This window comes from Novipirellula artificiosorum (genome assembly GCF_007860135.1).
Classification (GTDB): domain Bacteria; phylum Planctomycetota; class Planctomycetia; order Pirellulales; family Pirellulaceae; genus Novipirellula_A; species Novipirellula_A artificiosorum.
The window spans coordinates 57,672-115,342 of sequence record NZ_SJPV01000015.1 but is presented as its reverse complement, the minus strand read 5'-3'; the positions used below and the strand labels follow the sequence as shown (position 1 = coordinate 115,342).

Here is a 57,671-nt window from a genome sequence, read left to right as displayed (position 1 = left end):
TCCGAATGAGAAGACGAGCGTTCAACGTCTAGCATCTGATTCCAGAACCGCCTTGGGTCGCCATCCGCGTCGATGTTGTCGATTTGATCATCCACGATCAGACTGATTTCCAATCGCTCCAAATCGTCGTCGCCGATTCCCCCCTGTTTCAAGATGGCTTTGAACTGCTGCGTGTAGGCGATTGCCCGTTCCCCCATCACGGGGAAATCAAGATCGCTAAGGCCCTCCATGTAGAGGCCTTTGAGTTTGTAGTCGACGATGCTGTCCGGATTCGCTGCGTCGTATTGGTTTGCCTGTTGCCGACGCATCCATTTGCCCGTCGATCCAATACCAACCGCGATTGCCGAACCTCGTTCCGGGTTGTTCTTCATCGCGTTAAACAAGACCAAACGCTTCATCTCACTCAACGGATCACCGTCCCCGGGCGGTGGAGGCTTCATGTAGTCGCTCTCCAGGCGTCAAGACGCCGACGTCTCTCCCAACACCCTGCAATCAAGGTTGCACGCGCTTCGGATTTTGCCGCCAATCCACCCATTTTTGATGTTTATGGCGGCCGAGAAGCCGCATTTTCCCGCCGGCCTGCTCGAGGCGGTAACTATAATTGGGAACAATTCGTCTGAATTTTCGTCCTATCTATCTAGAAGAGCTTGTGGTCGAGCGTTGCGGCGGCTGAAGAGTGTTCATTTGAACATATTCCGCTTCTGTTGCTGTGCAATCACTACCTCATCAAAGCTCTTTTTTGCCCCCGCATCCGTACCGATGTTAAAGATTGCGGGTTGTATCGTTTTTATTCGTCGTAACGGCTGTGCGCTGCCGACGAATTACCGACAGCTGAACCTCTGTAGCGGGTTCGCAATTTCCGATTTTCCCCCTCACGTGCTCTGAGAGACCTGATGCGACGCAATTCCGAGAACCGCTCGACTGCCGCAAACGATTCGAACCACGCTGCTTCCGCAAAGCGAAGTCTGCTTCGTCAACTGATCGGGCGGCTCGGTTTTCCTAGCACAGGGTTGGGTGGCAATGCACCGGTTTCGTCCAAACGAGACCGTTTGCTGCTTGAATCGCTTGAACCGCGTCAATTGATGGCAGGCGACATGGAAATGCTGTTCACCGACGGTGTCACGTCGAGCGATACCTCGGCGGTCCAAACCAGCACCACCGCGGTGACAACCGTTGATCGCAGCGCCGAAGGTGAGGCGGCACCCGACTTGGTCCAATTCGCAAAGGACTTGGCCGACGCGGGCGTGATTTTCTACGGTGCTCATTGGTGCCCCCCCTGCAGTCAGCAAAAAGCGTTGTTCGAGGACGGCCAGGATAATTTGCCGTTCGTGGAAGTGACGAACCCTGACCGCACCCCGGGGCAAATCGCGATCGATGAGGGCATCACGAGCTATCCGACATGGGAATTCCCCGACAGTTCGCGATTGCAGGGTGTCCAATCCCTTGCGACGCTCTCGGCGCGTAGCGGCGTGCCGATCCCACAAAGCGACCAGCCAGTCTTTGAACCGATCGGTGACAAGACTGTTCAAATTGGTGCCCCGCTCCATATTCCGGTCGATGCCTACGATCCCGATGGCGGGCCCTTGACTGTTACCGTTTCGGTCGCCGATTCGAACTTACTCGAAGCGGTCGTACTGGATGGCAATCGGTCGATCCGTATCGATATGGAAACTTACGGCGACATGGTGTTCGAGCTGTTCGAAAACCGTGCCCCAGCCGCTACCGGACGGGTCATTGAGTTGGCGGAAGACAATTTTTATGACGGAATTCTGTTTCACCGCATCATCGACGACTTTGTGTTGCAAGCGGGTGATCCAACAGGGACCGGTGCGGGCGGCTCCGACTTGGGCGATTTTGACGACGACTTTCATCCTGAATTGGTTCACACCGGATCCGGCATCTTGTCGTATGCCAAAGCGGGCGACGATACGAACGATTCGCAATTCTTTATTACCGAAGGTCCTCAACGCTTCCTCGATTTTAACCACAGCGTGTTTGGACAATTGGTGGAAGGCGAGGACGTTCGTGAGGCGATCAGCGAGCATGCACGGGTCAACCCGAATGGCAACCCAGCGGACAACAATCCGACGACGCCGATCAAGATCAGCACCATCGACGTTTTCGAGGACACCGAGAACTCCGTCGTGATGCTCAAGGCAACCGGTACGGCAACGGGAACAACCAATGTCACGTTCACGGTGGCCGACCAGGATGGCAATACGTTTTCCGAGACGATCGCCGTGTCGGTCGTCGCCGACAATGCGAACAGCCAACCGTTTTTAAACCCCATCACGACGCCGGCCGCAGTCAACAAGAACACGGCAGCGACCTTGCAGTTATCCAGCACCGACATCGAAGGCGACGCAGTCAGTTATTTCGTTTCCAGCGGTAGCGCAAGTGTCAGCGCCAGCGTGAATGCAACCACGGGCCTTGTCACGGTGACTCCCGTCGCCGGCTTCACCGGAACCGTGCCCGTGACCGTGGGCGTGCGGCCTGGCGTGGGCGTGACAGGGAACAGCTCCTCGGATCAAGATACTCAGCTTGTCGCGTTTACGTTTGAGGACAATTCGGTTGCCACGCCGAGCGGCTTGGACCTGCTGGCGGCCAGCGACACGGGCGTCAGCGACACCGACAACATCACCAAGGCAGGTTCGTTGTCGTTTGTTGTCAGTGGCGTGACAAGCGGTGCGACCGTGGAATTGGTCAATGCAACGACGGGTGCCGTGCTTGGCGTCGGTGCTGCAACCAATTCGACGGTGACGATTACCACCAGCAACATCGCGGCGCTCGGCGACGGGACCTACAGCGTGGCCGCTCGGCAACGGATAGGGACGACCAACAGTCCGTTAACGTCGTCTTTGGTTGTCACGTACGACACCGTCTCACCAACCTCGGTTGTTTCGTCGGCGACGACTCAAGCGAACGTGGGTCGTCCCTTCACGACGGACCTGATCAACGCCGAGGAAGGAGCCGGTCTTGTCTACGCGCTGTCGGGGACCTCACCGACCGCAATGACGATCAATGCGGCAACCGGCCAGATCACCTGGACACCGACGGCGGCCCAGATCGGGACCAACACGGTTTCGTTGACCCTAACCGACAGCGCTGGGAACGTTCGCACGGAATCGTTTGACGTTACAGTAGCGGGAGAGCCACTTGCCGAAATCAAGTTGACCTTGACGGATTTGCAAGGCAACTTGATCACCAAAGTCCAACCTGGTCAAGAATTTTTGCTGAATCTGATCGGCGTGGATGCTCGCGACGAAGAGGATCGCGACGGTATCTTTGCCGCGTTCGCGGACGTTTTGTTCGACAATTCTCTGATCCGCCCCGTTCCGGGAGCCGGCATTGATTTCACGGATCGATTCCCGACCGTCCAGAAGGGAACGTTCTCCAATGGGCTGATTGACGAAGTGGGCGCTGCGACCGACCGATTGACGCCGAGCCAGCTGAAGGACAGCTTGATCGCGACGATTCGTATGGAAGCCTTGCAAAGTGGCACGGTCAACATTCGATCGGAACCGGCCGATGCGTCCGACAGCGAAGTGCTGTTGTACGGCAACAATGATCGCATTCCTGCCGACACGGTCGCCTATGGCGCCGTCGCGTTAGCGATCGGTCAGAACTTCATCGTTGCCGACGACACGATCACCGTCGCTGAGGATTCCGGCGTGACGCTTGTCGATGTGTTGGCCAACGACACGATTGTCTCCGGAAACGGGACGCTCAGTGTTGTCTCAGCAACCCAACCGACCAACGGCGCTGCGGTGTCGGTCGATGATGGTGAGGTGCGATTCCTGCTCGACAGTAATTTTAATGGCGACTTTGAATTCACCTACCAAGTCCGTGACAACGAAGGCATTCAAGAAACCGCCACGGTCACGGTCACGGTGACTCCCGTGAACGACCCGCCCGTCGGCGTCGATGACACGTTTAACGTCGACCAAGGATCGACGGGCAACGCCTTCGACGTGATCGCCAACGACACGCTCGGACCGGATAGCGGTGAAACACTAACGGTTTCCGAAGTCGGCACGTCAACCGCCGGTGCGACGATGACCCTTTCGAGCGACAAGAAATCGATTCTTTACACGCCACCGGCAAGCTTTACGGGCACCGACACGTTTACGTACACGGTTACCGATGGTGGTTTGACCGATCAAGTGACCGTCACGGTCACGGTGGCTCCCGCGGACCCACCTCCAACGGCCGTCGACGATACGTTCTCCGTGACCGAAGACGATGCCGAAGCCGCTTTCGATGTCCTCAGCAACGACACACCCGACGCATCCAACCAAGCTTTTGTCATCGACTCGATCCAAACGCCCAGCCAAGGTGGATCCGTTCGCAAGAGCGAGGATGGGACTCAGTTCTTCTACTCGCCCATGGCGGACTTCAACGGCAGCGAACAAGTCACGTACACGATTCGTGACACCGGAGGTGGTTTGTCCGTCGGAACGGTGACCTTTACCGTCACGGCGGTCAATGATGCGCCACCCATCAGCGACTCGACCGTCGGCATCAACCGTGGCGGCGTCGAAAAATTGGCATTGGCGGTTAACGGGCTGCCAGCAAACGTCGATTCAGGGGAAACCTTGTCGTTTGCCAATCTGGGGACACCCACCGCAGGCGGTACCGTTCGGATTGATACGGCGACCGGTTCCATCTTCTACAAGGCTCCATCCGCTTCGTTTACAGGCTCCGACAGCTTCACCTACGAGGTGCAAGACGGATCGGGATTGACGAGTACGGGAACGATCACCGTTGAGGTCTCTGACTATACCGAACGCGACGTCTTTTTGACCTTCGCCGAATCGGGGATTCAACCGTCGCAGTTGCATGGAATTGTGCTGCGAGGCACCGACGCGCTCGACGCCGAAGTCGAGGTCCCCTTGTCGTCACTTGGCGGTCAGTACTCCTTCCAGAACGTGTTACCGGGTAACTACACCGTTGAGATTCCGGCGATCCCGTTCTTTGAAAACACCCGTGAAATGCAGCAGATCTCCGTGATCAGTGGCCCAGATGACGGAGACACATCGGTCAACGCGTCGGTTGGCCGTCTATTGCCACAGTACATTTCGATCCGCGATTGGTTAGGCTCGACGCCTCGCCAATCCTTGCTTCTAGCGATCCAGCCTGGCGAGGCCAGCACGCTTTTGATTCCAAGCGCTGCGACGAGTTCGATCGATACACCTGCGGTTGCATTGGATGAGGATGGCGAAACCTTGACGATCACGGGGACACGAACCGTCACCGATTCGAGCACCGGGACAACCAGCACGGAATCGGTCCGAGCCACCCTACCGACGGTGAACGATCGGCGCGTGCAAGCTCGCGGCGAGGCAGGCGAGATGCGTCTGTACCGCGTCAGTGTCGAGACAAGCGATGTAACGTTCGAGACGGTGTCGAGCGGATCAGCCGCCGCCGCCGAAGGCGAAGCGATCTCGGCTGCAGCAGCGACTCCATCGATCCTGCTCGGCGGTGTGCAAGCTGAAGGCGAATCTCTGGCAGCAAGCTCCGTTTCACGCACCGATCTCTTTGTGCCTGTCGCCGACGACGCCGCCTCGGTTTCCGCCGCTGCGCCCGACGATTCGGTGGACGCAGCCATGCAGGACATCGCGACAGAGTTGACGTTTCGGTCCAAGTCAGCTGACGCCGTTGCCGAAAATTCACTGAGCGACAACCCGCTCGCTCACGACGCAATTGACGCCCTGATTGCGACCGATTTGTAGTCGACTTGACACCGCTTTTTCCCGCGAATTTGACCCTTTCGGGCGAAGAATCTTTCTTTCTGCCCCCCTGGTTGACACGTTGCGTCAGACGGTTCCTGTACCGTTTTGAGGTTCCTTTGGAGGGCCAAAGACACCCAAAAGCGACTTTTCATCGAAAAACCCCCCAAAACGTGGGCTTTTTGGGGCGAAGGTGGGTTGCGTATCAGCCACTCGGAACATAACACTTTGCCGTTATGAAAACGCGAGCATCGATGCTCCATACCATTTACTCCTACCGTCATCTGAAAAGGTTGTCGTACCATGGCAAAAGCCGCACCGCTAAAGGCCCCGACCAAGACCCAAATCCTGGCGAACATTTCGGAAGCCACTGAATTGACGAAGAAGGACGTCGCCGCCGTCTTCGATGCATTGACCGTTGAAATTGAAAAGGCTCTCGTCAAGGGAGGCCCTGGCCAATTCGCAATTCCTGGTCTCTGCAAGATCATCCTCAAGGACGTTCCGGCAAAGCCGAAGCGTAAGGGCCGTAACCCCGCCGACGGAAGCGAAATTTGGCTCAAGCCAAAGCCAGCCAGCAAGAAGCTTTCGATTCGCCCGCTCAAGGGCTTGAAGGAAATGGTCTAAGAGTCGGCCCTCTCGCCTACTCTTAGTTGTTTCGCCAAAGTGGCAGTGGTTCGCCAACACTTTTCCCGTTGGCGGAAAGAGCGCGTTTCAGGCCGGCTTGGACTCCACCTCAATGCGGCAGCGTATCGTGGAGAAGCCGGCGTCGAGCCAGACAATGATTTCGTCTCCGGTTCCTTCGCCTGCTTTGATTGGGAATCGAAACTCCATTTTCGAGCCAAAGCCGCCGGTGCGGACGAGGCCGTCATCGAGATAGAGTTTCTCAGCAAATGTACCACTGTTGTCCAGTCGAATCGTGTGCCCTTTGTATTCGGCGTCGAAGACTTGGTGACGTTTGATTCGAATGGAATAGACGACGGTGGCGATCGCAGCGACAAGGACTGCCCATCCGACAATTGGCGAAATCGTTCGATAGAGAACGAAGCCCAACACCGGAAGCACGCCAAGCCCGAAGATCGTGCTGAGACTATGTAGCCATCGGTAGTGTGACTCGGTCACGTCCAGCAACTTGTGTAGCTGGACACTGCCGAAACCGCCATTTTTAGATTTGGAGGCGTTATCGAGCGTGGCACCGAATGGCGTCGAAGATGACAAGTTCTCGATTGCCGTTTTGACTTCACTGACTTGCTGGTAGCGTCGTTCGGGCTCTGACTCGAGCGTTCGTAACACGACTTCGTCCAACCGAACATCGACGGCCACCTTTTTTGACGGCGGCTGGAACCAACCAATCGGTGTTTCACCGGTCAACAACTCATAAAACACAACTCCAAGCGAGTAGATATCAGCGCGATGATCCACCGTCTTGCTGGTCGTCATCTGTTCGGGAGCCATGTATTTGGCTGTTCCCATCACCTGTTGGGTGCCAGTTAGCTCGAGCTGTTCCGCTGCGTCTTCATCGCGATGGACCAATTTGGCCAATCCAAAATCAGCAATTTTGATCTGACCACGGTGGTCGATCAGGATGTTCTCTGGCTTGATATCACGGTGGACCACACCAAGGCTGTGCGCGAATTGCAATGCGTCGCAAATCACAGGAATCATCTTCAACGCTGCATCGGGTGTGACGCTTCCCGACTGAATGGTTTCACGCAGCGTCACACCATCCACGTATTCCATCACAAAGTAGTACAGCCCCTCAATATTCCCGAAGTCGAATACCGAAACAATGTTGGGATGATGCAGCTTTGCCAATGTCTGCGCTTCTCGCTGAAAACGTTCACCCAATTGGCCGGACGATTGGATTTCACGCGGAAGAATCTTGATCGCTACGTCTCGATCCAAATTGATTTGCCGACCGCGATAGACGGCTCCCATGCCTCCATGACCGATCAACTCCGCGACCTGAATGCCAGGTAACAGAGCGTCAAGTTGTTCAGCACTGGGCACGTCAAAACGTGCCCTCGATGAGCCCAGATGTTCTTGTGTCGCTGCCAAGTCCGCGTCGGCTGACGATTGTTTTTGAGCATTACGAACAAGGCATTGAGGGCAAATAGAATCCATTCCTTCGCTCAGCGCAACGCCGCAGGTCTGGCAAGTAGCAGGAGGGTTCATCGATGCAATCTATTGTTGGAAAACGAGGCTCGCGTCAGGGGTGGCGATTCGCACATCGTGAAACGCTCTAAAGCGATGGAGTTGACCGGGTCCGACCCTCGTCAATGATTTGTTGTAAACGTTGATCAAGTTGCTGGCCGATTTCCGGATGCGTGTCGATCACATTGCTCGTCTCGCCTGGGTCATTGCTTAGGTCATACAAAGCAAGTGGGGGCGACGCATTCCAGCTCATCCGCAAACCGGTGTTGAGCATCCGGCTTGTCTTGCAGCGAACCAACTTCCAATGCCCCACGCGAAGACCAAAGTTTCCGCTACCGCCGTTGTCTTGCTCGACGAGAAACTCACGTCCAACCGCTCCGCTGTGTCCCAACAGCACGTCGATCTGATCAAGACTATCAAGACACGCATCCTTGGGGATCGGTTGCCCTACGAGATTCGAAAAACTAGCAGCCAGATCGATCGTGCAAACCATCTCATCGCTGACGCCTACGGGAATGACATCCGGCATCCGAGTGATCAGTGGCGTACGTGTACCGGCTTCGAACACGTTGTATTTACCACCACGATACGGACCATTCGGGTCATGGGAACCAAGATGTTCCACGGAACCGTCAAGGTAGTCATCACAGAGAACGGGACCATTGTCACTACAGAAGACGAACAGCGTTTGCTTGGTAAGCCCCAGCTCTTCGACATGATCAATCAATTGACCTACACACCAATCGAGTTCTGCGATCATGTCGCCGCGTGGTCCTGTTGTGCCCGCGTTTTCAAACCTTGGATGGGTCACTCGCGGGGCATGAATATCATGCGATGAAAAGAACAAGAAAAACGGCTCGTTCTTGTGCTGCGTCAGCCATGCCTTGGAGTGTTCAACCCAACGGTCGGCCAAATCTTCGTCCAAAAACCTCGCCGCGGTCCCCCCCGTGTAGAAACCAATTCGACCGATTCCGTTGTAGACGGTATCGCGGTGACCGTGCATCGAGTCAAACCGAAGACTGTCGCGAAGTTCGACGCCCGATTGATATTCGGGGAAAGGTTTCTTGTTACCGACCCAGAGCGGATCCTCAGGATCCAAGTTTTCAACATGATGATCCGCAACGTAGACTTGCGGGACTCGGTCGTTTGTCGTGGGTAGCAACAAACAATGATCGAAACCCAATTCCAGGGGCCCTGGCTTAATCGTACCGTTCCAATCGGGGCCTTTCCCCTTTTCACCAAGCCCCAAATGCCATTTGCCAATCACTGCGGTGGCATAACCCGCCTCGTTCAACTGTGACGCAATGGTCGTGGTCCCCGCTGGAATCAAAGCGGCGGCATTCGGCGGCGCCACACCCGTCCCTGGGACGCGGAATGCGTAGGTGCCGGTCAAGAAGGAGTACCGCGTGGGCGTGCAAGTTGAAGCGCTGCAATAGCCGCTGGTGAACCTCATTCCCTCGGCGGCTAAGCGATCGATACTTGGGGTCGGTACTGCGGTCCCACCGTAGCAGCCGACATCACCATAACCAAGGTCATCTGCCATGATCACGATGATGTTTGGCCGCTGGTTTGAATCCTCCCCCAGTGAGGCCGTCAAACCATCTTGCAAAAACAGGACCGATAGGACGACAACAAATCGAAACATGATGGATCCCTATTATGGAGGTTTCCCTAGCTTAAGCGTCTGAGAAAACGGTGCCACAGCAATGCGAATCAATGCGCTGAAAAAACAGGGCTTAAGAGTCAAGCCAGCACTCGAGAGGCATCCTAGTTGGCCGCCGTCAGCGTCGCAAGCTTCTGCTCAGCGCGGCCCGCTTCGCGTGTGACCGCCTCGACCGCAGCCTGGGTCTGCCGAGCCGCTTGCAGCGCCTTTTCGAGCCTTTGCTGCATCGCAGGCAATGACTCCGCAGCCGTTGCGGCTTCGGTGGTTTTCATGGCGGCGAGTCGCGTCTGGGCCGTAATCTGTTCGGTCACGGTTGTTCGCTCGCGACGCAGTTTGGCCAGCTCTGCCAATTCCTCCGCCAGCGTTTGCTCGGCTGTGGCAACGAGTTCACTTTGCGTCGGGTCGTCCTTCATTTTCAACCGAGCGGCGATGACCAGATCATGGCTGTCTCGTGTTTGGCTGGTTAGGGTGGCCAATCGCGGCTCGATCACCTCGATCCGTTTCTTCGCGGCTTCGACCGTCGCGGTCGCTGCAGCAGCTTCCGCTTCCCTTGCTGCAATCTGCGAGCGAAGTACGTCGATCGGCTTCTGTGCCTGCGTGACAGCAACGGTGGCGGCATCCCAGGCGACTTGGGCCTCGGCCACTCGCTTCCGGATCAACGTCAACTGCTGCTCGACCTGCTTTGCTCGCTCCGCCGCGGGTGGTGGATTTGCAGCGAGGGGCTGAGTCGTATCGGGGGACTCGGTCAATGCACTGAGCACTCGACCTGACCAATCACCATATACAACGCGTTTTCCATCATAGGAAACCACCGCTTCCAAGACATGCTCGGACACCGGGACGAAGTCGCGGACGTGATTACCGTTTTGGTCCCACAGCTTCACGCGTTTGTCTTTTCCCGCTGTCACGATGCGGCCCTCGTGATCGAACGCCACATCGGTCACCCCACCACCATGAGCTCCGAACGACTTGATCGCCTTGCCCGTGTTGACGTCCCAAATTTTGACCGTGCCATCATCGCTGGCACTTGCCATCACATTCGAATCATCACGCCATGCGACGGCATTGATCGCAGCTTTGTGTTCTGGCAAATCCATATAGAGACGCCCGGTCTCGGCTTCCCACAAACACAAACCAGCGGACCGATCACCCGACGCGACCAAGACACCATCGGGGCTGTAGGCGATCGCATAGATCCAATCGGTGTGCTTTTTTAGATCAAAAACCAACTCACCGTCGGTTGCGTCATAGATTCGCAGCATCTTCTGCGGACCTCCCAACGCAACACGCGTCATGTTGTTGTTCACATCGGCGTCGAACACGACGTCAAGCTCATCCCCGATCGTCGCGACACGTTGACCCGACTTCACGTCATAGATCGCAGTGACCCCTTGCAACGCATGGGTACCGCCCCCGGCGATCAGGAAGCTGCCGTCGCGGCTGAACCGCAAGGATTGAGCGACCCCTTCGTCAAAAGGCAAGACTCCGAGCAGTTCACCGGTATCGATCTGATACAGTACGATTTGCTTCTGGCCAGCAACCGCCACCAACGGCGCCCAAGGGCTGGCCGCAATCGCCGTGATGGCCGACGCGCGATCGGTCACCACCGGCACTTGTTGCGGGACGGTTTCCGGCATCGCAGCGGGACCATCGGGTTTGCCGCCCGAGGAGGCAACAAATTCCAGTGAGTTTTTCTTCTTCGCTTTCGCCTTGGAACCGGAATCTTCAAGGATGCCTCCTTCGATCCAACTGCGGATCACCGCCAGCTGCTCGGCGGGGATTTTGTCCTGATTTGGCGGCATCACGGGGGTGTCATCGTGATTAATCAATTGCCACATTCGGCTGCCCGACGCATCGCCGTCATCGTAGACGACCTCGCCACTCCCCCCGCCTTCGATCACCGCCAAGTAGGAATCAAGCGCCAGCCCCCCCTTCTTTTCCCCTTGGTTATGGCAGCTCAAACAATGCTGGCGAAAGACCGGTTTGACATGGTCTTCGAAAGTAATTTTGTCGTCGGCGCTTAGGAACTGCGAACCCAATGCAAGGATCGCGAATGCAGGAAAGTAACGATTCATGGTAGCCATCAAGATGGAATAAACAAACGCTCTGCGAGAAACGAAAGCGGCGGTCGGTGATCCGAGCCACTCGGGACGAAAGAAACTCTCTAATGATTGAATGCAAATTCGCGGCTATTGAGCACCGCCCAAAATACATCCATCAATGCGGTCGCAGGATCTCCTTCGGCAGGCAGCTCTGCAAGCAATTGTTCGCGTTCTTCGCTGGTGGGCTGACGCGTCAAACAACGGACAAAAATCCGCTCAATCACTTGATCGTTGGACAGCCCCTCTTCTTTCATCCAACGCTGGACCACCTTGCCTTGTTGAATCTTATTGCTTACCGAATTGCCGTTGAGCAGGTGTAGCGCCTGTGACAACGATGGGGAGGTTGATGCCTCACATTCACACACGGTCGCTCTTGGAGACCGACCAAACGTATCAAGAAAATAATTCGACGTCGCGCCATCGGCAATTTGAACTGCGCTGGCACCGATCGGTAGTCCGCGGAACTTGTCGGGCGCTTCGGTCACCTGGCAAATGCAATCAAGCATACTTTCTGCTGCTATCCGGCGAACAACCGCGTATGCATAGTTGCGAGAATCGTGAGCGTTCGTGTCGTTGGGAATGCTGCTTCGTTGATAGGCGTCACTGTTGCAAATATCGCGGACCAGCGAACGGAGATCGAACTGGTACTCGACCAATTTTTCCCCAAGCGTATCGAACAACTCGGGGTTGCTCGGCGGATTGCTGATTCGAATATCATCGACTTGGTCAACCAACCCAACCCCCATAAAGTGAGCCCAAATGCGGTTGGCGATCGACTTGGCAAAAAATGGGTTTTCGGGATTCGTCAACCAATCGGCTAACACCTCACGGCGATCCTTGCCTCTGGTTTCGGGGGCTTCGCCGCCCAGAAATTTCGGCGGAATCGGTTTGCCCGAAAGAGGATGATTGACCTCGCCGCCAAACCGGTTGTACACAATCCGTTCGCGATAATCCTCCGCTTGCTTGCGGCCGATTTGGGAAAAGAAGGACGCGAACCCGTAATAGTCGTTCTGCGTCCAGCGGTCGAACGGATGGTTGTGACACTGCGCACATTGGGTCCGAATGCCCATAAAAACTTGAGCCACATTCTCGGCGGTCTTCAGCGTATCACGTTCGATTTCGTAAAAATTCGTTGCTGGCGACGTAAAGGTGCCACCGGTGCTGGTCAGCAACTCGCGAACCATTTGATCGATCGGAACGTTACGGGCAAACTTGTCGGTCAACCAATTCGCATACAAGAACGCCGATTTGTAACTGACTTGATTGCTGCTCTTGATCATCAAGAGCTGAGCGAATTTCATCGCCCAAATTTCGCTGAACTCCTTTCGCTCAAGCAGTCGATCGACCCATTCCGCTCGCTTGTTCGGTGCGGGATCGGCAACAAATTGTGCGTACTCTTGCTCGCTCGGTAGTAGCCCGGTGATGTCAACGGTGACACGCCGGAGAAACTCCTCGTCGCTGCACCGGCCACTCGCCAGCATCCGCAACTGCTGCAACTTCTTGCCCACTAGCCGATCGATGTAATCGCCTTCAATCGGTGGCGGGGTGTACTGCAAATCAGTCGGCAGCGCAAGCACTTGGCTGCCAACGGTGTGGGTGTCAAACCGAGCCATCACGAACGCTTCACCACGACGGCCGGCGGTGACCACTCCGACATCATCGATTTGTGCCGTCCCCGAATTGTTCGAACTGAAGGCGGCAAGCCGAGTGACATCTCGCGTCGTTCCATCGGCGTAACGGGCCACCGCAACAAATCGCTGCTGAGACCCCTCGCCCTCGATCACCGCTTGCGGAGGCAAGATCGAAACCGACTCGACCGCAGGCGGCATCGCGTCCGCCGGATCCTCCTTGGCACCCTTTTGCAACCACTCCAAAATCGTTGCGTAATAGTCCGAATCGGTATCAAACAACTTGCCCCCTGTATGCGGAACCGCTCCGATTGCCTTCTTCAGGAACAAACTCTCTTCGGGAACCGCTAAGTTGATCCGCCGCACGCCCACTTCACGAGTGACGCGAAAGTAATCGCCTGCGGGGTCGAAACCAAACAAGCTGAGCCGGAATCCGTCTTTCCCACGAGCCGCGCCGTGACACGATCCGGTATTGCAACCGGATCGGGTCAACACCGGCATCACGTCCTTGGTAAAACTGATTTCGGGCCGTACCGTCGCCCCCGAAACCGTGATCGGGATCCTGACTTCACTTCCCGCATAGTTAGCCACCAATTCTGTTTTTCCATCCGCAAGCGGAAACAACGAGAAGCCATCGCGTTTGACTTTCGACGGATCGGCAATCGACCAATCCACTCGCTCGCTGGCGTCCTCAGTGATCCCATCGTCACGTCGCAGCACGGCGACAAACGATTGAAAGTCTCGGGACGACCCCAGTTTGATCTCGGTTGGATAAACCGCGATGTCGGGCTGATGCGGGGCGTTCTTCGGCGGCGAAGTCGATTCCGGTGCCTTGGCCAACGCGATCGCCGAAAACGACAATGCGAACCCGAAGATCAAAAGATAACGCTCAAGGATGGCGCACATGGTTCGTAGCCTTATGGGGTCCATTACGGTTGTTTCATTTGCCGAAGCTGTTCGAGTCGGCTGAGCGGCTTCGGCGCCGCCGGTTTCGCTTCCGCGGGCTTCGGCGGCGCGACCGGTTTCGGCTTGTCATCGACCTTGGGGGGCAATGGCTTATCGATGCGAATTTCGCCCGTTCCGTTGGTTTGGACAATCACTTCGTCGCCGACTTTGACCCGAGATTGGCAATTCAACGTCTTGTGATTCCCGGTCTTTGCATCCGCCGCGACAAGAATCGGAAACGTCACGGTTGTCGATTCCTTCGTCAGTTTCTGGATCGCCGCCGGGCTGGTCACTCCGTTGGGAATGCCCACCAATTGGACTTCGGCCTCACCCGGCAAATCACGCAGCACTTCGACCTCGACCGCGACCACCGCTTCCGAGCCTGTTTCCGCGGTCGATTTTGGGAAGTTGTATTTGAACAGCGCGTCCTGAATCTCCAGCATGATTGGTGTTGAAGCGATTTCCGCCGATCCGTTGTTGCTGGGATAGCCTGCGATCATGACCAAGGGCCAAGTTCCAAGCGCCGCACTGCCATTCGCCGTGATCGGGATCTCCACTTCCGTTTTCCCCTTGTCGATCTTGCGACTATTGTTGATGCCGATGCCAGGCGGACTATACAACGCACGCAACGTCACCTCTTGATCGAAGCCTTCATCACGAACAATCCGCACCACCAAGCTCTTGCTGCCGCTGCGTACGATGGGGGTTTTCGGCTGGATCAGTTCGATTTGAAAGGGAGCGGCATCCGTGACGGCCATCGCCGCACGATCGGTGCGATAATCCCACATGCCGCGACGGTTCTGACCCAGCACCAACTTGTGCGTTTGGCTCAGCTCGCCCATCACCACGGCGTCTTTTTGGTTCCCTACCCCGGCAATCTCAAACAAGGACGCGTCATGGGTCGCATCCGCCGACGCCGTCAACAAGACGGGGATTTCTGCTCGGCCCGCTGGGATCGGATAGGGGGTCGCGGTCACGTTGTCCGGCAAACCGGCCAATTCCATATTGATTTCACCGTTGTAGCCGCGGCGTGTTGCGGTAACCATCATCGCAGTCTGACCCCCAATCGGCACCGAGACGACTTGAGCCTCATCGCGACGCAGCTCGTTCAACGACAAATCGAATTCCGCTTCAACACGAGTCACTTCGATCCGATAGTGATGACTCGGACCGCCACCGCGCAAATGATCATAGATCCGGATCGAATGCATCCCGTCGGCAGCCGCCGCGAATTCCAGGAACGGATCCATCTTGCCCGCAACATCGTCCGAAGAAGTCAGCGTTTTGTGATCGGGCCCAAACACGTTCAGCACCGCATCGAGGGGCGAACGCAGCACGGCTCGGGCAAACACCGTGACTCGGTATCGTTCTCCCTTCTTGCATGGGATCCCAAAACAATCATAGTCGTTCTCTTCTCCGATCACGCCGCAAAGTGCCGCCGGCGCTGTGACCGTCGGTGGCTTTCGGTAATCATTGTTGGGTTCCGTTTCCATCACGACGGGCAAATCGTTCACGCGGATCCAATTCGGTGACGGCGAAATCCCCTGCGGGTCCTCGGTCACAACCGGCCATTGTTCATGCCGGCCACTGGGTAGCTGCACCGATGCCTCACGGATCGAACCGTCAAGCGAAACCAACTTGGCATGCAATGTCGAATCAGGCACGCCACCGCCTGGTATCGTCGCGATCGGACGTGGAAAGGTACCGAGGTGCAAACGGTAACCACAGATCGGATTGCCACCAAAGGCGCTGTCGCGAACCAAAACCGTGTACGTTCCGTCTTCGGTCGCCGTGAAAGAGCAAACACCATCCTGTTGTAGCAGTGCCGAATCATCACTGGTTGCTAACTCGAAGCGACCTTGGTCGAGAATCGCGATGTAAGGGTCAAGAATGTTTTGATTGTTCAGCGAAAACGCCAAACGGATCCCTTCGATCTCCACATTCAGGGTTTGGCCCGCTTTCAATTGCACTTGATAAAGGTCGACGTCCTCCCGATCGACAACCCCTTCGAGCGTCGTGTTCAACTCGACCGGCTGTGGATTGGCAAAATCGTTGTTGGGTTCGGTTTCTTGCACCACCGGCATATTACCGACGCCCAGCAAACGCAGATTTGCGATACCGGACTGGGTCACCAAACGCACCGGATACAACCCCGGTGCAAGGCTTGGATCGGTCTTCAGCCGCACTTCGACCGACTGGTTGTCGACCGGTTTGACGTCGAGGATCGTGATGCCAGGAACGTCCGCAAGCAATTGGTGGGCATCTTTCAATCGTTTGCCCTGGAAGACCACCGTAGCTTCTTCACCGCGCCGAACCCCCAACGGACTGAGTCTTTCGACGACCGGAAAGGCACCGAGCGCCGACGGCGCGACCGCGAAACTGAGCAGCGACACCCACAACGTCTGATAGAATGGTGTTTGAATCACGTTCATAGCTCTTTGCAAGGAAGTTCGAAGAGGACTACGCCATCAGGGGTTGAAGCAGTTTCCCACCATCGACAATTTCAATCGGTCGATCTCCGGGCGCCATCAATTCTTTGTCTGCGACGATGCCCAACAACCGATACATGGTGGTTGCCAAATCCGCGGGTGAGACGGCGTCTTCCTCAGGCTCTGCGGCGGTCGAATCGGATGCCCCGTGAATCATGCCTCCCTTGATACCGCCGCCAGCCAACATGACGCTAAACACTTTGGGCCAATGGTCGCGGCCCGCGTCCGCGTTAATTTTTGGCGTTCGACCAAACTCACTCGTCATCATCACAAGCGTCTCGTCCAGCATGCCACGCTCCGACAAATCGTCGAGCAGTGCGGAGACGGCGCTATCAAGTGCGGGCATTTGCCCGCGGATGCTGCCCGTGATGTTCTGATGCATATCCCAACTGCCATAGGTCAACGTCACCAACCGCGACCCAGCTTCGACCAACCGACGTGCCATCAACATCCGCTGACCCGCATCGTTACGACCGTACCGATCGCGCATCTTCGCGTCCTCTTGTGAAATGTCGAAGGCCGCTTTCGCCGCGGGCGTGTCAAGCAAATCGTAGGCACGTTGATAAAACGTGTTCATGGCTTGGACATTGTCCGCAGGAGTTGCCGAGACGAAGTTTCGGTTGACGACGTCCAATGCCGCTTTGCGACGCAGGAATCGTTCTTGGTCAATACCGCCGGCAAGATCCAAATCACGCACTTGGAAATCCTTGCGATTCGGATCCGATCCCAATGCGAAGGCCCCAAAACTGCTCGGCAAGTACCCCGTCCCGGCAAACTCGTTCGGCACATTGGGGATACAGACGTAAGGCGGCAAGTTATTGCGAGGTCCATATTCATGGCTAACCACCGCTCCAAAACTGGGGTACTGGAGCGCCGGACTCGGCTTGTACCCCGTGAACATATTGTGTGTTCCTCGTTCATGAGCCGCTTCGCCGTGCGACATCGAACGGATGATGCTGAATTTGTCCGCCCGTTTCGCCAGTTGCGGCACCGTTTCGCAGAACTCCTCACCCGTGCTCGTTTTGATCGTCCGCAACTCACCGCGGTATTCCAGCGGGCTGTAAGGTTTCGGGTCAAACGATTCCTGCTGCGCCAATCCGCCCGGCAAGAAGATGTGGATCACACTTTTCGCCTTGGGCTCGACAAAGTCGTAGCTCTTTTGCTCGGCAGCTGCCTGCCGCATCAGCAACTCAGGCAGCGTCAGCCCGAGGCCGCCCAAAGTTCCCGCAGCGAGGAAGCCACGACGGCTGAGAGGATTTCCGAAACAACGCATCACGAGGGTTCTCCAATTGAGAAAGCGTTTGGTAGATGGGATTGACAGAAACGTCTTGCCGATAGATTCGCAAGCGTGCGACCATGGTACGCGTTGTTAAGGAACAACAGCCAACGGTTCGCTACTCGACACGAAACTGATGAGGGGCGTGGGGAAAGCGGGAGGGAAGTGACCAATCAAAAAACGAACCGAACGAGACGTTCGTCGAATTTAGGTTTGAACTTTGAGAGGGGGAGGGAACATCGTTCAGCGATTTTGCAAGGTCAAACCCGTTGCAAAACAGCTGACCGAGACATTTTACCGCACCCGCAAGGATCCGTCAAATGATTTGCTCTATAAAAAATGTACTTTTGTACACACACCTTCTCCGCTGGGAAGGTCGCGCAGGTAGAGAGAGACTACCCCCAACTGCCAGCGGTCAACCAAAACGATGCCAGCATGCAAAGCCAAACAAGATCGAGAAAATGCCAGTAATGGGCAGCAAAGCGAACCGGCCAATACCGTTCGTGATCGTATTTTCCCAAGACGGTCCGAAGAAAGACAATCCCTAGAGCAAGAATGCCACCGGCGACGTGCAAGGCATGCAAGAAAACCAAGACGGCTACCATGCCTGCCAACCCCTTCCCATTGCCTGCCCGAAGCGCAGGACCATTGAGTGTTTCGTTCATCGCATGGAACTGTACCAGCAGGAATCCTATGGCAACCCCCGCGCTGATCGCGATCAATCCAGCGGTTCGCCAGCGTTTCTCGCGACGAATCGTTAGGCTGGCCACGTGCAGCAGCCCGCTGGTCACGACCAACAGCACGGTACTGAGCAAGAACGCCTTCGGCAACGGAACGAGCGAAAGCGGATCATCGCGCCGCCCGTAGGCATAGAGACCATACAGCAAGACACTGCTGATGAAAAACATCGACAACGATGCCAGAAGCAACCACCCCCCCTGTTCGTAGCGGCGGTCACGAGGCAGCGCGGATGGCAGCGGAGAGGTTGAGGAAAACGGCATGGGTGACTGCAAAAACGGCAGACCTCATTGATTCAACGAATGGACAAGCGGATCACAGACCCGAGACAGCAGCAAAGAGGCGACGACCGGTCCGGCCACCCCAACTATTGTAGCAGGATGATAAATCCGGCAATGGCCGCCGCTTCCAGTAGGGCACCGTGCGAATCGACCGGGAAGGGATTGACATGGGTGGGAAACGATTCACAGGCCAAGCAATCGCCTGGTGAGGCAACACATTGGTGCATCGGCGTCGCCGCCAAATGGTAGGGCCATAGCCCCGTTCGACCGACGAACTGAGCCATGGAAACCGCATTTTGAAAGAAACCGTAGTGTCGGCCGCAGCGTTCCAGATTGAGTTGCTCAAAGTACAAAGGCTCGTGGCAGAACGCAGCCGAATATCGATCGGGCATCGCAACCGGCAGCCCCAGCGACGCGATCCAAACCTCCGACCCGGACTCGAGTTGTCTGGCTTGGTTGACGGGAACGACCACCGCTTTGGTGGATCCCTCCACCCCAATGTCGGTGATCGGCTTGCGCAGCGCCGCCAATTGCTGACCTCGCAGTTCCGCTCGCCCCGCTTCGGCCGCCTCGCCGACCTGTGCTTGTTCGCGATCGAGCAGTTGATCGGTAAGGCCCTCCGCGATCACGCCGAATTCGGCTTGCTCGTTGCCCTCAAACGTGTTGCGGTCGGGGCTTGGATGTGGCGAAGTTTCACTCGACTCGCTCACCAAATGATGGCGAATCAAATCACTCAATGAATCGTTTTGAACCGCGCTGCGAGCTGGATCCTGCGCAGGACTGGACGCGGAGAGCATGATTGCCACCGCGACGCCAAGGAGAGATGGTGAACTGCGACGCAAACGTCGGAAGCCTTGAAATGGAAGGATCTGCATGATGGTCCGCTGGCGAGCTGTGCACACGACTTTCGATTCACGGTGGGTCGATCGAGACACCAATCGGTGGTATCGATCCGCTGGAAGCCGCATCTCGATCAAAATCGCGCGAGTCCTCAAGGGAAACCGATCCGGCAAACTCAACCTATCCAACCTAAACACTCACAAATGCTCCTGTGCGGCTGTACGAATACCAGTTCGTAAAACAGCGAAACCTGAAGATGCGAACGGCCACTCGCTAGCGAATCGTCGAACAACCCTGACTCCGTTATCCCTTGATTGGCTGCTCGGGACGTTCGGTAAATAGATTGCGTGGTACGGCTTTCTCTTTACTCTCCCCCTCGCTGCGCTCGACCCCTCCCGCTGCGCGGCTCGTTGTACCCCACATCCTAATCCGGTGATATGTTTTTGGCTCCTGGTCCGAATGTGTTCCATGCGTTGGACAGGTCGTGGCAGTTTTTAAGTTGTTGATTGAAAAAGACTTACAAGATTTACCTCTCCCTCTGGGAGAGGTCGAGCCTAAGCGAGGGAGAGGGAAAACGGGCTGCGATTACAACATGAAATTCCAGCACGGTTTCTATACCGGCCCTCCCCCTCGCTGCGCTCGACCCCTCCCGCTGCGCGGGCAGGGGTGGTTGGGTACCTAAACACTTCAGCAGTCACAACTTAAAAACTGCACGACCTTCTCGGAGATGGGGGGACTGCGTCGCTTGTCCGATTTTTGCGAAGGTGTAAGCTTGCTGAGGCTCTTGCGCACCTAGGTTTTTTGGCTCATCCGGCGGAAGCGTGCGCAGGAGGTTTTCGAGGCATCTCTCCGGTGTCCCATCATTGCTGGCAGGAGCTATTTTCACTTGTTATCGAGCAGTTGCCGGCAGTTCTTTCGATGCCTCACCAACGCAAACCGACATCCCCTAAGCGGATGAAACGGATGCGTGATCGTGAAAGTTCTTTCGTCACCGACCAAATCAGGTGCAGTTGACGACTCATGCAAACGCGCACCTGGAGCGATTTTTCGGATCGCTGAAATCCGAATGCCTTCACAAACTGATTCTCTTTGGCGAGACCGCAACGCGCAAAGCTGTTCGCTCTTTCGTCACGCATTATCACACTGAAAGAAATCACCAGGGTTTGTGCAACGAACTGATCGTGCCAATGATCAGACCGCCTGATATGGATGCTGAGATCGAAACGACCGAGCGCCTCGGTGGTTTGCTTCGATCGTATCGACGCGCGGCTTAGCTCATCCGGCCTTCACTCGCTCCGCGCCACTCCAGTCTCAATACATCGGTGTGATGTCTGCTGCGCTGTGGCGCGGTTTTGCCTCACTTTTTGGCCAGCGTCGCTCTGCCTGAACTCAATCTCGACTGAGAATTGGGCCGCAGTTGATGACGCAACCTCGGAATTCATCGGTCAAAGTGCTCGTTCGACTTTTTTGACCCCACGGGTCTAGGAAACAAGTACGTTTCAAGACTCGGTTGCGGCCAGGATGGACCCTTTGAGCATTGTTTCTTCGAGGTCTCGAAAGAACTCGTCAATTGTGTCGTGATTCATCTGTTGAAGCGACTCACTCGAAGCTCTGGATGGCGGAACGAAGCCGGGGAATTCCGGCTGCGCAGATGGATTTGAGCGAAGCTCCGTGATGACCGGGAGCCCCTCGACAAGGGGCGTTTCTTTGTCTTCGTCAGAACTGGCAATTTGACTGCCGAGGAACAGATGCGTTCGGTGATTCGAATCCGCGGATTCGCCTTCGGGGGAGGCGTTGGAGTGAACCGCTAGCCGGTTGATGACTTTCAGAGCGTCGAGAGCCGTGACTCGGTTGTCTCCGGTGACGTCGTAGTAGTATCGAAACGGATTGTCGGTCTGGCTCGGGGTCGGCAACTCGCTGTCGGGGTCGGCGAGGCGGTTAATGATTCTCAATGCATCAATCGCCGACACGCTGCCATCGTATCCGACGTCGTAAATGTCGAGCGGGTTCTGCCACGGCCGTGTGTTGGCGATTTCAAGCGTTCCGGCGCCCGAGTGTAAGATGTGAACGAACAAGCCATCGTCGAAGGCTGGTGCGTCGATGGTCCAGTCGCCGGTGTAGGTGATTGGGTCTCCGGCATCGTGCGTGAGTCGTAAAACGCCGTTGCCCACCATCGTGGTCAGCGCGTCGCTTAGGAAATCGAGTTGACTTCCCGTCGATCCGTCAAGGATGAGTGACTCAATGCCGAAAAGGTGGCTCGCGGTCGCAGTGTTCAGCGTAAGCGGATCCAGACCCACGTAATGCAGCTCGTCGTAACCCGCGCGGGCGTCGGTCGCGACCACTCCGAAGTCATGGACGTAGATCGTATCGTCGTTAATGCCGCCCAAGATCTCGGCATCGGCGGCGTCGAACTGGCCCAGTATCTGGATGATCACGCCATTCTCGAAACCGGCGTCATCCCAACCGCCAGCAATCGTGAGGGAAGTCTCGGCGACGATTCGACTCGCCTCGCTGAGCAGCACATGACCGCCCGACTGTAGGGTTACCGCAGCGTCGACCGAAGTGATGAACGAACCGCCAGCCGCATTCAGCGTCAGATCTCCGAGTGATCGCACCCGGACCGCACCGTTGGCGGTGATCGAGTCGATCGGCAGATCATCCGGCGACCCAACTGCGACGTGATCCCAGGCCTGAATCACCAAGCCATTCTCGGAGTGAACGTCGACGTCATTCCAGATATCGATCGTCAGGCTCTCAAGTCGCCCGACGCGCGCACCCGTGCCAAGCTCGAGTTCACCCTCGCTCGTGTCGAACTCAGCCAATGCTTGCCACTCACTCGCATCCCTGTAGTTTTGCAGGGACAGATCTAAGGGCCGGGCAGCCTGGCCAAGGTAGCGGTAGATGCCGAATTGCGGTTCTCCGGCATCATTTTGGGGAATCGTCACCTGTACCACATCACCGGTGTCCACTGATTCAACTTGCGTGTCCCCCGTTGTGACATGATGAGGCTGCTGCTGCGCCCACAGCGAAGGATCTTCGAAGTTTGCCTCGCCGAGGTCGACGGTTTGGGCTTCTCCCAGGTATTGGTAGACGGCGTAGTGGACGGCCATCACGTCCTCCTTCGCCGCTGCCGCGAGCGCCCGTCGTTCTTGCTCGCCCAGTTGTTCGAATCCGTTGGTCAAGCTGATCTCCATCGGCTGTTCCACGCGCCCAATCGCTCCAGCGGGAGTGACCAAAGTAACGGTGAGCCCGAGGATGTTCGTCTGCTCTGTTGCAGTTGACGTATCCCCGATCGAGGAACTCGTCGGAAACAGGAAGCCGAATAACGAATCGGCAACGGGCGAACTCAGCGAATTCGAATCAAACGTTCGAGCTTCCAGCCGCCGCAGCCTCTCTTCTGAACTCAGTTGAAACACGAATCCGGGGTCGTACTGGCCGTTTCCGTAGGTCTCGTGCGCGGTTTGGAATTCTTCCGGCACGTCTGCCAACTCCGGATCATTCAATGCGAGGAACTCGTAGCTGTATTCGATCAGTCCGATTTGGCCGAAATCACTGCCCGATCCAAGCAATAGATCCACTAGCTCGCCACCTTCTTCCTGGCCGGCAAGGACGGCGCCATAGCGTGAGCTGGCCAGCTGCAATGTCGTGTCCGTCTTGACCACGGCATAGTAGGCAAGTTCTTCGTGCAAGTTGGTGTCCGGCAAGTCTCCTCCCCGATATTCATACACTCCGCCGTCGGCCGTGGCGACAAGCGAACCGTTGTTGACTCGCGCAGGGGCCCCGGAAGCGGCCGTGATCTCGAGCCAATCTTGGGCATTGGTGAAGTCGATGGAATTCAGGTCGACGTCCTCCGTCGCAGCACCCTGATAGCGGTAGAATTTGCCATCAAGCGTTTTGACCTGCTGCCCCGGTTCGAGGTCAACCGGACCGGTCACGGTCTGCAGTTCCCAGTCGGCCTGCAGATCGTAATCCGGCGTGATTTCGACCCAGCGAAGGAAGTTATCAAAGTTCTCGGCGCCCAGTTCGACGTCTTCCGCATCCACGTCGGAAAAGCGATACAAAACGCCGCGAGTGGCTCTGATGATCTGGCCGATTTCAAGGTCGACGAGCTGCCCGGGCGAGAGCGTGGCCAGATCGAAATCTGGCTTCGCTTGCCACCTTGTCGCATCCGTGTAGTCCTGGTTTGTCAAATCGAGACCAAAGCGGAAGAACAATTCATCGCCAGTCTGCAGCTGGTGAGGCAGGCCGGTATGGACTTCGTCGTTCGCCTCATTGATGACTGCAATTGCAGTTTCTCGTGCCACGCCGCTCGCCGTAGCCTTCCGGTAGTGGCGCCAGTAGTCGTGGTAAAGTTGAGTCTGGCGTATTTCTTCGGAACGGATGGCCGTCTCTGCCGCTTCCCTGGCGAGGTCTCCGGTCAGTTGCATCGTCTTGTTGGACGCGTCAATCTCCTCTTGCGTCCGTGGTTCGAACTCCTCGTAGAAGGCGTCGATGATCGATCCCGAATCCACTCGAAGCTCCACATTTCCATAGGCAGAATAGACGGAGGCTCTGACATCCTGCCAGCTTTGCGGTTGGACGAGTCGCAGGTCACCGGTGAGTTCGCGCAGGAAGATGTCTTGATCGGCGTTGGCTGCCACACCGCCCGAGCCCAGAAGGTCGCTGTCGACTAGCAAGGGCCGATCGGCGTTTCCGACGCCACCGTCTCCTGCGTCGAGTTCGATCCGATTGCCACTGACGAGTGAAGATCCGTCGAAGGCGTAGATGCCGTCCGGCGCGTGGAGAATGACATTGCCGTCGGTCGAGATGACTTGGCCGACGATAAAGGTGCGGCTTTGATTTCCCAAGGGATCGTAGACAGCACGGATGTCAATATCGTCTTTCGCCGTGAGATTCAAAGATTGGATAACGGACGAACGCCCCAAGCCCTCGGCGCTCAATGTCCCCGGCGTCGGGCCAGCGCCTTCGATGTTGGCTCGCAACGAGCCTTCTTCGGCACGGATGGTTGGCATCGTCCCCAAAACGGCAGCCGCGTCCGCGAATACCATGTCTCCATGCACCGAAGTGAACGAAACCGTCCCGCCACTGGGGCTGCTAACCGTTCGACGAAAACTGAGGTCCTGGGCGGAGACGATGTTAATCGAAGGTGTGGTCGAGCCGTGAAGGAAGGAAATCGCGACAGGAAGATCCGCCGCGAGTGTGTGCGTGTAGTAGTCTTTCTCCCCAACGATGTCGGTCGTGATCGTCCGAACCGTTTTGTATCTCAACCAGCCGCCGCCACTCACAGTGGTTACTTGCGAGTGCGTTGAGTTCACAAAGTCGCTCGTGTACGTCGCGTTCGGATAGGCCGTGTTGCCTGTAACATCTTCCCAGTTATCCGTGTCGGAGTAGTCCTGTTCGGACAGGACGACCTCGTCCGGATCGCCCACGTACAGATACTTGTGCCCGACCACACCACCTTCGTTGAAATCGACAACGACCTCGATGACGGTCACGTTGGGGATCAATTCAACATCCGTGTCCTTCTGTAGCACGTACTGGATTGTATATGCCGTGCCATCCGCGTAGGCGGGCGGTTCGACGTCGGCCGTCCATCGGCTGGAATCACGAAAATCTTCGGCACCTAGATCAACATCCGTCGCTACCGGACCCTGGTAGCGGTATAACCCGCCCTCACCAACCTTGACAACCTGACCGGGCGTCAGTTGTTCGATCAGTGGCGGTGAGAGATCGTGAACGTTCAGGTTGTCGAACGTGACTCCCTCCTGCCCCCAGCAATACAATGCGACGGTGCCTGACGTCAGCGGCAAATCAGAATCGCTGTATCGGCGCACCTCTTCGCCATCGATCAGCACCACGGTTTCATTTCCACGGACTTGTAGCGTGAGGTGGAACTTGACGTTCACCATATAAGACACCCAATCGCTCGAACTGTCCGGCTCGATCGTTACTTGAACTCCGTTTTTGACCTTGAATAGTCTCGTGAATCCCCGCTGCGCGTCCATATCGAGTTTGTAGTAGTTGTCCCGATCCGTGTAATGGAACAGCACGCCGACCCCGTCGTCGTCTGTGCCGTGCACATCGACGTTCAGTTCGTAGTCTTTCCACCGCAAGGCCTCTGAGGCGTCGTAGTACAGATAGGTTCCTAGCCTCGCGGGGTCCAACCAGGAATAAATGTTGCTGCTTTGGGTGAGCCGTCCGCTGGTGACATGCCAGTCCGAGGATTGGTTGGCGACCTGGTCAACGACCGTCCAACGATCGGAATAGGGGTTTGACGACGACGCCCAAACTTCAACGTCGCCGTCGTTGAAGTCCTCGGAAAGAAGTGTCAGGTCGTAGTCCGGCGGCGCCGCCAGCACCTCCGATTCGAGCAGCGGGTACTCGTCTCGGTTGAAGGTCTCAATACTCTTCAGATTTCGGTCCGAAACAAGGCCGTCCCAATCGAACCCCAATAGGTTGAACGACCGATCCTCGTAGGTCCTCTTGGTGATCGTGCTCTTCTCCTGTCCCTCGGTCCAAACGTACTGCAGCCCGCCGCGCGGCTGATAGACCAACGGGGCGTCGACACTGTGGTCCTGAGAGGTTCCGTCGTCGTAGACGATTCCGGAAATCGCGCCGTTTCCCTCGCCGGGTGCTCCCTGGTAAACCGTCTCCCAGATCACCCGCTGCCCGTCCGCTTCGTCGATCACGTATTCCACTTTCTGGAGTCTCGCCGTATCGACGATCGTCACTTTGCCCGGACGTTTTTTCGTTGTGTCGATGCGGTTGACGACCAACTCGTAATCGCTTTGGTTGTCGATGTCGACGTTGGCGTAACCGTGCGCCACGTCAAGCTGGCCACCACCGGTGCTGAGAATCTGCCCGGCCAGGAAGATCTCGCCGCCGGCCGGGACGATATCGTCCACGATGATCCTCTTGTCTTCACCTTCGACCTTGACATATCCGTCCACCGGCACTCCGTCACCACCGAAGTAGATCCCTTGGAGCGGATTGCCATCCCTGTCCACCAGCGAAGTCGTCGACGCGGAAGAAAAGCCCGGGGCCACGTGCAACGTGACGGTCTGGACACCGCTTTGAATCAGACCGTTGATGTTCAGATACTTGGCAGTCACTGCGACGCGTCCCTCGGCCCGGATGGCGGAGCTCGGCGGCTCACTGCGATTGCCAAAGACGTGGACTTCGCCTCCGATGTTCTGATTAAACGATCCCACGGCGATCAGGTTGTCCCAGGTCGCAACCGTCCAGGCGTAACTGTCATCCGTTGTCGGTGTTGGATTGTCGAGGACGAGTGGGCCGGTTCTCGGATCAGCGAGGTCGTAAACGAAGGCAGTGCCAATGTCGACCGCACCGTTAACATCACGCAACAAAGCCCCAACAACCACGGTGTCGTCCGACATCGCGACAGAGTGGCCGAAAAGGGCGTCTTTTTGCGGTTCGGGACTCTTGAGTCTCTGTTGAAGCAGGCCCGTCGTGACGTCAAAGACGTAGGCCGTCCCAGCGCGATCGTCATTTTCAGATGCCCCCACCAGGACCCTGTCTCCCGACACGGCGACGGAGATTCCGAAAGATCTTGGATCGTCGAAGTCAGGATTCTCAAGGATCCGAGGAGCGGCCTGGGGGTTACTGAGGTCGAAGACATACGCCGCTCCCGAGTTCGTATTATTGTGACGCCCCGGTGCTCCGACGACCACCTTATCTTCCGACACAGCGATGGATTCGCCGAAGAATGTTCCCGTTTGTTGTTCGGGGTTGAGGAGTGTCTGCAGTAGGTCGCCCGTCGTAGCATCGAAGATGTAGACCGCCTCGACGATCGTTGCTGCCACCACGATCGTGTTCTCTGCGATGGCCACCTGCTGCCCGAATTCGGGGAAGTCGGGACTGTCGGGGCCTTCGAGTGTGAGAGGAGCGGCATCCAGGCTGGTCAGGTCATAGACGTACGCCGCGCCAGGATATCGGCCGTCGATTGCCCGCCTAGGCTCTCCCACGACCAGCGTGCTCCCCGACACAGCCACAGAGGTGCCGAAGTTGGCCCCCGATTGCGGCTCGGGACTGACAAGTTTGTCCAGAAGCGTGCCTGTCGTGACGTCGAAGATGTAGACCACTCCGGCTTTCTCTTCGCCGTTATCATCATCGGGCACGCCCACGAACATCGTATTGCCCGACCCGGCGACAGCGTAGCCGAACCCGTCCCTAGCGCTCAGTGTGGGGTCGTCCAGTGTCGGGTCGCTCAGTGTGGCAACCAACTCGCCGCCTCCCAGGGAAAAGAGCCTTTCCGAATAGGCGTTCGTCGTCAGTGCACCCTGCGGATTGTAGACCTGCTGACGGAAGTAATCGAAGTCCGCCGACTGACGCGGGTCCGAGTTGTGGAACCAATCGTCCGTGTTCAGGTTGAAGTCCAGCCCCGCATTGATTCGCACGTTCTCGCCGCGGATCTCCTTGGCGACGTTGATACTGCCATCAAGGTTGGTGATGACCACGTCACCCGATTCGTTGACGACCTCGCCCAGCACGTAGACATCATGGCTGACCGACTCGAGGATGCACGGGTCGAGACCGTAGTCCGAGCATTCGCGGCTGGCAGGCTCTTGGGTGACGACGATCGTCTTGTCGGGCGGGTCTTCGGTCTGCGTGAGGCCCTCGCCGTTGAAGTAGACGTTCCCCGGGCTGAGTACCACGTATTCTCCGTCCACGACCATTGCCCTTCGCGTATCGCCGATGACCGCATCCCCGACCGTCATTGAAAACGGAGACTGGTTGGAGACGCGGATTCCGGCTCCTGCTTGAGCGACGAGTTGGTCTTGCACCAGAGAGTCGATGGCGTCCTGATACGCCGTGTCCGCTTCGATGAAGATCGAACCGGGCGCCGCATAGATGTCGGGCAGGTCAACGAACAGCACGTCCAGGCCTTCGTTGACAATTTGGATCGCTTCGCCCGTATCGGGATCCACGATGATTTCCATCAATCCCAACTCCATCAGCGTTCGATCCACCAGCTCCAGCTGAATCTGATATCGGGCGACGGCCTCAGCATTGCTGGAGTGGTTTGTGATCCAATCCAGGATTCTCGCTCGTTGGGCAACCAAAAGTCCCCCCATGTCTTGTAGAGACATGGTCGGGGGATCCAACTTCGTGGGTTTGACGACATAGAATTTGTTCTTCAACACGTTCACGTAAGCACGTGCCATATCGCTACGGTAGATGGCGGGCACCAACTGGATCCACTGCGTGGGGTCCTCGAACGTCTCGTTGCCAAAATCGACCGTTGTCCCATCGGCTCCGACGAACTGAAACAGCATGTCGTCCTCGGTCCTGACAATCTGGTCGGTGTTGAGATCGACCGGGTTCTCGGGTGGATCATTGAGATCATAGTCCGGTTGAATCTTCTCCCAACGATCAGGGTCTTCGTAGTCCTCGGCGTGCAGCACGACCTGGACAGCGCCCTCGATCTCAGCTGTGTACCGATACAAGCCTCCGACCTCTCCGTTGCCGGCCACCGGTTCCCCTTCTTCGTCTTCAACAACCTGAACGACGGTTCCGTCGAAAACATTGAAGGCGATTTGGCCCGTTTGGAGGGCGATATATTCATACTCGGAATCGGTATCCTCCAACCCCTCATCAACCTTTTCAGCGGGCGACAACAATCTGTCCGAGAGGTCCTTTTCCAACCGAGTCACATCGAAGCCTTCCAACACGACCGACTTGATGAGCATCTCGGCATGATGGTTGACGCCGGCTTCGACGGAAGCGAGATCGTCAATCATGACCGTGTTTGTGTTGACATCTTCTCCGTGACTTGGAATGGGAAATCCGTAGGGAATCAGCGAAAGGGACAGGGCAACCCCGTCGGCGTTTCTTCGATCTGCGCCGCCAAATCCTCCGTCCGTTACCAGGTAGACGTCTTCGATGGCCTGAATGGTCGATTCACCCAGGATCTTGACGTGGTTGTCTTCGCGTACATTGGCGGTCGGCTTGGGGATCGCGATGTTGGGCAGCATCGAGATCGTCGTCAGTTCCGTGTTGGCCCGCGTATCGATCAGGTTGATCTGCCCTTCGCTATTTCGACCTGCGAGCAGATGGATGTCACGCCCCTTGATGGTTGCTCCGTCGACATTCACGGCGTTGAGAAGGTTCGCGTCCGCTGTACTCTCGGCGCCGGAAACTCCGGTCACGGCGGTGGCCACCAGCAGGTTCGCGGTGGAGTGGATGTTTGCGTCTGTCTTGGCAGTCAGATAGACATCACCCGCCGTGCTTTCCAAGGTCGCATCGTTCACGTTGATGACAGCCAGGGTATTGGCGATCACCTCAGAAACGCCCACGGCAGCGCCGTATCCCGAGACCGTCTCGATCCGGACACTGTCCAAGGCAGAGATGTCATTGACCGCTTCGATTCGGAAGACGCCCGGCGCAGCGTTGTCGCCGTCCACCTGGAGCGAAGCGGCGGTGCCCACATTCACAACCGCCTGATTGCCGATCCGTGTGTTGCTGGCCAGCAAGGTGGCGCCTGCAGCGGCGACAGAACCGGACCGGAGGTTGTTGCTGAATCGGAAACGATCCTTGTCCAGCTGGTTGTACGCACTGATCTGGATGCTGCCGGCGGTGACGCTGGCACCCGCAGCGACATCGACAATCACGCTGTTGGCGATCATGTTTGCCACTTCGGCGCCGCTACCGGTCGCCAGGGCGAGGGCAAGGCTGTCGGCCGAAGCGTCGAAGTCCTGGTCATGTCTGGCGTTCATTTCGAAGGCATCGACCGCGATCATCACATTTACCCCGATGTCCGCGCGAGTCTCGCTGACACTGGTGACCTTGGATGCGGCGCCGGCTCCGGCAACGACGCCTCCGGCGGCAGCGATGCTTTCGGCCAACAGGTCGTCTGTGGTGTTGGCGGTAATCCTCAGCGCGCGGGCTTGAATTTTGGTGTCATCTCCCGCAACGGCTTCGACGATATGCTTGGCGAGGATGATGCCGGTTTCTTCGTCCACCTCTCCCAAGCTCACATCAGCGAGCATCGCGCCTCCCGCAACAGCCCCAAAAGCCCCACCCGTCGCGTCTGCGTTCGCCGTATTGTTTGCGATCGCCACAATGCTGATATCGCCAGTCGAGGTCAACGTCGCATGGGTGGTGCTTGCTCCCACGTTGGTCTTGATCACGGCCTTGGCTTTGTTTCCTTGGGCCGCCAATGCCGAGGCGGAAATTCCCGCAGAGATCGTCTTCTCGACATTGGCCTGGGACTCGGAAGAAATCAACGTGTTCGCCGAAGTGACACTGGCCTGATTGACGGATGCCAGGATCGTGCTCGCGATCTCGTTGTGAACGAGTGCCACGCCCAAGGCGGCCCCGAGGCTCGCGGCGATCGATACGGTGGTGGCATCGCCTGCGAGAGATGCGTTCTCAACGGCGCTCACGCTGACCTGCCCGGCGGCGACTAGATCCAGGTCCCCGGTGATGTGAGCGTTCACACTGTTCTCGACTGTGTTGTTGATGTCAATTCCACCGCCACTGACGCTGTAACTCCCTTTCGAAATGGATGCGGTCACCGCACTGACGTCAACGACGTCTGCTTGAACTGCAGCAGCCGCGATCGTGATGTTGCCGTTCGCCTTGACCTGACGCTCCGATTCCGTCTCGGACTCAGAAGCGTATGCCAGGACATCGCCTGCGATTCGGTTTTCCACCGTCGAAACGGCCACGGCAAAGCTGGGCCCGGCAAGGCTGAAGCCGATCGCCGTGCCGATGGCGCTGGCTTCGATGATCGCGCTCGATGACTTCGCAGTGATTTCGATATCGCCCGATGCCACCACGGCAGTGTCTTGGAGATACGCGTGCACTTTCGTTTCAAGCACATTCTTCGTCGATGTTCCGGCACCGGATGCTGATGGGCCTGCCGTGGCAACAGCGATCGAGGCGGCAAGCGACTTCGAGCTGACTGACTCGGTTGATTCGGCCTTGACAACGACGTCACCCGCGGACGTCACCGTCGAGCCACGCAGATAGGCCAGAACCTCGTTCTCTTCCGCAATCAAGTTCTCGGCGATCGTGACGCCGACCGAACCCGCGACGGCGATCCCTCCCAGGGCCGCGGAAGCGCTCACCGCATCAACTTCCGCGGTAATCGACGACGTACTGTGCGCGATAACGATGACGTCCTGAACGGCGGTGGTCACGGAACTGCCATCCACGAACGCATGGACTCTGTTTCCGATCAGGTTGGTTGCATTCGCACCGGCTCCGCTAATCGCCAACGCCCCCTGGGCAATGGCCAGCGAGACTGCAGCAGCGGTTGATGTGGCGTGGATGGATGCGTCTTCGACCGCGTACAAATCGACGGGCCCGCTTCTGGCGACCACGTTAGAACCGCCCCGAATGTAGGCTTCGACTTCGTTTCGGATCTCGTTCGTCGCAAGGCTGACACCGATGCTCTGAGCCAGGCTTCCCCTCAAGGCGAACGATGCCGCCAATGCCACCGCACCCACATCCGCCGAGATCGTCGAGACATCGTTCGTTATGACCGCTATCCAATCAGCATCAATATCCGCAGCTGCATCGATGGTCGCTCTGACCTGCATGGCAATCCTATTCCTGGCATCTGCTCCCGATCCACTGCTGCCAATGGCTCCTCCCTGCAAGCTGCCGGCGACGGCTGCTGAGCCTGATGCCACCGTGCTGCGTATCGTTGGGGCGGCTATAGCCACTTGAGTGAAGCCGCCCGAAGTCACCGTGATGTCACTGTTTTCGACATAGGCTCGCACCTGGGCCTGGGGTTGTCCCTGGGCTGGGCGATTGCCGCCCAGATCGTAGCCGATGTAGTTTCGCGCCACGGAGGCTCCGATCGCGGCAGCTCCTCCCAAAGTCCCTGCGCTCGCCCCTAGGGCGGCGGCCAAGGCGACCACGTCGGCATGGATCTCCGAAGTGTTCGATGCATCGAGAACCGCATCGTCAGCGCTCTCGAGTTCGACCTCTTTGAGGTATGCGTTGGTGTCCGTGGTGATGGAATTTGTGGACACAGCTCCACCACCGCTCCAGGCGAGTCCCGCGTTCTTCCCGGCTCCGACTGAAAGTGACGCAGCGAGCGATTTCGCGACGATGCTCGAATTCGACCTGGCGAACACTTGCAGTCCGCCAAAGGGCAGCACGACCGTCTTGCTCGTGTCCGGCAGGTCGGTTTGATCGATGGCGGCGCGGACGGTGTTGGCGATTTCGTTTCGGGCGATCGAGAGTCCGACCGCGGCCGCGGCACCCACCGATTTCAGACTCGCACCGACGGCAATTGCCCCTCCATAGCCTCGAGCGGTGATGTTGGAATCGTCCTGTGCGGTCAACTTCAAATCGCCACCGTTGGTCGCGAAGGTGCCCGCCGTCGCCGTGAACGCTTCGACTGTGTTGGCGATCTCGTTGTGGGCGAGGGCACCCGCACCTGAACCGGCCAACCCCAAGCCGCTGGCCGAACCGCCCGCCGCGATTGCCACGCCAACCGTCACGGCTTCGATGATTGCCTCGGAGTTGGCGAGCAACGCCACATCTCCTGCGGCGGAAACGACGGCGACATTGGCATCTTGCGGTACCGTCAGGCCACTGATGTACGCGCGAACTTGATTCTCGATCTCGTTGTGCGCAAACGAAGCGCCGATCGACAAAGCACCACTGGTCGACTTGCCCGCACCAAAGGCGAACGCAAACCCACCGGCGTCGGCCTTGATTGTGGAATTGTCCGTGGCGGTGAGAGTGACATCACCGGCGGAGGCTGTGATCAGGCTGTTGCCGGTGATGCAAGCCTCGATGACGTTCGCAACATGATTGCTGGACCCCGCACCGCCCACGGCCCCGGCGACACCACTATCGTCGCCGGATGCACTTGCAGTGAGTACTCCCGCGAGCGTCAAGGCCTCGATTGTCGCCGTGGAATCGGCGGCCAACTCGACGTAACCGTCTGCCGTGACGTTCGAGTCTTCGATGTAGACTTCTGTTTCGTTGGCTATTTCATTGTCCGCAATGGCAGCGCCCAGAGACAATCCCTTGCCCTTGGTCAACGCGATGGAGAATGCCCCGGCGTCGGCCAGAATCTTGGAATGGTCCGTCGCGTTTAGCTCGATCCATCCGCCGTCGCCCGTCGTCGCCTCGCTCTGTGTGGTCAACGTGCTGCCGGCGACAAACGCTTTGGTATCGTTGGCGATGGCATTCACGGAGAGCGTGCCCGCGCCGGCGAAGCTGGACGGCCCGGTGCCCACTCCGAGTGATCCGGTGATGGCAATGATCCGCGAATCGGTCGCCGGGTTCTCATTCGCCGCCGACACCTCCAGCGCCCCGTCTGTGACCATGACGGTGGATCCATGGATGTAAGCCTGCGTGACGTTCGGCTTGGAATCCGACCCCATCACATTGACGGCGACGCCAACACCGACGCCGGCTTTGCCGCCCCACGCCGCCGCTCCGCCGATCGCCCAAATCTGGCATTCGTTGACGGCGATGACCGAGGAGTCCGCGGCCAGTGAGGTTGTCGTTTCTGCAAGGTACGCTTCAACCGTGTCGTGGACGACATTGACCGAGACCGAACCGGCCAGCGCGACGCCTTCCTTCAAAGGCGCGCCGGCACCGGACGCCGTCAGCGAGCGGATACCGCCTTTGCGCCGGGCCAGTACGGCGAGCGAATCGGCACCGATCGTGGCACCCGCAATGAAACTCCTCGTATCGCTGGTGACGTTGTTGACGCTGATCGAGCCCGCGATGCCCAGCGAGGTCTTTTCACCTTTCAAGGAAATGGCGACGGAGCCGGCCAGGGACCAGAGTGCCGTATCATTGAGGCTCGAGACGTCGACTTGTCCGCCCGCGGTGATCGTTCCCGTATCGTTGAGATAGGCGTAGGTGTCTTCGTCCAGGATGTTGACTGAGACGTCCCCGGCGACCCCGACACCGACTTTTAACTCGTACGTTTGGCCGGTTTCACCAAGGATCGTCTGCGCCTTGGCCGGCGCATTCTTGACGCGTTCGTTGTCGATCAGTTCCTTTTCCGACGGTGCCGTGCCGGTGACGGCCGCCGCCACCGAAGCCGTCCACAGGGCGCCGGTTGCCAGCGCATCGACAGAGATGGCTCCCGCGGCGGTGACGGTCGTGCCGGTATCCGCGGAAGTATCCAGAGGCGAGTCCGGATCAAACTCGGTACCGATGTAGGCTTGCGTGATCCGAGTGAGATCGTTGACCGACACCGAAACGCCGACCCCGACGTTCGCCCCGGCTACAACGCCGCCGGTGACCCCGACTCGTGTCAGATCGTCGAGGGCCGAGACATGGATCGTTCCGTCTGCGTCGACAATCGCACCCGAATCGATATGGGCCTTGGTCTTGTTGTTTTGCACAGCGATGGCGAAAGCTCCCGCGACCGCGAAACTGCTGGCCTTGCCTCCAGCCTGGGCAATCGCCAAGTCGAAGATGTCGGTGTTCGCATCGACCGACAGGCAATCGAACAGCAGACGGTGCAGCCCTGCCATCCCCTCACCCGGTTGTAACTCGATCGCCGTGCCTGCGGTTGCATCGGTCGGCGAGACGGCGAGCCTGATCTTGTACGGGTCCTGTTCGTCAAGGATGACGAAGTACGTTTGCCCGTCCACCAAGTTGCCGATCGCCATACCGGCCGGATCTGCGCGATAGACCAGCTCTGTTCCCGTCGCCAGATCAACCCTTTCGGTCAGCGTCATCCAGTTGTCGTCGATAACCCCAGGAGTGTTTGGATTGAAATCCCGCGCCCAACCCGCGTAAACCTGGGTCCCACTTTCGATCACCGCTTCCGTCGCGTTATTCATGACCTCGACCAGAAACGAGGCGCCGATTCCGCCTTTGTCACCCTCGGCACCAAACGGGTTCACGAGACTCTTCAGGCTCTCGAGGGGACTGTCTTTCGTGAACAGATTCTTTGCCGGCTGGAATAGCAGGTTCTCAACCGTCAGCCCCAAGCCACCGACGCCCGCGACTCCGATCAAGTCCATGTCGATGGCGGCGTCCACACCGACGACCTGATTGCCCGTGCGAAACCGCGAATCCTCGTTCGTATTGATCCTCGCACCGTTTTTGATCCTGGCCTCGGACGTGTTGTCGTACAGGTTGACCGCGAACGATCCGCCTCCGGCCACCTCGCTTTGGCTGGCGGACGTCATGACCCAGGTATTGAAGAGATTGGAAGCGAAACCGAGTGTCCCATCGTTCAGGTACCCGAAGCCGGCCGGACCGGCTTGCTTCAGGAAGTCCACGGGGTTGATCGCCGTCCAGGGGTTCGCGATCAGGAATCCATAGTCGACGGCGGCGTCCACGGCGATTTCGCCACCGGCATCGATCACGCTGCCCTCGACGAGGGACTTGGCCGTGTTGTCGAAAATGCCCAGCCCTACAGCCACCGCGACCGAGGCACTTGCGTCGGCGTCTTCCGGCTTGCTCGCATCCGAAACGGATACCGTCTGTGAAGCCTCATTGATCTCGCCCAGGATGTGAATCTCCTTGGACGACTGCAGGGAAGCCGTCGGACCGACGATCGCCTGAACGTCGTGGTCGGCGTAGTTGATGCCGATCGCCCCGGCGATGCCAAAGTCCGCTCCTGCCTGCGTCGGGCTTTTGGTCGGCTGCATATTGAAGATGTTCTTTGCCACGTCGGTCAGGTTCGAGATCACTCCGAAGATTTCCTCCGGTTGGACCATCCGGTCGGCGTCACCGACATTCGTCCAGGAGAACGGTTCGCCGGTGATCGTGGCGTTTGCATTGACGGCGTTCGTCGCGTCCAGGCTGGCGTGAACCGAGATTCCGGTGAGGTTGCGCGATGATGTCAAAACGTGGGCATCTCCCGGACTCTCACCGAGCAGGAGCGCTGCCTCCTGCAAATCGATCGCGGCTGCGTCTAAGGCGGCCTTCTTGCTCGAAACCAGACGAACGGTGACGTCGTCGGATTTGACAACGAAGTACAGCGACCCGTCACTTAACCCATCAATGGGCACGTCCAATTCCGCCACCGGTTCGTCCTCGAATGTGTTCTCCGAAGTGAGGGTCGGATCGGTGTGGTAGATCACGGCGTCGCCTGTGCTGAATCCGTGGTCGACTTCGAACGTGATCGTGTTACTCTTGTCGTCGATTGCTTGTCTTGGAGCAAACTCGCGGTGCCTGCTTTCGTAAAGGAAGGCATGTGCGCCCACTCCCGGGCCGGTCAAATCGAGAAGCTCACCTCCCGGTGACGTGGCCAGCCGGATCGCCATATCGTTGCCCGGAACGGTGATGATGTAATACGTCTTGCCTTGCTCCAAGCCACCGACGCCCACGCTCTGACTCTCTTCGTTTTGGTCAGGACCGAGATAGGTGACAGCTTGGTCGTCCTGGAGACCGTGGGGTTCTGCAAACGTGACGGTCTCGTTTTCGGGACTTACGCCTGACGAATCGAAGCTGACAAGATCCAGTTTGCCGAACGCATGCTGCGGTTCCTGGCCCAAGCGAAGGTTGCCGGTACCGAGTTCGATCGTCGGAGCCTTGGCGAGCTGGATTGTATTGTCGTCGATGACTTGGACGTAGTAGACAGCTTCATCGTCTTCGGAGTTGTCTTGCAGGCCGCCGATACGGGGCGCATCGATCTTACCCAACGGCGCATCGGCCTCGCCAGCGAAATACCTGACCTGCTGCCCATCGGTGAATCCATGATTTAGAATCCGGATCGTGTCTGCATCGTAGTCCACGTCTCCGAGCCCGGACGCGTCGTTGACGTCCCTCGCGTCGAACGTGTTCCCGACACCACCCGCCGCGTCAATCGTTCCGTCGACACGGGTTGTGACATCGGCCTCGTCGAAACCGAACGAGAACGCGGTGGCAACGGTCCCATCCTCGTAAATCGTGGGTTGAGACCACGCAAAGTTCACGACCTCGCCCGTCGCGCCGACGTTGACCGAGTCATTTTGCGAGATAATGTTGGCCGTCTCCGAGACCGTAACGTGCGACGTCTCACTCGTGTTGGCGACGGCTGCCGCAAGCGAGATGTTCTTGGGGTTCGATGGTCCGGTCAGGTTCGAACTGGTACGGGCTTTGACGAAAGCTTCGGTTTCCGCATGGGAAGTGATATCCACTGGGCCGCCCGCGACAATCTGCGTATTGTCGATCGTGGTTAGCGCGGTCGAATGAGCCTCGCCGTATCCAACTGCCACCGTGAAGCTGCCGTCGGTCATCGTGCCGTTGAGCGACACCGTGTGCAGGGATGCGTCGGATTTCGCATTCGACCCGACCTGCACGCTGCCTGCGCCCGTGATCGTCGAGTCCGTGAGCGTAATCGTGGCATCAGCATGATGAATGGCGACCTGGCCTGAAATGCCGAACACGCTACTGATCGCGAGGTCCGGAATCTGGTCCAGCAGGTCGACAAGGCTCTCTAACGCCTTGTCCGAGTAAGCCCCCAGGTCGCCATAGAGGTGCGTATCCACGGCGTCTGCCGTCATGCGGATGTCCCCGCCTTGGATCTCCGCGCCGTCGATGCGGATGCTTGCCGCGTTCGTGTTCACGTCCAACGGGCTGAGCAGTGTTACCTCGCGGAGTTCACGGTCCACCGCCTGCAGCGTGATGTCGCCAGGGGCATGGCTGCTTCCGTCTTCGACATGGGCCAACAGCTTGGCCCCGGAATGGAGTACGATCTCCTCGGAAGTGAATTCGATGTCCCCAGAATCACCCGTGGACACAGCGGTCATCACGTCACCGCTCGCAATCTTGCGCGTCGAGATGATCACGTCCGACCCGCCTGCATCTGGTCCGACGATGATCTTGTCCGTCGCATTGACAATCACATCGCGCAGACCGCTGACCTGGCCCAGAAAGGTGACCGATCCTTCAACATCCAGGATCAAGTCGTCGGGGAGATCGTCGACTTTGCCGGTGACCACCGAGGTCGCATCGAAGACGACGTTGCCGGCGTACTCGAGCAAGACCGTCCCGTCGATCTCAAAGTCGCCGCTGATGATGGTCGTCTGCGGAGCCAAGCGGACTTCGTGGACCTGAACCGTGGCGTCGATTGGCTCCGTGTCAGAAATGAGTTCGAACCGAATCCTATTGACGCGGTTCTTGTGATCGGCCGGAATCGAGATGCTTTGCGTGAAGGCATCCTGAAGATCGAACCTCCACTCGTTCTCGAATACATCACCTCCGTCGGCCGTTACGAGGCGGACCAACAGGTCCGTGGTATCGCTGCTTACCGGCACGTTGACATCAAAGCCTATCTGGCCGACGTCCGGTGCCACGTAGAACCGATTATGCTCCCGCCAATGATCGCTGGCGGTCAGTTCGATCCCTAGGAATCCGTCAGGCATCTCGACGGCCTTTGCCGGCCCGCCGCCACCGTGATGGGACCATCCGGGAACAAGATTCGATCCATAAGAAATGATGTCGCGTTCGTCGTCGCCATACTTCAGCGTGCCATTGGCGATGGTCGTTGGTTGCCAGAGGGGTTTCCACTTGCCTGTGACGAGGTCGTCTCGTGTGAGCTGGTCCGAGGTTGCGGCCGTGTTCAGACGAGCTTCGGTCGGCGTACTGTTCGCGAGGATGTCTTCGCTGTGCTGGTGATGCTGAGCCTGGAAGAAATTGCCCGACGGTCGGTCAATGGAGGCTTGACTGCGGGCGACGCTGCTGTAGGCATACCCAGTCGTACTCGTGTCGTCGCGCACCGTTCCGATGTAGTACTCGTCCCAGACATTGCTGTGCGCATGCAATCCACCAACTTCGTCGTTGACAAACGTGTTGAAGGCGCCTGGAATGGGCCGTCCATCGGGAAGAAACTCCGTCTGGTAGTACACGTCAGCAAACTCGACGTTGTCCCAGACCGTCGCCCCGTAGCCGGCGGGCAGTCCCAACGTCGACAACTCCTGCTCTCCGTCGAACCCGATCCCTTGGTTGAAATCGTGCGGATCCAGATAGGTTACTTGATCGACAGGAACCTCGAACCGCGCCAAACGCTCAATCGCCTCGCTGGTGACGGCCGTTCCGAAACTGTGGCCGATGAAGTGCAGCGTCGGGTTTGGGTCCGTCGGGGCGGGATCGACATCGACAATCCCCAGCCCGACCAGCATCGTAAAGAGCGCTTCACCCGCGGCAGCACCCCAGCCGGCCGAGGCTTCGTTGGATTCCACTGACCAGTCAAATAGCAAGACGACGTGGCCACTTTCGGACGAGGCGTCCGGCAACGTGGTCTTCGAGCCGTCGAAGACGCCCGTTTGCCCCTCGTCTGGGATGTCGTAGTCCAGGAACCAGACCGGGTCGTCAGGGTACGCCGTTTCGACACGCGCACTAATCGCGTCGGCCAATTCGATCAGCGAGTCCCCCCCGTTGGCCGCCAATTGGAATCCGTGCGTCACGACCGTCGCGGTTTTGATGGTATCGTCGCGCAGCGCATCAGCAACCTCGTGAAAATCTAACGGCGTGGCCGAGAGAAGATGCCGCTCTTCCAGTGTCTCCAGTAGCAGGATGCGGAAATGGTGACGGCGGAGGTGAAGCTGCCGAATCGATCTCGCCCGCTTTCGCCGTTGGCGACCCGATGAGGCACCGAGCATTTGGAGAGTCATGTCGTTACTCGAAATAGGCGAGCCTTTTTCGCACAACTCTGAAGCGCGAGAACTCGCTCCAACGATCTCACAGCTGATCCAATTGCAGGATCAATGAGGGCGTCTGCCCGCCGACACTTTCTGATGCGAATGCAACGTCATTGAGATCGCCGCAAATCGTGTACCGCCGTGGCTCGCGAAACGCTTGACTTCGCGGCATCGCCAACCGCTCAACGCCGGAAAACCAAGGCAACCGCCCCACCCGATCGAGTCGGACCCCTAGAAAGGCTTTCGGTAGTGCTTTGAATCCGGAATACCCGTGCAAGTATGCACAATCAACGTGTGCGGTGGAGATGCGCAGTCAACCGACACGAGTGCTTCATGCAAATTGATCTTAGGGTACCCGATAAACTAATGCTGACGGTCCACTATTCGGAATAGGGCTGCAAACTATCCTGTGCGACAAACTCGGCGGGGAGCTCCAACAGTTGATCCGTGGTTTCGGCCAATTGAACGATCACGCTCCAGTTTTCGGTCGTAAAAGCTTGTGCATGTGCAAGATTGTTTCGCAAACTCTCGATCTCCTTAATCGACTTCTCGATGTGATTTCGGGATCGATTCCAGTACCGGGCTCGGAGGTCTTGGCTTCGGGCCAAGACCTGTCCTTTGTCGGACAGTTGTAGGCAATCAATCAGTTCAACGTTTTGTTTCCGACGATGACGCTCCGCTTGCAGTTGCCTCGCCTTGGCGACGCGTGCGTCGGAAAGTGAGTCGCACCACGCATTACCAGCATGATGCTGGTCAACGATCCGTGTCAGGACCATTTCAAAGAGCGTCACCATGCCGAACATCCACATCCGCATCGGGGGTTTCTCAAGGTCCGCTCGAACGATCACACCGACGGGTTGCCCCAAAGTCGAAACCAAGACGAACGGTGTCTCATTGAGACATCGCACCACGTCGCGCAGTGGCGCGGTCGTGGCGAGGATGGTCGCCATCGACAAATCAACCATCTGCTCCTTGAGCGGAAGATCGTTGACATTTTCTTGCTGGATGAATCCATCGACAATGCCGGATCGCCGTAAGCCAATCACCGTCAGTGGCCGACTCACCATAAATTGGTGAACTTCTTTAACGTCTGCGGTGATGTCAAAAGACGCCAGCGGTTCGGCAAGGTCTCTTGCGACGAAGCTGTCAAAAAAAACGCGGCGAAGACTTGCAACCGTTGACGGTGAGCTAGGCATGGTGGTTTCTTTTTGAGCCCTTCAATGACCGCGGCCGTCAGGTTGATCCCTCAAAAAACTCGGGAGCAGAATGGGCCACCATGATGCCATGAATTTCGTTGGTAGAAATTAGCACATCCGATACACCCAATCAACCTCGTGCGAACGATGACTTCGCACGCTGTCGCCATCAAGTGACGGCGAGTGAAAGCACCGCTGGCATTGCTATTGGATCTCACCAATCACCATCAACGCCGACATGGGTCCCTTCAAAAGTGAACGCAAGCGTCGTCTCGGGCTTTGTGGCCAGGTAAAGCCGGGGCAGACCTTGGATCGGACAGCGCTGGTCCATGAGCCCGGAACAGGCGGATTTGTCGAGCACGGACATTGACACCCATCGCGGACGAGCGAGGCGAAGACCCAAGTCATTTGTGTCACATTCTGCGCAGCGAACTGGACTGGATTGCGATGAAAGCGATCGAAAAGGACCGTGATCGTCGCTACGAATCGGCCAGTGCTTTCGCCGCGGATGTGCAGCGTTACCTCGCCGGCGAGGCGGTCGAGGCCTGCCCACCGTCGACGGTGTACCGGCTGAGAAAGTTTGCACGGCGCAACCGAGTCTCGCTGATGACAGCTTCCCTGATCGCTTTCGCGATGTTGATTGGAACGGGGGTCAGTGTCTGGCAAGCGAACCGGGCGGTGGCTGCGGAGCAGGTAGCAAATCAGGAAAGGGCGACTGCGGAACGTAACCTGGAAACGGCTTTGGATGCAATCGAGCAGTTACTGGCCCATGTTGGGAATCCGGAACTGGCGGATATTCCCAAAGTGCAAGACATTCGCGCGGAGATTCTTCACGTTCGTTTTCGCGGTAATCAACACCGCTTTGCATCTACCATGGGATATGGAATCGAACCGCTTTGCGGCATGGAGCACCGTATTGCATCGACGCGGCGATGCCGGATCGAACCACGTCGCGGGAATCGACCGTGGAATTCTTTACGCCAACGGCGTTGCATTCCACAGCCCACGCTTCGCGACGCGGTGAAACCGCAAAGCGCACCCTGGGTTACCGCACGCGTCACACCACAAAACCTGAAGGGGTTTTACAAATGAACGCATCGACGCACCATCATCGCGTCCGTTGGCATCCTCCCTTGTAGAACGCCTACGGCGTACGACAACGTTGGTCCGCACGCAAACCCAGGGTGCGCCGCGGTGAAACCGCAAAGCGCACCCTGGGTTACCGCACGCGTCACACCACAAAACCTGAAGGGGTTTTACAAACGAACGCATCGACGCCTCATCATCGCGTCCGTTGGCATCCGTCTCCTTGTAGAACGCCTACGGCGTACGACAACGTTGGTCCGCACGCAAACCCAGGGTGCGCAGCTACGCGTCGACCCTGGGCTGCGGAATCGAACCGCTTCGCGGTAATCAACACTGCTTTGCATTTTCAATGGGCTGTGGAATCCAACCGCTTCGCGGTAATCAACACCGCTTTGCATCTACTCTGGGATATGGAATCGAACCGCTTTGCGGCATGGAGCACCGTATTGCATCGACGCGGCGATGCCAGATCGAACCGCGTCGCGGGAATCGACCGTGGAATTCTTTACGCCAACGGCGTTGCATTCCACAGCCCAGGGTCGCGACGCGGTGAAACCGCAAAGCGCACCCTGGGTTACCGCACGCGTCACACCACAAACCCTGAAGGGGTTTTACAAACGAACGCATCGACGCCTCATCATCGCGTCCGTTGGCATCCGTCTCTTTGTAGAACGCCTGCGGCGTACGACAACGTTGGTCGGCACGCAAACCCAGGGTGCGCCGCTACGCGTCGACCCTGGGCTGCGGAATCGAACCGCTTCGCGGTAATCAACACCGCTACGCGTCGATCCTGGGCTGTGGCATCCAACCGCTTTGCGGTAATTGCCCGATCAATCCCACACGTAGCGTTCGTCGATGTCGACGCCGTATTTGCGGCACAGGCGACGAAATTCGTCTTGAAATGTCTCCGTTTTGTGATGCTCTTCTTGTTTGGCGATGTATCGGTTGAGGGCATCCAGATGCGATGGACTAATCGAGAACGCGCCGTAACCAGATTGCCAATGAAACATCTCGTTTCGACCCGATTCCAATTTGATCCATTTGGAGGATTCACGTTTAAGTTCACGGATGAAATCCGATACCGACATCGTTTTGGAGAGACGGCAAAGAAGATGAACATGGTCTTCGACACCGCCAACGATCAACGATGGCGACTCGAGTTTTTTGCAAATACCAACCAGGTATGCGTGCAATTTCTCGCGAACAGCTCTGTCTTTGAGAAACGGACGGCGCTGTTTCGTCGAGAACACGACATGTGTGTAGATCTGAACGAGGGATTGGCTCATTGCGAAGATCCTCTGTTTCTTTGCGTGCGAAGCTTCAGTTTTCAAAACCCAGTGTTGCGCTGCGGAGTGACCGCCGATCGAACTCGAGATCAACAGGAATCCAACGTACCAAACTGGGATTGCTTCGTACACATTTGTGCAACGCCTGCGGCGTACGGACATGTTGATCGTGACCGCTGGCATTCTTGTCTTTGTTGAACGCCTGTGGCGTACGAAATCGTTGGCCCAATCGTGGACCCAGGGTGCGCCGCTACGCGTCGATCCTGGGCTGCCGAATCCAACCGCTTTGCGGTAATCAACACTGTTGCGCGTCGACCCAGGGATGTGGAATCCAACCGCTTTGCGGGATGGAGCACCGTATTCCATCGACGCGGCGATGCCGGATCGAACCACGTCACGGGAATCGACCGTGGAACTCTTTACGCCGACGGCGTTGCATTCCACAGCCCAGGGTCGCGACGCGGCGAAGCCGCAGAGCGCACCCTGGGTAACCGGCCACATCACACCCCAAACCCTGAAGGGGTTTTACAAATGACCGACACTTAACGTCACGAAATACACAGAAGCGGTCGGCGAGGACAACGACAGCAAATCAGAACCCTCGCCGGGCAAGACATCTCCCCACGCGGCTCGTTTTGCGTGCCCGTGGGAACATGGCCGTTTGCATGATAGACCGAAATCCGGTGACGCAAACGGACAACCTAAAAAACGTAGCCTCTAATTTGAAAGGTAGTCCATCATGTTCACCAAATTCTTGCGATCCAACCAAGACTCCCTGCGTGTAGCGATCGGAGGTTCCTCGTTCGATTGGTTCGGCCAAAGTGCGGGTGGCTTCGCGTATTACGGTTGCTTTACTAATACGGTTGCCAAGGTGGTTTATGTCTTTATTGAAGGCCTACCGAGTGGCAGCCCGATCTGGGTCGCGGATATTGCGTCTCATGAAGCAGGGCATGGTTTCGGTCTGTCGCACCAGAGCACTTATGACGAATCGGGACAGCTGATTGACGAATACAATCCCGGAGTTGGATACTGGGATCCAATCATGGGCTCAAGAAAGTCGGGTATAGCCACGTGGCACAATGGTCCGAGTGAAAACGGGGCGACTCAGCTTCAAGACGACATGGCCATCCTTGCGGGTACCACCAATGGATTTGGCTATCGCACGGACGACCACTCTGATCTGCTGGCCAACGCGACCCCAATGGTGTCGGTGGGACAAAATCGGACCGGCCAGGGGATCATTGAAACCAACGACGATATCGACACTTTCTCATTCACGGCAAGCATTCGTTGCCAAGCTTGATTCCGCAGGGAACTACTCTTGGGTGGTTCCAACGGGAAACGAACTGAATAGCCTGAGTGGGCTAGCGGTTGCTGCTGGCGGCAACGTCTACGTAACGGGTAGGTTCAGTGACACGGTCGATTTCGACCCAGGCACTGGGATCCATAACCTTACCAATCAGGGCGAAAAAGATGATGAAGACCTTAATCAGCACCGAAGCCAAAAGAAGTGACATCGCTGTTTCGGATTGGTGTTTGAGAGGACTCATCAGCATCTCCTACAAGAATTGACGGAATTGACCTCGTAAACCAAGGCTCGATCCGGTGAGCAAAGAGGCGGCAGTATTTCAGAAATAGTTAAAATTCCCTCCCGATTCCCTTGCGTTTCCTCGTAATCCGAGTTGCTCTCTACCACAAGATTTGTCGGACTGCGAGAGAGCCACCGAACATTCAAGTCATTCAGATGAAAGCAGGGTACCCCAAAGCAGGAGGCCTACCTTTGCACCCAGTTGTGCCGTGAGGACTTGGTATCGATTGACGCCGCGACGGGGCGTGTTCTAAACTGTGGACACCGCTGCATTCACTCGATCCTTGTGCGATCAAAGCGGCCCACCCTGTTGCACTTCTTTTCACCGGTAAACCCTCGCCATAATGGAAACCCTTATCAACGTATTAGCAGTGACGGTCGTTGGCGTCAGCATCATTGGCTGGCTGTGGATTGTCGTCGCGGCCTTCAGTGATGGGGAAACGCTCTGGGGGATCGGTTGTCTGATTATCTCGCCACTCTGCCTGGTGTATGGATTTCTCAATTTCCACGAACTCAAGATTCCTTTCTTGATGGTGTTGTTGGGTTTCGCAGCCAGGGTCGGGATTGGCTTGATTGTGTTCGCGATGAGTTGACCTCAAAAATGATGGTAAGATGAATGTCGGTGACTGAGTTTCCCTCACGACCTCCCACCTGGAACGCCTCCCCATGAAGAACAACGATCGCCGCTGCTTTCTAAAAACGTCTGCTCTAACGACTGCGGCAAGCTTCACCGCCCCCGCCTTTCTTCGCGGACAAGACCTCAACAGCCGGATTCGGATTGCGGTCGTTGGCATGGGAGGCCGAGCCAACGCGCACGCACGAAGCTTGATTGAATTGGAGCAGGAAGGAAAAGCCAACATCGAGTTTGCAGGCATCTGTGATTGTGACCGATCGAAACTTGACGCGGCGTCGAGGGCTTGGAAAGAGAAGGCCGGTCACGCGATCACGACCTACGACGATATGCGGCGTGTGCTTGACGACGACGCGATCGATGCCGTCACGTTTGCGACACCGAATCATTGGCATTCGTTGGGCGTTATTTGGGCCTGCCAAGCAGGCAAGGACAGCTATGTCGAGAAACCCGGTTCGCACAACATTTCCGAAGGCCGGAAAATGGTCCAAGCCGCTCGCCAGTACGATCGGATTGTCCAGCACGGAACCCAATGCCGCTCCTCGGAAAACATCATCGAAGGCATCCGAAAGCTGCACGAAGGGATCATCGGCGACGTCTACTTTGCGCGCGGCATTGCTTACAAGATCCGTGGTGATCTGGGGAAACATGCCCCGCGACCGGTCCCCAATGGACTCGATTGGGACGCTTGGTGCGGGCCCGCGAAGCTCGCCGAGTACAGCAACTTTCAACATCGTCGATGGCATTGGCTTTGGAATTTCGGCAATGGCGAAATTGGCAATCAAGGCGTCCACCAAATGGACATTCTGCGTTGGGGACTGAAGTTGGATTCGCACCCCAGCAGTGTGTCGTCGGTGGGAACAAATTACATGCAGCAAAAGGTCCACAACAGCAGTGCCGAAACACCTGGGCTGTTGTCAACGACAATGAAGTGGCCCAATGGACAACTGATTGAATTTGAGGTTCGAGATTGGTACACCAACGCGGAAGCGGGATTTCGCGACAAGTACCCGTTCGTTCAAAAGGACTTCCCGGTCGGTGCCATCTTTTTGGGCAGCGAAGGAACGATGATCATCCCCGATTACAGCAGCTACTACACCTTCTTGGGCCAAGATCGCAAAGAAGGCCCCTCGGCATCGGTTCCCGGTAGCCCCATTTCAGACACACCGCACTTCCGGAACTGGATCCATGCGCTGCATTCACGCAACCACGGTGAATTGTCTGCCGAAATTGAAGAAGGGCACAAATCGTCGGCACTTTGCCATCTTGCAAACATTGCCTATCGCGTGGACCGTACGGTCCAATTTGACAATCCGACGGAAACCTTCCACAACGACGACGATGCCAACGCGTTGCTCGCTCGACCACCGAGGTCACCGTACGTGGTGCCCGAGCAGGTTTAATGGAGCTTCGCACGCAAACCCATCTTCAAGGAAAGCGTATGCGTGCCATTGCGGTGGCGTTTTCCTCGGGCCCGCTTGCAGCGCCCCGGGGCTACCACCTTTGATGCCGTTGGCATCACTAATGAAATCGACGTCCCTCAGCATCAGTTGGCCCGGCCTACGTGAATCATCCGCTCTAGCCCGCTTCAATCGTAGGCACGGCAATTTCGCTGACGATTTCTTCCAAGATCCTTTCGGCCGTGACTTTGCGCAGCCGACTTTCTGGCCGGACGATGAGCCGATGGTTCATCACCGGTGCGACGATCCGTTTGATATCGTCCGGCAGCACATAAGACCGGCCTCGAATGGCAGCCATCGCCTGCGAGCAACGGAACAATGCAATCGTAGCACGCGGACTTCCACCGAGCGCCAGATCGTTGTGAAGTCGTGTTTGATGAACGATTTGCAGTAGGTATTGTCGCACTCGGGGATCAACATGAACCTTTTTAATCTCCGCCTGAGCCTGGACCAACTCTTCGGCCCGAGCAACCGGTTTCAGTTTGTCGACCGGGTGTTTGTCTTGCAATAACTCCAGCATCCGAAGTTCTTCTTCCATCGACGGGTACCCTAAGGTGAACCGCATCATGAAGCGGTCCAGTTGTGCTTCGGGAAGCGGGAAGGTCCCCTCGTGGTCAACGGGGTTCTGCGTTGCGATCACGAGAAAAGGGGGGCTCAGGGGATGCGTCGTTCCGTCGACCGTGACGCAAGCTTCCGCCATCGCCTCCAACAACGAAGCTTGAGTTCGCGGTGTGGCTCGGTTGATTTCGTCGGCCAGCAAGATTTGCGTGAACACCGGCCCGGGCCGGAACTCGAACTGAGTCGTCTTCTGGTTAAAGATCGAGGTCCCGGTGACATCGGATGGCAACAAATCGGGGGTACATTGGACACGCTTGAACTTACAGCCGACACTCCGAGCCAATGCACGGGCGAGCATCGTCTTGGCGACTCCCGGAACATCCTCGAGCAGAATGTGTCCGCCACTGAGCCAGGCGGCCAGCGACAGGACTAATTGCTTGCGTTTACCGACGATTGCCAACTCGACATTGCCGATGACACGTTTGGCAAGATCGCCGACCGCCGCGGCGCCCGCTGCACCCGCAGCGCGGTTAGCTGACGGGGAACGAGAGGCCGTCGTAACGCCGGTTGCGGGCTGGCCGGTCGCGGGCTGGCCGGTCGCGGGCTGGCCGGTCGCGGGCGGGTTGGGTTGGGGCGGTTTTGAGGAGGATGGACTCACGGCGGCCTAAAAGGGATGGCGAAAACGGTTTTCGGCACCGAAGTTGCTCGCGGCACCAAACTTGCGTGTAGTATAATCGTAAACGGTTCACCTGCCGCTGTGGCAGTTTCCCGCGGAGATTCTGAGCATGATTGTCCCCAATTTGCTAGTCATCGATGACGATTCGGCCTTTCGAAACGTCGTTTGCGAGGGATTGTCACGCCGAGGATTTGAAGTGGAACAGGCTTGCGACGGCCAAGAAGCCCTCGATGCGATCCACAGCAAGCAGTTCCACCTAGCGTTAGTCGATGTGCACATGCCTCGCGTGACCGGGCTTGAGCTGCTCAGCTTGCTGCCGGAAACCCCACATCGCCCGGCGTGCGTGTTGATGTCGGCGCAGCTGGACGAGGCGATCCGCCGTGAAGCCGAGCGAATGAAGGCGTACCGTGTGCTCAGTAAGCCGATCCGCTTGGCCGTGCTCTGCGATGTCGTCCTCTCCGCATTGACCGAAGTCTACGATTGGCGGCCAGGTTTGTGACGGACACCGCTGACCACACCCGCCCTCCTCCGCCAGACTCAACCGGCCATCGTTCTCGCCGCCGGCTTTATCTGTTGGTGGCGTTGTTTCTCATGACACTGGTGGGCGTTCTCGGTTACATCGAGTACTTCCTGTCTCGGCCTGTCGGCGCTGGCCCCGCCGGTCCCGCGTTGGATGCCATCGCATTCACGCAGGTGTGGTCAGACCAACGAGTCCAAGTCATCGGCGTTGGAGATAGCATTACCGCTGGACTGGGTGCTCGATCGACCAGCCATACGTTCTTCAACCGTTTGCTCGAGAACCCGAACGATGAATTCACCGACATGAAGGGTGTCTGTTTATCCGAAGTGCTGCCCCATTTAACGTCGGAGAATTTTGCAATTTCAGGATCGGAATCCTGTACACACGCAGAAGTCATCGCCGATACCATCCCCGTTTATCCGGACGCCTACGGGATTGTTTTGATGACCACCGGGGGCAACGACTTGATTCACAGCTATGGCCGTAGCGAGCCACGCGAATGTGCGATGTACTCGGCAACGCTTGAACAGGCCCTTCCATGGATTGAGAGTTTCCGCACTCGATTGGCAAGAATGCTTGACGAGCTGACCGCCAAATTTCCGAAAGGCTGTGAGATCTATCTCGGCGACATCTACGATCCGACGGATGGCGTCGGAGATGCTCCGAGTGTCTTTTTGCCGCATTGGCAAGATGGACTGGCGATCCATTCAAGGTACAACGACGTCATTACCGAAGTCGCGGCACAGCGTGATCACGTCCACGTCGTGCCTCTGCATCAGACGTTCCTTGGCCATGGCTCCCATTGTCGCCAATTTTGGCGATCGACTTATGATGCGAACGATCCTCATTACTGGTTCTATACCAACATCGAAGACCCGAACGATCGCGGCTATGATGCGATCCGCCGAATCTTTTTAAAAACCATTGTCGAAAAGACCAAGCTATGAGCGACATTCGAATTGGCATTGTCACCGTTTCCGACCGAGCCTGTCGCGGTGAGTATGAAGACCGAGGCGGCCCCGCGATCCATGATTATTTGGGCGAGGTGCTGTCCTGTTCCTGGGACGCGGTCCCACGTTTGGTCCCCGATACGATCGCCGAAATCCAGGACTGCATCGTCCAATTGTGTGACGTGGAAGGGTGTTGTTTGGTTATCACGACGGGCGGCACCGGACCTGCGAAACGAGACGTGACTCCCGAAGCGACCGAAGCGGTGTGCGACAAGATCCTGCCTGGTTTTGGCGAACGGATGAGAGAGGTGTCGCTCGAAAAGGTCCCCACTGCAATTCTGTCACGTCAAACTGCGGCCATTCGCGGATCAAGTCTGATCGTCAATCTACCCGGGAAACCCTCCGCAATCGCCGAATGTCTCGATGCCGTCTTCCCAGCGATCCCCTATTGTATCGATTTGATCGACGGGCCACGATTGACGACACGACCGGAACGCATGGTTGCGTTTCGCCCCCAGAAATAACCCAACCTACGTTGAACTGTGTTTGGCTTCCTGAACTGCAACAAACCCGCTGGCATGACCAGCCGGGACGTCGTCAATATCGTGGCAAACCGAATTGCGCCATATAAAGCCGGACATGCGGGGACGCTCGATCCGTTGGCCGAAGGGGTACTGGTGTTAGGCGTCGGCCGAGCCTCACGGCTGGTCTCGTACGTTCAGGATTACGAAAAACAATACGCGGCAACGTTTCGGCTCGGTGTTGCAAGTGCATCGGGGGACTTAGAACAAGAACTCATCGAATACCCAGAGGACCCGGTACCGACCTTTGAGGAACTCACCCTCGCGGCCCAGACACTGACGGGCGAAATCGAGCAGACGCCCTCGGCGTTTTCAGCCATCTGGGTCGATGGAAAACGCGCCTATGAGCGAGTTCGTAATGGTGAAACGGTCGAGATGCCCTCGCGACGAGTGCTGATCCATGCCCTGACCCTCACTCGCTATGAGTACCCTTGGATGGACTTGGAGATCATCTGCGGCAGCGGGACCTACATTCGCTCGCTCGGTGTCGACTTAGCTGCGACGGTGAACACCCACGCGGTGATGAGCCATTTGTGTCGCACGCGAATAGGACCCTTTGCGATTTCCGCTTCCGTTGAGGCACTCTCGTTAAAAAACACACCGATCCAACCCTGGGTTCAACCCGCGACGATGGGCGTCGAGCACTTGCCCAAGATGCAACTCGATGGCACCCTGATGTGGCGAGTCGGCAATGGGCTATGCGTTGACGCGGAAACCCATCCAAGTGTCCATCCAAATCAAGGAGGCGTCGTCGCTGCGATCGCACCCGATGGCCGGCTGCATGCCATCTTGCGTGGAAAAACGAAGCAAGGAAACCCGGCATGGTACCCCGAAAAGGTGTTCCACGTGGAATCATGACTAAGCGTCCTTTCTCGTTCCTTTTTTCCTCCAACTGGCAAGAAGCTCGGTTGGCCACCGAATAGTGCACAACCAGCCGACGTCTCGTTCCTTGCTCCTGCGTTTCCATTTCGATCAGGATCGTCCCCCATGCCCCGCATCAAGCCCGTCTGGACTGCCACGCTACGTTGGGGATGGTTCGTTCTTTTGGTGCTCCTGGCGTTCGGTTACTTGGCGGCCGGGTTGTCCCAACGTTCCATCCAATCCACGACGGAGTCTTTACCGACGGTTGCCCCTCTCGGCGGGCTCTCGGCAGTCGAGAACGCGATCGTGCAGTCGTGGAACGATCAGGGAATCGCACATGCCGAGGTCGCCGACTGGTTGACCGTTTGCCGCCGCATGTCGCTTGGTGTCGTCGGCAGCGGTTTGTCGCTCGAAGAGATCCGCCACCTGCAATCACTCCCCGAAGCGGCCCGAGAAGCAGCCCATCTCGAATCGTTATTGAAGGATTCTCGTTTTCACTACTATTGGTCCGAACGTTGGGCGCGTTTTTTGGTAGGTGCCGAAGAAGGCCCGTTTTTGGTTTATCGTCGACGACGATTCCGGATTTGGTTGCAGGAACAATTCGCCCAAGACCGCCGGTATGATGAAATCGTTCGTCGCTTGGTCACTGCCGAAGGGCTGTGGACCGATCGACCCGAAGTCAATTTCCTGACCGTCACCTTCGACAGCAACGATGGACAACCCGATCCGGTTCGACTGGCGGCGCGAACGTCTCGGGCGTTCTTGGGGCTGCGGATCGACTGCTTGCAGTGCCATGATGACTTTCTTGGGAATGTCAGTCTTGGAGACATTGAATCGCCGCGAGAGGGGATGCAAACCGATTTCCACCAGCTTGCAGCTTTCTACAGTGCGGCGAAAACCAACGGCTTGCAGGGGGTCCAAGAGAATGATGCTGACTATCATTACCAGTACCTCGACGAAACCGAAGAAGTCGCGGTGGAGCCCGCGGTCCCGTATTCGCCTGAGCTGTTGCCGACCGAGGGCTCGAGCCGCGAACGGCTGGCCGCTTGGATCACACATCCCGAAAACCGCCAGGCGGCACGTGCGGCCGTCAGTCACGTCTGGGCGTTATTGTTTGGCCGAAGCGCCACCGAGTCGGTCGATAACTTGCCGCTCGACGAGACCTCGCCGCAGCCGATCGAAGCCTTGACCGACGAGTTCCTTCGGAGTGATTATGACCTGCGACATTTGATCCGTTTGATCGTCAAGTCATCGGCCTTTCGCGTGTCAAGCCGTGCAACCTTCGAAATCACATCCGATCATGAAGATCGCTACGCCGTTTTTCCGCTAACAAGATTACGCCCCGAACAGGTCGCCGCCTGTGTGATCCAAAGCTCGCGAATCAAGAAAATTGACCGCGACTCTTCGTTACTGACGCAGATCCAAAAGTTTGGTGGCATGAACGATTTCGTGGAGCGTTACGGAGATATCGGCGAAGATGAATTCAGCAACGACAGCGTCACGATCACGCAACGTTTGGTGATGCTCAATGGTGACATGTTGGCGGAGTCGATTGGCGACAACCCCATCATGAACGCATCGACGCAAATCGAGATGTTCGCTCCCGATGACAAAATGGCGATCGAAACCACTTACCTCTGCGTCCTCAACCGTCTCCCCACGGAAGAGGAACAAGCGCACTTTGCCGAGCGGATTTCCGGAAGCGACAGCCGCCGAGAAGCAATCGAAGATCTGTTCTGGATTCTCCTCAATAGCACGGAACTCGCATGGAATCATTAACGGACCCGAGCAACAACCCGATGAACCCTTTTCGTCTCTGCAATCACCAAGCCCATTTCTCTCGCCGTACGTTGTTGGGCGCCGGAGCCGGTGGGTTGATGATGTCGCAAATCGCGAGCGTCTTGGCCAGGGCGGACGAGAAGGGGGTCACCGATCCCAAGCGTCCTTTAAGTGTGATCCTGCTTTGGATGGAGGGCGGCCCTAGCCAATTGGAAACGTTTGATCCCCATCCCGGCACCTCGATCGGCGGCGACGTGCAAGCAATTGCAACCTCGGCCCGTGAAATCCAAATCGCAGACACGCTGCCTCAAGTCGCTGAGCAAATGCATCTTGCCTCCTTGGTTCGGAGCGTGACCAGCAAGGAAGGGGATCACCAACGAGCCATCTACAATATCAAGACCGGCTATCGGCCAGCCACGACGATCGTGCATCCTTCGATTGGCGCAGCATTGTGCCACAGCGACCCGACGGCGTCCGACATCCCACGCCATATCTCCATCGTCCCCGGCAATTCCCCCGGCCGTGGAGGTTACCTCGGCGCGGCATACGATGCGTTCAAGATTGGCGACCCCGCAAGCAAAGTACCCGACATTCGCCGACGTGTGGACGAAGGTCGTTATGCTCGCCGCATCGATGATCTCTATGACGTCGTCGAACGCGAGTTCCGCCGCGGTCGCTTAGCGGACTTAGAGAAGCAGCGAACGTTACATACCACCGCGACCGACGCAGCACTGCAGATGATGTCGAGTGACCAACTTGACGCATTTGACGTTTCCTCGGAGCCGAAAGAGGTGCTGCAAGGGTTCGGTGATTCATCGTTCGGCCGAGGTTGTTTGGCAGCGACGCGGTTGATCGAAGCTGGTGCTCGCTGCGTGGAAGTCACACTAAGCGGTTGGGATTCTCACATCAACAATCACTCGCTGCAATCGTCCGCATGCGAGAAACTCGATCCCGCATTAGCATCGTTGCTGAAACGACTCAAACAACGTGATCGGCTCGACACGACGCTCGTGGTTTGTGGCGGCGAATTCGGCCGCACGCCGTCGATCAATCCTGGCGGTGGTCGCGATCATTGGCCACATGGTTTTTCGACGTTGTTGGCTGGCTGTGGTATTCGCGGCGGCGCGGTCTACGGCGGCACCTCGCCCGACCCAAAACTCGATAGCAACGATCCAACTACCGACATCACCAACAGCGTGACCGTTGCCGATTTGCACGCGACCATTTTGTCAGCGATCGGTGTTCCCTACGACGAAGAACTGTACACCAACGTCGGCCGCCCTATCTTGCGCAGCGAAGGCAAACCGATCGATGCGATCCTGACCTCCTAATGCTCTAGGGCAATGCATACGGCAATTCATACACCGCGTAGGTGTCGTTGACTTCGTCGCCGATGGGATAGATTCGCACCAAGGGCGAATGATCACCAACAACGCGGCGGTCGACGACGATAAAATCAACACCATACTTTTCGCGATACTTGATCAGCGACGCGTACTGGATGGTCACCCGAATCGTCCCGAGTCGCTTGGGATAAACGTCGTGCATGCGTTCGTACCAGCGAATCAAGCTTTTTGCGTCTTGTGGGACGTCTTTCCAATTCGCCACTTCCGCTCGTTCCGCATACCACTTGAACGTTTGCTGGTGTCTCGGTGTTAAGAAGACCGCGTCTGTCTTGGTTGCGACTCGGATCCACTGACACACGGACAACCAATCGCGAAATGCTTTCTGTTGAACCTCGGGGGGCGCGTCCGAATCCCAGCCGAGCAACCGGTTGCTTGCCGACGGCGGAACCGGCAACCGAATCGATCGCCAACTACTGAAACCGAATAAGCCAACAGCAAACAAGAGGATCGCAATGCTAAACTTCCATCGCGGCGTTTTCATTTCGAAGCAACAAAGGCTGCGGACGACCAAGAGTGCAACCCAAAGCGGCACAACCGCATCGGTCAGCCGGAACCAGTAGTAACGAAGAAGCTTGGCGGCCAAGTCTCGGTCGAACATCGGCAGCAGGCCGAGCAACAAACCGACCATTGCGATTGCCATGGCACCTATCGCAAACCCACGCATCCGATTCCACTTGGCGTCATCCTGCTGGCCTCGTGTTTGCCACGCCAAACCGACTCCTAAAACGAACAGCAAACCATGTCGCAGATACCAAATCGGCATCAAGCCGGATGGCAACAAGTGATGGCTGAGTCGATAGTAGGTGTAGATCTTTGCCGCCATCGCCGATTCCGCTGGCTCGGCCCCTATCGTCAACCAGACCGCTGGAACAACACCCAGCAATGCAATCGCCCCACCCACAAACAAGTAACGCGTGAAGAACGGCCTTCGATCGGGACAGGGCCTTTCGCAAAGCCACCATGCTAGGGTCGCTGCAATGACGGACCAGCCCCCCGAGAGCACGTGCAGCGCCGAGGCAATCCCCAACCAAATCCAGACTCGATTCCAACGTCGGTCAACCAAATCAGCGATCGCCAGCAAGACGAATCCATAGGCGGGCACCTTCGCCTCGATTCCACCAATCACCCATTCGCCAGCCAAGTTGCCATACTCGACGGCGGCAATCCAAACGATGGCCACCGCCAGCGATGCAAACGGGTTTGCAATCAACCGACGGGTCAAGCGATGGAGTCCAATCGCGATCAGCAGCCATCCCACCATCCGGCCGATCCACGCCGTGGCTTCAAGAGACAACCACCGCGTCGGCCAACCGAACAACACGTAAAAAGTCGTGTGCGCTTTTCCTGATGCGACAAATAGATCATTGGCGCACCAATCAGGCTGCCAAAAGTTTTTAGCCTTGACCAGATAGTGGGCCTCATTGACCATCGGCGATGCATCGCCGGCGTAAACAAAAAACAACGCCATCAACATCAGCACTTCGATTGCCGTATGCCGTCGAGAGGGGGATCGGTTGGAACCGCTGGTCAACTTGTCGAGCGTCATGGTCGCTCCGCGAGATCGATCGCCATTTCAATCGCAGCCAACATGCTGCTGGTCTGTGCTACCCCTTGCCATGCCAAATCCAACGCAGTGCCATGATCGACACTGGTGCGAACAATCGGAAGCCCCAAAGTCACGTTGACCGCGTCGTCGAATGCCAAAGCCTTCAAGGGAATCAGGCCTTGGTCGTGATACATACAAACATAAACGTCGACGTTTCGCCGCATCCTCGGGGTGAACGCCGTATCGGGTGGCAGTGGCCCGACGACGTCGATCCCTTGATCACGGGCTTGGGCGATCGCAGGCTCGATCACCGACGCTTCTTCACCATGGCTGAAGAGTCCGTTTTCACCAGCATGGGGGTTCAATCCGCATACGGCCACCCGTGGCGATCGGCCCCTTCGACGCTCGAGCGCATCGGCAGCATGGCGAATCGTTCGCAAAACCAACTCGATCGAAAGCATGGCCGGGACATCGGCAAGTGGAACGTGAATGGTTGCCAACACGCACGAGATCGTATCGCTCGTCAGCATCATCGAAAAATCGTCGACACCGGTCTTGGCCGCCAGCAGTTCGGTGTGCCCGGGGAAGGTGATTCCGGCCGCATGCCACGCTTCCTTTTGAATCGGCCCGGTGACCATCGCAAGCGTTTCCCCGTTCATCGTGGCATCAATCGCTCGGCAAACGGCGTCGAAGGACGCTTGGCCTGTCGCACGGCTAAAACGGCCAGGTTGAATCGATTCAGAATGCTCGACCGGAACGTCGACGATTTCCGGCAGCGGGTACCCCAGTTTCACGGCAACGCGCTCCAGCACCGCAAACGGCCCATACAAAACGGGCAAACAACGGTCCTTGAGGGCCTGATTCGCCGCACAGCAGAGTGACAATTCGGGGCCAACGCCCCCGACGTCGCCGACGGAAATGGCGATTCTTGGACGTGTTCTTTGAGCGGAATCGGACATTGATCTAGCGGCCCAGCCAGGTTTTCGTTGAGATAGGGCTATAATAACGCTGCCGAACCTAAGCTTAACGGATGACTCGTTGGTTTTTGAATGACCTGTACTTTTCGCCTCATCGCCTGCCTGCTGCTCGTAACGTCCCTGTTTGCTGGCCACTCACCAGC

The 57,671-nt window shown here is 57.2% G+C and carries 31 protein-coding genes (2 of these 31 cut by a window edge); 15 read left to right on the top strand and 16 right to left on the bottom strand.

Annotated elements, in window-relative coordinates; translation table 11 throughout:
- Positions 1-440, bottom strand: the 5' end (the start) of a protein-coding gene (locus Poly41_RS28425) for a hypothetical protein (RefSeq protein WP_146530751.1). Its footprint begins 1,102 nt before the window's first position; only the first 440 of its 1,542 coding nucleotides appear in the window; the start codon lies at positions 438-440; the stop codon falls past the left edge of the window.
- Between the two features lie 453 nt (positions 441-893).
- On the opposite strand from Poly41_RS28425, the gene Poly41_RS28420 reads away from it, so the two are divergent.
- Together Poly41_RS28420 and Poly41_RS28415 are read left to right on the top strand one after the other, a co-directional pair.
- Positions 894-5,732 carry an Ig-like domain-containing protein gene (locus tag Poly41_RS28420; RefSeq protein ID WP_146530750.1) on the top strand — a complete coding sequence of 1,613 codons (4,839 nt, stop codon included), beginning with the start codon at positions 894-896 and terminating at the stop codon, positions 5,730-5,732.
- A gap of 300 nt (positions 5,733-6,032) precedes the next feature.
- Positions 6,033-6,353 (top strand): HU family DNA-binding protein, encoded by a 321-nt coding sequence (locus Poly41_RS28415; RefSeq protein ID WP_146530749.1) that lies wholly within the window; start codon positions 6,033-6,035, stop codon positions 6,351-6,353.
- Between the two features lie 87 nt (positions 6,354-6,440).
- Here Poly41_RS28415 and Poly41_RS28410 read toward each other — a convergent pair whose 3' ends face one another.
- From Poly41_RS28410 to Poly41_RS28375, 8 genes are all read right to left on the bottom strand, one after another.
- The gene (locus tag Poly41_RS28410) at positions 6,441-7,901 is read right to left on the bottom strand and encodes a serine/threonine protein kinase (RefSeq protein WP_231616016.1); all 1,461 of its coding nucleotides are present in this window, start codon (positions 7,899-7,901) and stop codon (positions 6,441-6,443) included.
- 67 nt (positions 7,902-7,968) lie between these two features.
- A complete protein-coding gene (locus Poly41_RS28405) occupies positions 7,969-9,525 on the bottom strand; it encodes a sulfatase family protein (protein WP_146530748.1) in 1,557 nt (518 codons plus the stop codon).
- A gap of 122 nt (positions 9,526-9,647) precedes the next feature.
- Complete coding sequence (locus Poly41_RS28400) at positions 9,648-11,627, bottom strand: c-type cytochrome domain-containing protein (protein WP_146530747.1); 1,980 nt, start codon at positions 11,625-11,627, stop codon at positions 9,648-9,650.
- Positions 11,628-11,707: 80 nt separating this feature from the next.
- Positions 11,708-14,179: a DUF1549 and DUF1553 domain-containing protein gene (locus Poly41_RS28395; RefSeq protein WP_146530746.1), complete on the bottom strand. Its 2,472-nt coding sequence runs from the start codon at positions 14,177-14,179 to the stop codon at positions 11,708-11,710.
- A gap of 23 nt (positions 14,180-14,202) precedes the next feature.
- Positions 14,203-16,650, bottom strand: a complete 2,448-nt coding sequence (locus Poly41_RS28390; protein WP_146530745.1) for a PPC domain-containing protein — start codon at positions 16,648-16,650, stop codon at positions 14,203-14,205.
- Positions 16,651-16,678: 28 nt separating this feature from the next.
- Positions 16,679-17,980, bottom strand: coding sequence for a DUF1501 domain-containing protein (locus tag Poly41_RS28385; protein ID WP_146530793.1), 1,302 nt, complete (start codon positions 17,978-17,980; stop codon positions 16,679-16,681).
- A gap of 398 nt (positions 17,981-18,378) precedes the next feature.
- Positions 18,379-18,984 (bottom strand): cytochrome c oxidase subunit 3, encoded by a 606-nt coding sequence (locus Poly41_RS28380; protein WP_231616015.1) that lies wholly within the window; start codon positions 18,982-18,984, stop codon positions 18,379-18,381.
- A gap of 104 nt (positions 18,985-19,088) precedes the next feature.
- Entirely contained in the window at positions 19,089-19,877 is a 789-nt protein-coding gene (locus Poly41_RS28375; protein ID WP_146530744.1) for a hypothetical protein, read from the bottom strand.
- Between the two features lie 969 nt (positions 19,878-20,846).
- Between Poly41_RS28375 and Poly41_RS35825 the strand changes: the two genes are divergently transcribed.
- Positions 20,847-21,116 carry an integrase core domain-containing protein gene (locus Poly41_RS35825; protein WP_146530743.1) on the top strand — a complete coding sequence of 90 codons (270 nt, stop codon included), beginning with the start codon at positions 20,847-20,849 and terminating at the stop codon, positions 21,114-21,116.
- A 225-nt stretch (positions 21,117-21,341) separates the two neighbouring features.
- On the opposite strand, the gene Poly41_RS28365 is transcribed toward Poly41_RS35825, so the two are convergent.
- Positions 21,342-40,400: a dockerin type I domain-containing protein gene (locus Poly41_RS28365; RefSeq protein WP_146530742.1), complete on the bottom strand. Its 19,059-nt coding sequence runs from the start codon at positions 40,398-40,400 to the stop codon at positions 21,342-21,344.
- Between the two features lie 407 nt (positions 40,401-40,807).
- Positions 40,808-41,623, bottom strand: coding sequence for a hypothetical protein (locus Poly41_RS28360; protein WP_146530741.1), 816 nt, complete (start codon positions 41,621-41,623; stop codon positions 40,808-40,810).
- Between the two features lie 366 nt (positions 41,624-41,989).
- On the opposite strand from Poly41_RS28360, the gene Poly41_RS28355 reads away from it, so the two are divergent.
- Together Poly41_RS28355 and Poly41_RS28350 are read left to right on the top strand one after the other, a co-directional pair.
- Positions 41,990-42,715, top strand: coding sequence for a hypothetical protein (locus tag Poly41_RS28355; protein ID WP_146530740.1), 726 nt, complete (start codon positions 41,990-41,992; stop codon positions 42,713-42,715).
- Between the two features lie 456 nt (positions 42,716-43,171).
- Positions 43,172-43,477: a hypothetical protein gene (locus Poly41_RS28350; protein ID WP_146530739.1), complete on the top strand. Its 306-nt coding sequence runs from the start codon at positions 43,172-43,174 to the stop codon at positions 43,475-43,477.
- A 62-nt stretch (positions 43,478-43,539) separates the two neighbouring features.
- Here Poly41_RS28350 and tnpA read toward each other — a convergent pair whose 3' ends face one another.
- The gene (tnpA, locus tag Poly41_RS28345) at positions 43,540-43,995 is read right to left on the bottom strand and encodes an IS200/IS605 family transposase (RefSeq protein ID WP_146530738.1); all 456 of its coding nucleotides are present in this window, start codon (positions 43,993-43,995) and stop codon (positions 43,540-43,542) included.
- Between the two features lie 739 nt (positions 43,996-44,734).
- Between tnpA and Poly41_RS28340 the strand changes: the two genes are divergently transcribed.
- Positions 44,735-45,298, top strand: a complete 564-nt coding sequence (locus Poly41_RS28340; RefSeq protein ID WP_146530737.1) for a zinc-dependent metalloprotease family protein — start codon at positions 44,735-44,737, stop codon at positions 45,296-45,298.
- A gap of 61 nt (positions 45,299-45,359) precedes the next feature.
- Here Poly41_RS28340 and Poly41_RS28335 read toward each other — a convergent pair whose 3' ends face one another.
- Positions 45,360-45,545: a hypothetical protein gene (locus tag Poly41_RS28335; protein ID WP_146530736.1), complete on the bottom strand. Its 186-nt coding sequence runs from the start codon at positions 45,543-45,545 to the stop codon at positions 45,360-45,362.
- Positions 45,546-45,927: 382 nt separating this feature from the next.
- Here Poly41_RS28335 and Poly41_RS28330 point away from each other — a divergent pair, with 382 nt between their 5' ends.
- A complete protein-coding gene (locus Poly41_RS28330) occupies positions 45,928-46,176 on the top strand; it encodes a hypothetical protein (protein WP_146530735.1) in 249 nt (82 codons plus the stop codon).
- A gap of 73 nt (positions 46,177-46,249) precedes the next feature.
- Positions 46,250-47,617, top strand: a complete 1,368-nt coding sequence (locus tag Poly41_RS28325) for a Gfo/Idh/MocA family protein (RefSeq protein ID WP_146530734.1) — start codon at positions 46,250-46,252, stop codon at positions 47,615-47,617.
- Positions 47,618-47,792: 175 nt separating this feature from the next.
- Here the strand turns inward: Poly41_RS28325 and Poly41_RS28320 are convergent, their stop codons facing one another.
- Positions 47,793-48,707 (bottom strand): AAA family ATPase, encoded by a 915-nt coding sequence (locus Poly41_RS28320; protein ID WP_231616023.1) that lies wholly within the window; start codon positions 48,705-48,707, stop codon positions 47,793-47,795.
- Between the two features lie 310 nt (positions 48,708-49,017).
- Between Poly41_RS28320 and Poly41_RS28315 the strand changes: the two genes are divergently transcribed.
- The 6 genes from Poly41_RS28315 to Poly41_RS28290 all read left to right on the top strand — a co-directional run bounded on the left by Poly41_RS28315 (position 49,018) and on the right by Poly41_RS28290 (position 54,930).
- The gene (locus Poly41_RS28315) at positions 49,018-49,407 is read left to right on the top strand and encodes a response regulator (protein ID WP_197231744.1); all 390 of its coding nucleotides are present in this window, start codon (positions 49,018-49,020) and stop codon (positions 49,405-49,407) included.
- Positions 49,389-50,375 carry an SGNH/GDSL hydrolase family protein gene (locus Poly41_RS28310; RefSeq protein WP_231616014.1) on the top strand — a complete coding sequence of 329 codons (987 nt, stop codon included), beginning with the start codon at positions 49,389-49,391 and terminating at the stop codon, positions 50,373-50,375. Before Poly41_RS28315 ends, Poly41_RS28310 begins: the two co-directional genes overlap by 19 nt.
- Positions 50,372-50,902 (top strand): molybdopterin adenylyltransferase, encoded by a 531-nt coding sequence (gene mog, locus Poly41_RS28305; protein WP_146530731.1) that lies wholly within the window; start codon positions 50,372-50,374, stop codon positions 50,900-50,902. Before Poly41_RS28310 ends, mog begins: the two co-directional genes overlap by 4 nt.
- An 18-nt stretch (positions 50,903-50,920) precedes the next feature.
- Positions 50,921-51,817 (top strand): tRNA pseudouridine(55) synthase TruB, encoded by an 897-nt coding sequence (gene truB, locus Poly41_RS28300; protein ID WP_261344922.1) that lies wholly within the window; start codon positions 50,921-50,923, stop codon positions 51,815-51,817.
- Between the two features lie 129 nt (positions 51,818-51,946).
- A complete protein-coding gene (locus Poly41_RS28295; protein ID WP_146530729.1) occupies positions 51,947-53,599 on the top strand; it encodes a DUF1553 domain-containing protein in 1,653 nt (550 codons plus the stop codon).
- Positions 53,587-54,930 (top strand): DUF1501 domain-containing protein, encoded by a 1,344-nt coding sequence (locus tag Poly41_RS28290; RefSeq protein WP_146530728.1) that lies wholly within the window; start codon positions 53,587-53,589, stop codon positions 54,928-54,930. The genes Poly41_RS28295 and Poly41_RS28290 overlap by 13 nt, the downstream gene beginning before the upstream one ends.
- Positions 54,931-54,934: 4 nt before the next feature.
- Here the strand turns inward: Poly41_RS28290 and Poly41_RS28285 are convergent, their stop codons facing one another.
- Together Poly41_RS28285 and pdxA are read right to left on the bottom strand one after the other, a co-directional pair.
- Complete coding sequence (locus Poly41_RS28285; RefSeq protein WP_231616013.1) at positions 54,935-56,551, bottom strand: DUF6798 domain-containing protein; 1,617 nt, start codon at positions 56,549-56,551, stop codon at positions 54,935-54,937.
- On the bottom strand, positions 56,548-57,510 hold the full coding sequence (pdxA, locus tag Poly41_RS28280; protein WP_146530727.1) for a 4-hydroxythreonine-4-phosphate dehydrogenase PdxA: 963 nt from the start codon (positions 57,508-57,510) through the stop codon (positions 56,548-56,550). The genes Poly41_RS28285 and pdxA overlap by 4 nt, the downstream gene beginning before the upstream one ends.
- A 90-nt stretch (positions 57,511-57,600) precedes the next feature.
- Between pdxA and Poly41_RS28275 the strand changes: the two genes are divergently transcribed.
- Positions 57,601-57,671, top strand: partial view of a C25 family cysteine peptidase gene (locus Poly41_RS28275; RefSeq protein WP_146530726.1) — the 5' portion only. 1,468 nt of this gene lie beyond the right edge of the window; 71 of the gene's 1,539 nt are visible here — the first part of the coding sequence; its start codon is at positions 57,601-57,603; its stop codon lies beyond the right edge, outside the window.

Coding starts and splice junctions, on each gene's coding strand:
- Poly41_RS28420 (WP_146530750.1), top strand. CDS start 894: ATGCGACGCAATTCCGAGAACCGCTCGACTGCCGCAAACGATTCGAAC.
- Poly41_RS28415 (WP_146530749.1), top strand. CDS start 6,033: ATGGCAAAAGCCGCACCGCTAAAGGCCCCGACCAAGACCCAAATCCTG.
- Poly41_RS28410 (WP_231616016.1), bottom strand. CDS start 7,901: ATGAACCCTCCTGCTACTTGCCAGACCTGCGGCGTTGCGCTGAGCGAA.
- Poly41_RS28405 (WP_146530748.1), bottom strand. CDS start 9,525: ATGTTTCGATTTGTTGTCGTCCTATCGGTCCTGTTTTTGCAAGATGGT.
- Poly41_RS28400 (WP_146530747.1), bottom strand. CDS start 11,627: ATGGCTACCATGAATCGTTACTTTCCTGCATTCGCGATCCTTGCATTG.
- Poly41_RS28395 (WP_146530746.1), bottom strand. CDS start 14,179: ATGTGCGCCATCCTTGAGCGTTATCTTTTGATCTTCGGGTTCGCATTG.
- Poly41_RS28390 (WP_146530745.1), bottom strand. CDS start 16,650: ATGAACGTGATTCAAACACCATTCTATCAGACGTTGTGGGTGTCGCTG.
- Poly41_RS28385 (WP_146530793.1), bottom strand. CDS start 17,980: ATGCGTTGTTTCGGAAATCCTCTCAGCCGTCGTGGCTTCCTCGCTGCG.
- Poly41_RS28380 (WP_231616015.1), bottom strand. CDS start 18,984: ATGCCGTTTTCCTCAACCTCTCCGCTGCCATCCGCGCTGCCTCGTGAC.
- Poly41_RS28375 (WP_146530744.1), bottom strand. CDS start 19,877: ATGCAGATCCTTCCATTTCAAGGCTTCCGACGTTTGCGTCGCAGTTCA.
- Poly41_RS28365 (WP_146530742.1), bottom strand. CDS start 40,400: ATGACTCTCCAAATGCTCGGTGCCTCATCGGGTCGCCAACGGCGAAAG.
- Poly41_RS28360 (WP_146530741.1), bottom strand. CDS start 41,623: ATGCCTAGCTCACCGTCAACGGTTGCAAGTCTTCGCCGCGTTTTTTTT.
- Poly41_RS28350 (WP_146530739.1), top strand. CDS start 43,172: ATGCCAGATCGAACCGCGTCGCGGGAATCGACCGTGGAATTCTTTACG.
- tnpA (WP_146530738.1), bottom strand. CDS start 43,995: ATGAGCCAATCCCTCGTTCAGATCTACACACATGTCGTGTTCTCGACG.
- Poly41_RS28340 (WP_146530737.1), top strand. CDS start 44,735: ATGTTCACCAAATTCTTGCGATCCAACCAAGACTCCCTGCGTGTAGCG.
- Poly41_RS28335 (WP_146530736.1), bottom strand. CDS start 45,545: ATGAGTCCTCTCAAACACCAATCCGAAACAGCGATGTCACTTCTTTTG.
- Poly41_RS28330 (WP_146530735.1), top strand. CDS start 45,928: ATGGAAACCCTTATCAACGTATTAGCAGTGACGGTCGTTGGCGTCAGC.
- Poly41_RS28325 (WP_146530734.1), top strand. CDS start 46,250: ATGAAGAACAACGATCGCCGCTGCTTTCTAAAAACGTCTGCTCTAACG.
- Poly41_RS28315 (WP_197231744.1), top strand. CDS start 49,018: ATGATTGTCCCCAATTTGCTAGTCATCGATGACGATTCGGCCTTTCGA.
- mog (WP_146530731.1), top strand. CDS start 50,372: ATGAGCGACATTCGAATTGGCATTGTCACCGTTTCCGACCGAGCCTGT.
- Poly41_RS28295 (WP_146530729.1), top strand. CDS start 51,947: ATGCCCCGCATCAAGCCCGTCTGGACTGCCACGCTACGTTGGGGATGG.
- Poly41_RS28290 (WP_146530728.1), top strand. CDS start 53,587: ATGGAATCATTAACGGACCCGAGCAACAACCCGATGAACCCTTTTCGT.
- Poly41_RS28285 (WP_231616013.1), bottom strand. CDS start 56,551: ATGACGCTCGACAAGTTGACCAGCGGTTCCAACCGATCCCCCTCTCGA.
- pdxA (WP_146530727.1), bottom strand. CDS start 57,510: ATGTCCGATTCCGCTCAAAGAACACGTCCAAGAATCGCCATTTCCGTC.